The organism is Colwellia sp. Bg11-28 (assembly GCF_002836245.1).
Classification (GTDB): Bacteria; Pseudomonadota; Gammaproteobacteria; order Enterobacterales; family Alteromonadaceae; genus Colwellia; species Colwellia psychrerythraea_A.
On record NZ_PJBA01000018.1, the window covers coordinates 1384112 to 1436418 of the forward strand.

At 37.5% G+C, this 52307-nt stretch carries 47 protein-coding genes and 1 tRNA gene (1 of these 48 cut by a window edge); 20 read left to right on the forward strand and 28 right to left on the reverse strand.

Translation table 11 applies throughout. From position 1 onward, the window contains the following. From CXF79_RS23070 to rpmH, 18 genes are all read right to left on the reverse strand, one after another. A protein-coding gene (locus CXF79_RS23070) for an OmpA family protein (RefSeq protein WP_101158164.1) crosses the window boundary here: on the reverse strand, positions 1–491 show its 5' portion. The gene continues 178 nt to the left of window position 1, outside the view; only the first 491 of its 669 coding nucleotides appear in the window; it begins with the start codon at positions 489–491; the stop codon falls past the left edge of the window. Between the two features lie 293 nt (positions 492–784). Beyond that, positions 785–861: transfer RNA gene (locus CXF79_RS23075), tRNA-Arg, on the reverse strand. A gap of 163 nt (positions 862–1024) precedes the next feature. Continuing rightward, a complete protein-coding gene (locus tag CXF79_RS23080) occupies positions 1025–1204 on the reverse strand; it encodes a hypothetical protein (protein WP_232769295.1) in 180 nt (59 codons plus the stop codon). A gap of 116 nt (positions 1205–1320) precedes the next feature. After that, positions 1321–2760, reverse strand: coding sequence for a hypothetical protein (locus CXF79_RS23085; protein WP_157825913.1), 1440 nt, complete (start codon positions 2758–2760; stop codon positions 1321–1323). 26 nt (positions 2761–2786) lie between these two features. Further along, positions 2787–3527: an ABC transporter ATP-binding protein gene (locus CXF79_RS23090; RefSeq protein WP_101158170.1), complete on the reverse strand. Its 741-nt coding sequence runs from the start codon at positions 3525–3527 to the stop codon at positions 2787–2789. Between the two features lie 68 nt (positions 3528–3595). Next, the gene (locus tag CXF79_RS23095) at positions 3596–4921 is read right to left on the reverse strand and encodes an ABC transporter permease (RefSeq protein ID WP_101158172.1); all 1326 of its coding nucleotides are present in this window, start codon (positions 4919–4921) and stop codon (positions 3596–3598) included. Positions 4922–4929: 8 nt separating this feature from the next. Continuing rightward, positions 4930–6177: an ABC transporter permease gene (locus tag CXF79_RS23100; RefSeq protein WP_101158174.1), complete on the reverse strand. Its 1248-nt coding sequence runs from the start codon at positions 6175–6177 to the stop codon at positions 4930–4932. Between the two features lie 44 nt (positions 6178–6221). Then, on the reverse strand, positions 6222–6965 hold the full coding sequence (locus CXF79_RS23105; RefSeq protein ID WP_101158176.1) for an outer membrane lipoprotein-sorting protein: 744 nt from the start codon (positions 6963–6965) through the stop codon (positions 6222–6224). Between the two features lie 158 nt (positions 6966–7123). Next, on the reverse strand, positions 7124–8026 hold the full coding sequence (locus CXF79_RS23110) for a ParB/RepB/Spo0J family partition protein (RefSeq protein WP_011045762.1): 903 nt from the start codon (positions 8024–8026) through the stop codon (positions 7124–7126). A 14-nt stretch (positions 8027–8040) separates the two neighbouring features. Continuing rightward, positions 8041–8847 carry a ParA family protein gene (locus tag CXF79_RS23115; RefSeq protein ID WP_101158178.1) on the reverse strand — a complete coding sequence of 269 codons (807 nt, stop codon included), beginning with the start codon at positions 8845–8847 and terminating at the stop codon, positions 8041–8043. Between the two features lie 291 nt (positions 8848–9138). Next, positions 9139–9768: a 16S rRNA (guanine(527)-N(7))-methyltransferase RsmG gene (gene rsmG, locus CXF79_RS23120; protein ID WP_011045764.1), complete on the reverse strand. Its 630-nt coding sequence runs from the start codon at positions 9766–9768 to the stop codon at positions 9139–9141. 73 nt (positions 9769–9841) lie between these two features. Then, the gene (gene mnmG / locus CXF79_RS23125; protein WP_101158180.1) at positions 9842–11731 is read right to left on the reverse strand and encodes a tRNA uridine-5-carboxymethylaminomethyl(34) synthesis enzyme MnmG; all 1890 of its coding nucleotides are present in this window, start codon (positions 11729–11731) and stop codon (positions 9842–9844) included. Positions 11732–12189: 458 nt separating this feature from the next. Then, complete coding sequence (locus tag CXF79_RS23130; RefSeq protein WP_101158182.1) at positions 12190–12687, reverse strand: flavodoxin domain-containing protein; 498 nt, start codon at positions 12685–12687, stop codon at positions 12190–12192. Positions 12688–13035: 348 nt separating this feature from the next. Further along, positions 13036–14451 (reverse strand): tRNA uridine-5-carboxymethylaminomethyl(34) synthesis GTPase MnmE, encoded by a 1416-nt coding sequence (gene mnmE, locus CXF79_RS23135; RefSeq protein WP_101158184.1) that lies wholly within the window; start codon positions 14449–14451, stop codon positions 13036–13038. 141 nt (positions 14452–14592) lie between these two features. After that, positions 14593–16224: a membrane protein insertase YidC gene (gene yidC, locus CXF79_RS23140; RefSeq protein ID WP_101158186.1), complete on the reverse strand. Its 1632-nt coding sequence runs from the start codon at positions 16222–16224 to the stop codon at positions 14593–14595. 123 nt (positions 16225–16347) lie between these two features. After that, positions 16348–16596, reverse strand: a complete 249-nt coding sequence (gene yidD, locus CXF79_RS23145) for a membrane protein insertion efficiency factor YidD (protein ID WP_011045769.1) — start codon at positions 16594–16596, stop codon at positions 16348–16350. After that, positions 16563–16949 carry a ribonuclease P protein component gene (rnpA, locus tag CXF79_RS23150; protein ID WP_101158188.1) on the reverse strand — a complete coding sequence of 129 codons (387 nt, stop codon included), beginning with the start codon at positions 16947–16949 and terminating at the stop codon, positions 16563–16565. Before rnpA ends, yidD begins: the two co-directional genes overlap by 34 nt. Before the next feature lie 43 nt (positions 16950–16992). Beyond that, the gene (rpmH, locus tag CXF79_RS23155) at positions 16993–17127 is read right to left on the reverse strand and encodes a 50S ribosomal protein L34 (RefSeq protein WP_011045771.1); all 135 of its coding nucleotides are present in this window, start codon (positions 17125–17127) and stop codon (positions 16993–16995) included. Positions 17128–17569: 442 nt separating this feature from the next. Here rpmH and dnaA point away from each other — a divergent pair, with 442 nt between their 5' ends. The 8 genes from dnaA (at position 17570) to CXF79_RS23195 (ending at position 27945) form a co-directional block, all read left to right on the forward strand. Further along, entirely contained in the window at positions 17570–18955 is a 1386-nt protein-coding gene (gene dnaA, locus CXF79_RS23160) for a chromosomal replication initiator protein DnaA (protein ID WP_011040891.1), read from the forward strand. A 38-nt stretch (positions 18956–18993) separates the two neighbouring features. After that, positions 18994–20097, forward strand: coding sequence for a DNA polymerase III subunit beta (dnaN, locus tag CXF79_RS23165; protein WP_011040892.1), 1104 nt, complete (start codon positions 18994–18996; stop codon positions 20095–20097). 35 nt (positions 20098–20132) lie between these two features. Beyond that, on the forward strand, positions 20133–21266 hold the full coding sequence (gene recF / locus CXF79_RS23170) for a DNA replication/repair protein RecF (RefSeq protein ID WP_101158190.1): 1134 nt from the start codon (positions 20133–20135) through the stop codon (positions 21264–21266). A gap of 9 nt (positions 21267–21275) precedes the next feature. Further along, positions 21276–23720 carry a DNA topoisomerase (ATP-hydrolyzing) subunit B gene (gyrB, locus tag CXF79_RS23175; RefSeq protein WP_101158192.1) on the forward strand — a complete coding sequence of 815 codons (2445 nt, stop codon included), beginning with the start codon at positions 21276–21278 and terminating at the stop codon, positions 23718–23720. Between the two features lie 174 nt (positions 23721–23894). After that, positions 23895–24821, forward strand: coding sequence for a glycine--tRNA ligase subunit alpha (gene glyQ, locus CXF79_RS23180; protein WP_041736508.1), 927 nt, complete (start codon positions 23895–23897; stop codon positions 24819–24821). Continuing rightward, positions 24821–26887 carry a glycine--tRNA ligase subunit beta gene (gene glyS / locus CXF79_RS23185; protein WP_101158194.1) on the forward strand — a complete coding sequence of 689 codons (2067 nt, stop codon included), beginning with the start codon at positions 24821–24823 and terminating at the stop codon, positions 26885–26887. Before glyQ ends, glyS begins: the two co-directional genes overlap by 1 nt. 459 nt (positions 26888–27346) lie before the next feature. After that, the gene (locus CXF79_RS23190; protein WP_011040897.1) at positions 27347–27661 is read left to right on the forward strand and encodes a TraR/DksA family transcriptional regulator; all 315 of its coding nucleotides are present in this window, start codon (positions 27347–27349) and stop codon (positions 27659–27661) included. A gap of 32 nt (positions 27662–27693) precedes the next feature. Next, on the forward strand, positions 27694–27945 hold the full coding sequence (locus tag CXF79_RS23195) for a YdcH family protein (RefSeq protein ID WP_011040898.1): 252 nt from the start codon (positions 27694–27696) through the stop codon (positions 27943–27945). Between the two features lie 341 nt (positions 27946–28286). On the opposite strand, the gene lepB is transcribed toward CXF79_RS23195, so the two are convergent. Then, on the reverse strand, positions 28287–28979 hold the full coding sequence (gene lepB / locus CXF79_RS23200; protein WP_101158196.1) for a signal peptidase I: 693 nt from the start codon (positions 28977–28979) through the stop codon (positions 28287–28289). Positions 28980–29076: 97 nt separating this feature from the next. Continuing rightward, positions 29077–29322, reverse strand: a complete 246-nt coding sequence (gene tusA / locus CXF79_RS23205; protein ID WP_011040900.1) for a sulfurtransferase TusA — start codon at positions 29320–29322, stop codon at positions 29077–29079. 152 nt (positions 29323–29474) lie between these two features. Here tusA and CXF79_RS23210 point away from each other — a divergent pair, with 152 nt between their 5' ends. The 4 genes from CXF79_RS23210 to CXF79_RS23225 all read left to right on the forward strand — a co-directional run bounded on the left by CXF79_RS23210 (position 29475) and on the right by CXF79_RS23225 (position 35201). Continuing rightward, entirely contained in the window at positions 29475–31406 is a 1932-nt protein-coding gene (locus CXF79_RS23210) for a transglycosylase SLT domain-containing protein (protein WP_101158198.1), read from the forward strand. Between the two features lie 165 nt (positions 31407–31571). After that, positions 31572–32903: a Xaa-Pro dipeptidase gene (gene pepQ / locus CXF79_RS23215; RefSeq protein WP_011040903.1), complete on the forward strand. Its 1332-nt coding sequence runs from the start codon at positions 31572–31574 to the stop codon at positions 32901–32903. Positions 32904–33098: 195 nt separating this feature from the next. Continuing rightward, on the forward strand, positions 33099–33725 hold the full coding sequence (locus tag CXF79_RS23220; RefSeq protein WP_101158200.1) for a YigZ family protein: 627 nt from the start codon (positions 33099–33101) through the stop codon (positions 33723–33725). Between the two features lie 24 nt (positions 33726–33749). After that, positions 33750–35201: a TrkH family potassium uptake protein gene (locus CXF79_RS23225; RefSeq protein WP_011040905.1), complete on the forward strand. Its 1452-nt coding sequence runs from the start codon at positions 33750–33752 to the stop codon at positions 35199–35201. Positions 35202–35263: 62 nt separating this feature from the next. Here the strand turns inward: CXF79_RS23225 and CXF79_RS23230 are convergent, their stop codons facing one another. The 5 genes from CXF79_RS23230 to def form a co-directional block, all read right to left on the reverse strand. Beyond that, positions 35264–38029 (reverse strand): TolB family protein, encoded by a 2766-nt coding sequence (locus CXF79_RS23230; RefSeq protein ID WP_232769296.1) that lies wholly within the window; start codon positions 38027–38029, stop codon positions 35264–35266. A gap of 535 nt (positions 38030–38564) precedes the next feature. Beyond that, positions 38565–39941, reverse strand: coding sequence for a Trk system potassium transporter TrkA (gene trkA / locus CXF79_RS23235; protein ID WP_011040907.1), 1377 nt, complete (start codon positions 39939–39941; stop codon positions 38565–38567). A 29-nt stretch (positions 39942–39970) separates the two neighbouring features. After that, the gene (gene rsmB / locus CXF79_RS23240) at positions 39971–41293 is read right to left on the reverse strand and encodes a 16S rRNA (cytosine(967)-C(5))-methyltransferase RsmB (RefSeq protein WP_011040908.1); all 1323 of its coding nucleotides are present in this window, start codon (positions 41291–41293) and stop codon (positions 39971–39973) included. 8 nt (positions 41294–41301) lie between these two features. Further along, on the reverse strand, positions 41302–42285 hold the full coding sequence (gene fmt / locus CXF79_RS23245) for a methionyl-tRNA formyltransferase (RefSeq protein WP_011040909.1): 984 nt from the start codon (positions 42283–42285) through the stop codon (positions 41302–41304). Positions 42286–42313: 28 nt separating this feature from the next. Next, a complete protein-coding gene (gene def, locus CXF79_RS23250; protein ID WP_101158202.1) occupies positions 42314–42829 on the reverse strand; it encodes a peptide deformylase in 516 nt (171 codons plus the stop codon). Between the two features lie 154 nt (positions 42830–42983). Between def and CXF79_RS23255 the strand changes: the two genes are divergently transcribed. The 4 genes from CXF79_RS23255 (at position 42984) to CXF79_RS23270 (ending at position 46478) form a co-directional block, all read left to right on the forward strand. After that, positions 42984–44069 carry a LysM peptidoglycan-binding domain-containing protein gene (locus CXF79_RS23255; protein ID WP_101158204.1) on the forward strand — a complete coding sequence of 362 codons (1086 nt, stop codon included), beginning with the start codon at positions 42984–42986 and terminating at the stop codon, positions 44067–44069. 84 nt (positions 44070–44153) lie between these two features. Then, the gene (gene dprA, locus CXF79_RS23260) at positions 44154–45305 is read left to right on the forward strand and encodes a DNA-processing protein DprA (protein WP_101158206.1); all 1152 of its coding nucleotides are present in this window, start codon (positions 44154–44156) and stop codon (positions 45303–45305) included. A gap of 19 nt (positions 45306–45324) precedes the next feature. Further along, positions 45325–45798, forward strand: a complete 474-nt coding sequence (locus CXF79_RS23265; RefSeq protein ID WP_011040913.1) for a DUF494 family protein — start codon at positions 45325–45327, stop codon at positions 45796–45798. Between the two features lie 119 nt (positions 45799–45917). After that, positions 45918–46478, forward strand: a complete 561-nt coding sequence (locus CXF79_RS23270) for a DNA topoisomerase family protein (protein WP_011040914.1) — start codon at positions 45918–45920, stop codon at positions 46476–46478. A gap of 78 nt (positions 46479–46556) precedes the next feature. Here the strand turns inward: CXF79_RS23270 and CXF79_RS23275 are convergent, their stop codons facing one another. After that, positions 46557–47714: a 5-(carboxyamino)imidazole ribonucleotide synthase gene (locus tag CXF79_RS23275; RefSeq protein ID WP_101158209.1), complete on the reverse strand. Its 1158-nt coding sequence runs from the start codon at positions 47712–47714 to the stop codon at positions 46557–46559. A gap of 8 nt (positions 47715–47722) precedes the next feature. Further along, positions 47723–48205, reverse strand: a complete 483-nt coding sequence (gene purE, locus CXF79_RS23280) for a 5-(carboxyamino)imidazole ribonucleotide mutase (RefSeq protein ID WP_011040916.1) — start codon at positions 48203–48205, stop codon at positions 47723–47725. 194 nt (positions 48206–48399) lie between these two features. Between purE and CXF79_RS23285 the strand changes: the two genes are divergently transcribed. From CXF79_RS23285 to CXF79_RS23300, 4 genes are all read left to right on the forward strand, one after another. Then, on the forward strand, positions 48400–48951 hold the full coding sequence (locus CXF79_RS23285; protein ID WP_011040917.1) for an L-threonylcarbamoyladenylate synthase: 552 nt from the start codon (positions 48400–48402) through the stop codon (positions 48949–48951). A gap of 218 nt (positions 48952–49169) precedes the next feature. Then, entirely contained in the window at positions 49170–49883 is a 714-nt protein-coding gene (locus CXF79_RS23290) for an OmpW/AlkL family protein (protein WP_011040919.1), read from the forward strand. 123 nt (positions 49884–50006) lie between these two features. After that, positions 50007–50834: a shikimate dehydrogenase gene (gene aroE / locus CXF79_RS23295; RefSeq protein ID WP_101158211.1), complete on the forward strand. Its 828-nt coding sequence runs from the start codon at positions 50007–50009 to the stop codon at positions 50832–50834. Between the two features lie 14 nt (positions 50835–50848). After that, on the forward strand, positions 50849–51082 hold the full coding sequence (locus tag CXF79_RS23300; RefSeq protein ID WP_011040921.1) for a hypothetical protein: 234 nt from the start codon (positions 50849–50851) through the stop codon (positions 51080–51082). On the opposite strand, the gene CXF79_RS23305 is transcribed toward CXF79_RS23300, so the two are convergent. Beyond that, positions 51079–51618 (reverse strand): gamma carbonic anhydrase family protein, encoded by a 540-nt coding sequence (locus CXF79_RS23305; RefSeq protein ID WP_011040922.1) that lies wholly within the window; start codon positions 51616–51618, stop codon positions 51079–51081. The two genes, CXF79_RS23300 and CXF79_RS23305, sit on opposite strands and share 4 nt — an antisense overlap. Positions 51619–52307: the final 689 nt, after the last annotated feature.

Genomic DNA, 52307 nt, shown 5'->3' on the forward strand with positions numbered 1-52307 from the left:
AGCTTTTGGTTGTACTGAGCAGAACCGCTAGAATCTGTATGACCAGAAACAACAACAAGTGTTTTGTTATATTCTTCAAGCACTAAGGCAACAGAATTTAATACACCAGTAAAGTTAGTGTTGATGTTAGAGCTGCTAGTAGCAAAAGTGATGTTGCCAGGCATGATCAGGTTAATTTTGTCACCTTCACGTTGAATACTTACACCACTATCTCTCAGTTGCTTACGTAACTTAGCTTCTTGAGAATCCATATAAAAACCAATACCGCCACCTATAGCCGCACCACCAGCTGCTGCTGCAAGAATGCGTTTATTGCGTGTATTGCTGTCTTCATCTTTATTGCTTATATAAGCCACAACTGCTGCTAGGCCGGCACCCGTTGTTGCGCCAATAGCGGTCTTGCTGGTTTTGCTTTCCCCAGTATAAGGGTCAAATGTTGTACAAGCTTGTAACAGCAGTATGGCTGAAGCGGTGGTGATTATTTTTTTCATGGATATTCCCTGTTTTGGCCTGATTGCTACTGATTCGAAGCTATGGCTATTATTAATTACTATGCCCAAACTACTTGAAGGGCTTGGATATTTATCGATGTTATTGCGGTTATGTGTTTTTTATAGCTATTTTAAGACATAAAAAAACCCGATTGGTGTCGGGTTTAAATATTTACGAAAACGCACATATCAATAGCGAACTAAATTTTAAAAACAACAGCTATAACATTTAACTTTCGCAATATAATTACTAACGTTAAGTTATGTAATCTAGATAATAAAATTGCTCTAAATGGTCCACCCGACAGGAGTCGAACCTGTGACCTATGCCTCCGGAGGGCATCGCTCTATCCAGCTGAGCTACGGGTGGAAAATAAGAAATGGCATTCTATAAAAAGCCTCGAACGAATACCAGTACTTAATTTTTTTTGTTAAGTATATTGATAAATTTATTCGAGAGTTGGATATAGACTAAATTTGTTAACTTACGAAGACCATGTTTCAGCGCTTTGCAATATACTTAACTGAGTTAATTAAGAGGCTCGCTGACAGTAATCATCGTTATCCTCTACATACCTTTGAGCTTGTTTAATTGAACCAAAATAATAAGTAAGTAATTTACCGCGTTTTTCACGAATGGTAATGGGAAAATCGAGCTGTTGAACAACTTCAAGCCACGTTTTAACTAGATCTAATGGTGGTAGTTCTTGCATATTTTCATCCTTGAAAGTAATAACTAATAACACTCTACGTCAATTAATTAGGTAAATCAAAACCCAGAGCCACTTAATAATAATGCTAGGTCGTAGCTTTTATTAAAGCGGTAGAGCTAGAAATAATACCTAAGACTGGCGTAAACACTCAAAGGGTAAGCCCCGAATTCTGAGCCAAAAGCATAATCGCCATTGGCGCCACTCGCATTATATTGCAAGGTATCCCCATGACTTATATACAGTCCAAAGTCAGAGTATAAATTATCACTCCAACTGGTTTCACTACTGACAGTTAAGAACACTGAGCTATCGCTGATATTATAAAAAGCACTGGCGCTAACAGACACCAAAGGAGAGGCTAACCAAGTTAATGCGGGGATAAGGTAGTGTTCACCATATAAATACACACCAGCTTTCTGGTAGGGCGCTTGTGTCGCGAGTTTGGTGTAATTCTCAACATTATTACTGCCCGCACCATTATAGTGATACTCGATCATAATAATTACATCTTCATTTAACGCATAGTCTGAGCCAATTGAAGAACGCCAATAGTTATCAGTGTAGGCGCCAGCCAAAGGTAAGGTGTTTGTTGCATAGTTGTCTACGGTGATGTTTTCTAATGAATTATTTCCGTCAGTATTATTTTCAGAAGCATTACCTTCAACATAGTTATTTTGGCGCCAGTCCATATAAGCGGCCTCAAACCAAAAACCAAAATCACCTATTGAACGCTCAATGCCACCACCCAGTAACCAGGCATCATCAAGTATGATAGCGATAGCTTCTATATCATTACCTTGAATAGAGTTTTTACCGCGTAAAAAAGCGGCACTGTTTTGTTTTTTACCATCCTCACCGATAACCAACCCCATATCTATCACAGCAAAATCACCGACATCAGCTTTATATCGAATAGCATCAATACCAACACGATACTCTTGGTTAAGAGTTTGAATAGCAAAAGGGATAAATATATCGGTTGGATTGGTGAAGCGAGCAGAACCAAATGATAATACTTGTCGACCAATCGTTAAATCGCCGTAGTAATTACTGTATTGATAATTAAATCGGTCAAGGTTTTGCAAAACCACGCCATGACTACCAAAATCACTCAAAACGGCATCAAAATCTTTATAACGATATTGATTACTCGCCGAAGAAACTGTACCACCAATAACGCCTAGGTTTCCCTTGGTATAGTATTCAGCCATTGTACTATTTGAGAAATACAGTGGCTGTATTTCGTAATCTATTTCAATATTACCTTTGCTTGAGGACAAATAAGACGCCATTAAACGTAGTGCGTTTTGTGATTGAAAGTTACCGGCAATGCTTTGAGCTTGATTTTGAACACTATTATTTTCAATTGTGTTGCTTTCAGTAGTGATATTTTCAATAGTACTTTGATCAATGGCATCGCTTTGAATAGATATGCTGTCTTGTGCGAGTGCATAACTTTTCATATAACCACTAAATGAAAAACTATCCGCAAAGCTGCTCATAGGCGAGACAGTAGCGCCAAGTAGCGTTAATACTAAAAAAAACTTAACGGGCAAGCTTAATCTTTGCACTAATTCATGCATTAATTTCTGCGCTCATCATCAACAATGCAGCCATCAACCAAACGAATAATACGTTTGGCTCGTTCCATTATCTTTGGATCATGCGTTGAAAATACAAAGGTCATATTTTGCTTTTCATTTAATTCTTTCATCATATCAAGCAAATCAGCACCTGTTTTCGAGTCTAGATTAGCTGTCGGTTCATCCGCTAAAATAATACTAGGCTTTGATACCATAGCCCTTGCTACGGCTACGCGTTGCTGTTGCCCCCCTGATAATTCAGCAGGGCGACGATCTCCCAAACCTTCTAAACCTACCGCATGCATTAGCTTATCTACGCGTTTGTTTCGCTCTGCTGTAGGTACGCCTTGCAGTAACATAATATACTCAATGTTTTCTCGGGCGCTTAACACAGGTATCAAGTTATAGGCTTGAAAAATAAAGCCAATATGATCACGTCTGAAATCTGACAACTCGGTGCCTGTCATACGATTAATATTTTTATTATCTAAAAACACATCACCTGAACTTGGATTATCCAAACCACCAATTAATTGCAATAAAGTTGATTTACCTGAGCCAGAAGGGCCTATTATCGCGGTAAATTCACCTCGTTCTATGGTGATATTGGCATCAGTCAGCGCTTTAACTAACGTATCACCTTGACCAAATTCTCTACACAAATGAGTCGTTTTAATGACAGTATTTTGGCTAACCGTCGCTTTATTATTGACGCCAGCAATATCCACTTGAGTTGTCATTTTAATAATTTCCTTTTCACTCAGTAATTTCTTATTCTTGAATTAACTATTAACTCTCAACTAACCAATTAGAGGGTTTTTCGCATGGCAAAAGAAGGTTGTAAACGCGCCGCATGAAAAGCAGGGTATACACTCGCAATAAGGGTAACTGCTAACGTCGCGACTCCCATAATGGCAAAACTGCTGGCGTCGAGTATTAAATAGATGGGTTCATTTAAAGTCATACCTGACATTTCTAATTCAGAGTAATCTATACCTACAATAGAACCCCAGTAGCACAAGAGAAAAGCCATTAATAAACCAACAGTTACGCTTAACAAACCGATGAAAAAACCTTCCAGCATTATTTGATAAAAGAGCTGCTTAGACCGTGTTCCTATAGCCAGTAAAATACCAAACTCTGTTTGTCGCTCAAAAATAGACATAAACATAGTGTTTATTAACCCTAAGCAAACCAGTACATACATGATGATTGAAACAATCAGTGTCGAGTACTTGGTCATCGCCAGCATACTACTTAATTGAGGCACTAATTCTTTCCAACTTAACGTTTCTATCTGGTCATTATTAAGTGTTTTCCAAAAGGGTAGGGTACTATCTTCAGCTTGATGTAAGTGTTGTAAACGAAGAGCAACTTCATGCACGCCAGCAATGTTTAACAATTTCTGTCCTTGTGACAAGTTAATAAAAGCCATACCTATATCCATGCTTCTTTCATTAAAACTAAATAAGCCTGAAACACGAAACAGTGCTTGAGATAAATCGCCACCATTAGCTTCTGAAACAGTAATAACTACCCGGTCACCTAAACTAATTTCTAATAAATCAGCAAGTTGTTCTCCTATGATGATTTCACCATCAATACCTGATAAATAATCCCCTTGAGTTACCGCTAATTTTAACTTGCTCACTTGTGCTTCTTGTATTGCATCTACGCCATAAACAATTGCTGAGGCAACATTTTCAGAAGAGGAGGTCATCGCGCCTGTTAATACCCTTGGGGCAAATGCTTGAATGGCTGTGGTGGCATGGAGTTGCTGATAAAGAGTTGTAGTATCTTCAATGTATAAATCTATATCGTTTGCCTCACGAAAACCCACCCGATGAATTTGTCCTTCTCCTAAGAAGGTTTGTGTACTGATTTTTACCATGGTTTCTACCATGCCTCTTACAAAAGCATCGGTAAATAAAATAGCCGCCAGGCTGCATGAAATAAGAAGTACGGTTAATAGTGTTCTACGAGTATTTCTAAAAATACTGCGCTTGGCTAAACGTGCAATTATCGCATTTTGACTGCTGTTATGTTGAGTCGAGTTGGATTCATTGACAGTAGCTGATGAGCCGTTGTTATCGAGTTTAGAAGCATTGGATGAATTAGGTGTTCGTGTTGCCATAATGATCTTTAAACCGCCTGTAATGCTTTTAACGGTGATATTTTAGCTGCCCGAATCGCAGGAATAAAACTAACGATTAACGTACTGCTAATGACAACAATTGAGGGTAATAACACCACAAACCAGCTTACTTCACCTAGCATGGTATCAAATATAATCCCACCCATATCTATTGGCTCTGGCATAGAAATACCAACACCTGCCAGCCAAAAACAAACAGGTAGCGCGAGTAGCAATCCAAGTAAACAACCGATAATAGCCAGTACAAAAGACTCTAACATTATTAAGGTAAAAACCGCTAAAGGCCGAGTTCCAATAGCCTTCAAAACGCCAAACTCGCGGGTTCGCTCCATAGTGCCCATTAAGATGGTATTTAATACGCCTATTGAGACGATAAATATAATAATGCCCATAGAGACATAACTGCCTTTTTTATCCGCTTGCATACTCTTATAAAAAGAGGATTCAACCACTTGCCATGGTTCTACACTTAAGCTCTCATCTTTAAGCGCTGATTGAGTTTTAGCAGCGAATTCCCTTGCTTGGCTTTGACTCGATAAAATTAACGCTAATTCATGAACTTTACTGGTATCACCTGCCATTGATAAAAACTCTCGCATGGCTGTTAAGCTAATATAAACATTCATACGTTCATATGAGCTAGTATCACCCACAATAGCAACGACATTAAAAATATCATTGGCGATAGAGCCATCAATACCTTGAGAAATGAGTACCAGTTCGTCACCAACTGTAAGCTGTAAGTTTTTAGCTAGGCTAAAGCCGATCATGGCGGGAAAATAAGCATCCTTACTTATTTTATTGGCCAACGGTCTTGTTAAATAATATCCCTCGTTAACTTTATTTTCTAACCCTGTGGTTTTAGCTTCTCGCTCGGGATCAATACCAATAACCTGAGCTGGAAAAGTTTTATTCTTGCCGTAAGCTAATGAAGGACTATAAATTCGTGGCGCAACACCTAATACCAGTGTTTTTTGCTCTAATAGAGTAATGATCTCATCAGCATGATTGATCGTTTTGTATAGAGAAGGGCGCTCTAGGTAGTTTTCTTTATGAATTTGCACATGCCCTGTGTGATCTTGGGTAAATATATTAATAATGTTGCTATAACTTCCCTCTGACATAGAGAGAGTTAGGCAAAGTAAAAAAAAGCCGCCACCCATGCTCAATAATGTTAATAATGAACGGCGTCGATTACGTAATATGTTCCTAAAGGCAAGTTTTACTATCAGCATAGGTATTTACATTTATCGTTATAAAATGAAATGAAATAAAGCGATTAAAAACGCGTTTGTAAATTGCGTAACGTGAAAACATTATCCCCCAAATCAATATCAAATTCGGCTTCAACATATTCAATAACCGTTTTATGTCCTGTTTTATTTAATGGGATCATCGTCATAACCGCTGGCATTTTTTTACCAGAAAAATCCTTTATATTACTAAAGACCATAGTGCGCACCTTTGCACCTTTTTCGTTGTAATAACTTTGCTCCAATGGCAATAGTGTTTTTTGATTAACAATAAATTCAATTTTGCCCCAAACCGTCACGGTATCTTTTTTGGGAACTAAGGTTAAACGATAGTTTTCACCTTCAATACGTTTAGACACTTGGTATTCTTCAACCAATGAAACTTCACGGACCAAGTCATCATTAGTAAAATCGGATCCCATCCAAGATCCCATCATCATTGATGGTGGAACTTTAATAACCTTATTAATTTTAGGAAAAAAATTCCACATCTCTTTATCTTTTTTTAAGGTCGCCACACCACGATCTTTCCTTGGTGACAATACCCGAATAAAAGTATCGTCCATACCTATGGTCCAGCTTTGCATTTCCAGGGTACGTTGCCAATTAGGCGTGATAATTTGCATTTTCATCATTGCAATGGAGCTTTTAGAGCGAAATAACTCATCCATTTTTTTTAATAAAGTGGCAGCATCATCATCGGCGAAACATGAATAACTCGGTAAATAGACAACAAGTGAAAAGAGTACGGATAAAAGTAACTTCAACATAAACTAATCCTTAAGATTATTTGTAGCTTTAATTAACTTGGTATAACTATACCAAGTTAATTAAAGGGACAGAGCAATATTAGGTATTTCTTACATTTTTTAAACAAAAAAACCAGCACTAGGCTGGTTTTTATAGCGATAAGGTTCACAAAGTTAAATTATCTTATTTTTGTTAAAATCTCATCTAATTTGTCAAGGTTGGTATAAGAAATAACCAACTTGCCTTTACCTTTTTGGTTGTGGCTAATTGACACTTTCGCACCAAACTTTTCTGCTAAACCTTGTTCCAACTCTATAGTCTCTATAGCTTTTTCAACTTTTTCTTTTTCAGCTACAGGATTTTGAATCTTTTTAATTAAACTTTCAGTTTCTCGTACGGTTAATTCTTTAGTCGCAACAGTTTGCGCTGCAGAAGTTTGTACTTCACCTTCTAAGGCTAATAGAGCTCGGGCATGACCCATTTCAATATCACCATTTTCTAATAAGGTTTTTACTTCATCATTTAATTTATTTAAACGTAATAAATTACTCACTGTTGTACGCGATTTTCCAACGGCAATGGCTACTTCTTCATGGGTTAAATCAAATTCCACTAATAAGCGTTCTAATGCAACCGCTTCTTCCATTGCATTAAGATCTTCACGTTGAATATTCTCAATGAGTGCAATCGCGACTGCTGATTCATCCGGTACGTTTTTAACTAAACAAGGGATAATATCAAGCTGTGCTAATTTAGCCGCACGCCATCGACGTTCACCCGCGATGATCTCATATTGATCGTCGCCAACTAAACGCACAACAATCGGTTGAATAATACCTTGTGATTGAATAGATAATGACAACTCTTCAAGACCTGCATCAGACATTTCACGACGTGGCTGATATTTACCCGGTACTAACTTGGAAATAGGTAGTTTAATCAGTTCATTATCTGTCGCTTTTACGCTATTGCTTGCTTCAGTAGTTTCTGTTTGGCTCTCACCTGCTGGTATCGCAGGTGATAATAAGGCATCAAGACCACGACCTAAGCGACTAGCGCCTTTACGTTTTGCTGTACTCATAATTTTCCTTTGTGCTAGCTGGCAACACTTGCCTTAGCTTGCGGAGATTTTTTAGCATAATCATTTTTACGTAATACTTCACCCGCTAGCGCTAAATAAGCTTTGGCGCCCGTTGAAGATTTATCGTAATACATGGCTGGTGTACCAAAACTTGGCGCTTCAGCTAAACGAACATTACGAGGAATTACACTGCGATAAACTTTATCACCAAAATGCCGCTTTAATTGTTCAGATACATCATTAGCTAAACGATTTCGAGGATCATACATAGTACGAAGAATGCCTTCAATATGTAATTTATCATTCACCACTGACGTTAACTTAGTAATGGTGTCCATCAGCGCCGTTAGGCCTTCTAATGCATAGTATTCACATTGCATTGGCACAAGAACAGAGTCTGCTGCCGTCATAGCGTTAACGGTAAGCATATTCAATGATGGTGGACAATCTATGATGATGAAGTCATAAGAATCTTTTACTGGCGCTAATGCGTTTTTTAAACGCTGTTCACGAGCATATACTTCCATTAGCTTTATTTCAGCTGCTGTAACATCAGCATTGGCAGAAATTAAGTGATAAAGACCTGACGTTTCTTTAATAACAACGTCCTCAACACTTTGCTCTTCAACTAATAATTCATAACAAGTCGCGTGAACTTGGTATTTATCAACGCCACTAGCCATAGTGGCATTGCCTTGAGGATCTAAATCGATTAATAAAACTTTGCGTTTCGTCGCCGCCAGCGAGGCAGCCAAATTAACCGCGGTAGTAGTTTTACCCACACCACCTTTTTGATTTGCAACTGCTATTATTTTTCCCACAAGCACCTCTAATGTTATGTTATACCAATTACATTAAATTTATTATCAACTCAGAGCTATATTAGCGAGCTTATAACAATAAAAATTGGTTAAACATAGTTAGTCTATCTTTTATTAATTTTATGCAGTTATTAGTTTGCTAATAAGCTCCCAAAGGGCGAGTTTAAAAGGCATATATGCTGCGTTATTAATTTTGATAAGGGAATAACCATTATCATCAATTAATGCCTTGCCTCTAAGCCTTTTATTTCTCGCTGAGTGGCCAATAACTTAATGGACTTGGTATTATTTCTAGTGCAACTTCTTCAGTACTATTACATGGCGTTCACCAACCAAGTCAGGCACGATAATTTCATGACTATCTACTAAAGTAATATTTTCAGGTAATTGTGAGATCTCATCCTGAGGATATTGCCCTTTGAGTGCAAAAAATCGTCCTTGCTCAGTGGTAATTAAGTGCTTACACCAGCTTACCATATCATTCAGAGAAGAAAAGGCACGACTTAATACCCCATCAAAAGGTTCCTCACCTTGATACTCTTCAACCCTTGCTTTCACTGGTGTCACATTGCTAAGCTTTAATTGAAAAACCACTTGTCTAAGAAAAGTAATACGTTTACCTAGACTGTCTAGTAAAACAAAATTTCTTTCTGGATACAAAATAGCTAATGGTATGCCAGGTAAACCAGGACCCGTTCCAACATCAATAAAGTTCTTACCTATAAGCACTTCACCCACCATTAAACTATCCATAATATGTTTAACTAGCATTTCACTAGGATCACGAACAGAAGTTAGGTTATATGCTTTATTCCATTTATTGAGTAACTCAACGTATTGAATAAGTAAATCGATTTGTTCTTGAGATACGACAAGCTGCGTTTTACTAATCAGTGTCGATAATTGCTGTGATAAAGTCATTTTTATTTAGACAAGCCTGACTAATTAACGTTAAGTTGAACATTAATCAGCGGCTCGCCCCTACCTATTGCTTTTACGCTAATTTGCGTAAAAGACCGTGTTTTTTTAAGTAGACTAATAATAACGAAATTGCCGCCGGAGTAATACCAGAAATTCGTGAAGCTTTACCAATAGTTTCTGGACAAGCATCTTTTAACTTGGCTACAACTTCGTTAGATAGGCCTGAAATTTGTTGATAATCAAAATCTCTCGGGATTTTAGTATCTTCATTACGTTTTTTCTTGGCTATTTCATCTAACTGTCTGTCGATGTAACCTGCATATTTAGTTTGAATTTCAATTTGCTCAGAAGCTTGACTATCTTCTATCGCTGGCCCCAAACCTTCGATCTTCATTAGATCGGTATAGTTTACTTCTGGACGACGAATTAAGTCTTCTAAACTCGCTTCTTTGCTCATTGGTGTTTTCAGCAAGGCATTGATTTGATCTATTTTTGTATGATCCTTTTGTACCCAAGTAGATCGTAAGCGCTGACGTTCAAGTTCAACGTTTTCCATCTTCTCATTAAATCGCTGCCAGCGAGCATCACCAACTAAACCAATTTTACGACCTTGCTCTGTTAAACGAATATCAGCGTTGTCTTCACGAAGCAATAAACGGTATTCAGCGCGAGAAGTAAACATACGATAAGGTTCTTTCGTACCTAGCGTTGCTAAATCATCAATTAACACGCCCATGTAAGCTTGATCTCTACCAAGAGTGAACTCATCACGCTCTTTAACTCTGTTTGCAGCATTAGCTCCAGCGATGAGTCCTTGAGCACCAGCTTCTTCATAACCTGTGGTGCCATTAATTTGTCCGGCAAAATATAAATTTTGAACGAATTTACTTTCTAAACTTTGTTTTAAGTCACGAGGATCGAAATAGTCATATTCAATGGCATAACCAGGACGAGTAATAAAAGCGTTTTCAAAGCCTTTGATTGAACGTACTAAATTCATTTGTACATCAAAAGGTAAACTGGTTGAAATACCGTTTGGATACACTTCATGAGTAGTCAAACCTTCAGGTTCAACAAATATTTGATGTGAACTTTTATCTGCAAAACGGGTGATTTTGTCTTCAATAGACGGACAATATCTTGGACCCACACCTTCAATTACGCCAGTATACATTGGAGATCGATCTAAACCATCTCGAATGTGTTGATGGGTTTGCTCGTTGGTATGTGTGATAAAACAAGATATTTGTTCTGGATGATCCGCCTGTGATCCCATGAAAGAAAATACTGGACTAGGTGTATCACCTGCTTGCTCTTCCATAACAGAAAAATCTAATGATCTTGCGTCTAACCTAGGTGGAGTACCCGTTTTTAAACGATCCATTCTAAACGGCATATCTCGCATTTTTGCTGCTAGATTTACACTGGCAGGATCACCTGCTCTTCCACCTTGGTAGTTATTCAAGCCAATGTGAATAAGCCCTGAAAGAAAAGTACCTACCGTAAGTACTACGCTTTTACCTTTAAATTTAAGGCCCATTTGTGTCGATACACCGACAACACGATCGTTTTCAAGGATCAAGTCATCACAGGGCTGTTGGAAAATAGTTAAATTTTCTTGGTTTTCCAACGTATTACGAACATAGTTACGATATAAAATGCGATCTGCTTGAGCACGAGTTGCCCTCACTGCAGGTCCTTTGCTCGAATTTAATGTTCTAAATTGAATGGCACTATGATCAATGGCTGTTGCCATCAAACCACCCAGTGCGTCAATTTCTTTAACCAAATGACCTTTGCCGATACCGCCAATGGCAGGGTTACAAGACATTTGGCCTAGCGTGTCAATGTTATGGGTTAACAACAAAGTTTTGCAGCCCATACGCGCAGCAGCAAGTGAGGCCTCGGTTCCCGCATGACCACCACCAACAACAATTACGTCATAAGACTCTTGATACCACATAAAATAACAATCCTGCTTGGTTAAAATTAGTTAAAGTTTTTATTTAAAGTGAATTGCAAAATTTACAAGACTCAAAAATAAGGGAACGTATTTTACCGCTTTTTTCTCTTCAGGGATACGATCAAATTGGTAAAAAAGATCGGGGCTGATCCTTAATATATAAAAAGAGATCTTTATAAAGATCTTATTATTATTACTTATTAGGATCGTTGTTTTCTGTGGATAAGCACTTTTTTCTTTTATTTATTAATAACTAAAGACAATGATAACGTTGTGATCAACCTTTGATCAATCAGCAAATAACCTTTGATCAAAACGGCAAGTTATACACAGGGCGATTTAAAATGTTTTTAATCAACTGAATAATAATAGTAAATTAACTGGTTATTAACTGTTTTATCCACAATGGTAAAAATATAGATCGTAATCTGTTGATAACTTATGGGTAAGTGATCACCTTAGATCGAAAGCAGATCTTTATTTGTACTGATCCACTGCTGAGCAAGCTCTTCTGGATCGATATCTTCTGACATATCTAAGGTTTTAATTTGTACTATTTCCTTACAACCAATTGATATTAATAGGTTTGATAAATCTATTGCTGCTTTGCAAAAAGTATCATAGCTAGAATCTCCGATCCCAATGGTTAAAAAAGTAACCGTGGATAGATCTTGATCACAATTACTTAGATCACTAACAAATTGTTTGATGTTGTCAGGGTAGTCACCAGCACCATGTGTGGAGGTACAAATGATCCAAATAGGATTTTGGGCTAGATCACTGTCGTTATTTTGTTCATTATTCGAGTGAAAAGTGTTGTTGATGACGGTTTTAAGATCCGGTTTAAGGTGTATATCAACAGTATGATCAAGTTTATTTAGGGTTTCTTCACAGGCTTCTGCAACATATTCTGTGCCACCAAGCATGCTACCAACAATGATTTGAACTGAGCTCATAGGGGTCTCTTTTTAATAAAATGGGGTTATTTACAATGATAATAAGTACATTGTTATTGTATTACTTAAGCTAAGTATGGATAAACAAATAGTTTGTTATTTTAGTTAAATAAAGCAAATTTGAGGGAGTATATTGATAGTTTAGCGGGTAGATAAAAGGTTAATAAAGCAGACTTATTGCTAAGTAGACTCAAATAAGAAACTCATAAAATGGTGTTAGTTACGAATATAATTGTTTATTTCAATAAATATAAAAAGGGCTAGTATTGTAAATAAACACTAGCCCTTTTTATAAATCGTAACGAGGAAGTCACGTTTTATTATTCATCGGAAAATATTTATCAGGAACTATTTTCCAATACAAAAAGAGCTAAAAATTTTACCTAACAAGTCATCACTGGTGAATTCCCCGGTGATTTGATCTAATTCTTGCTGACAAATACGCAGCTCTTCTGCCAATATTTCACCAGCGACATAAGATTCAAGTTGATCTAATCCTGTAAGTAAATGCTGATGCGTATTCTCTAAGGCCACTAAATGACGTCTTCTCGCCATAAAGCCACCTTCAGTGCCACCTTGGTAGCCCATTATTGTTTTTAAGTGTTCTTTTAAGCTATCAACGCCTTTGCCTGTTTTAGCTGACAAAGTAATAATGGCATGCTGTGTACCATCGGTATCTGTAAACTCAGTGAACCCCGTTTTAGCATCATTAACATCGGCTTTATTTCTAATTAATGTAAGGCCAATTTTTTCTGGAAGTTTGGCAAAAAACTCGGGATAGAAATCTTTAATGTCTTGTTCGTCTTCTAAAATACTGTGATCTTCACTGGCATCAACCATTAATAAAACGCGATCGGCTTGATTGATCTCTTGCCAAGCACGCTCAATGCCTATTTTCTCAACAACATCATCACTATCTCGTAATCCAGCGGTATCAATAATGTGTAACGGCATGCCATCAATATGAATTTGTTCGGCTAGTACATCACGAGTAGTGCCAGCGATATCGGTAACTATGGCTGTTTGTTTACCACTTAATGCATTGAGTAAGCTAGATTTGCCAGCATTAGGACGACCAGCAATCACTACACGCATTCCTTCACGAATAATACTACCTTGCTGGGCTTGCTTACGAACGTCTTCTACTCGGCTGATAATAGCTTTTAAATCAGTAACAATTTTTTTATCAGCAAGAAAGTCAATTTCTTCTTCAGGAAAATCAATCGCAGCTTCAACATACATGCGTAGGTGAATAATACTTTCTACCATTTCATTGACAAGTTTAGAGAAATCACCTTGTAAAGAGTGCAGGGCAGAGCGAGCTGCTTGTTCTGAACTTGAGTTAATTAAATCGGCAATTGCTTCTGCTTGGGTTAAATCGAGTTTGTCATTCAAAAAGGCCTGTTCACTGAACTCACCAGGTTTGGCCATGATAACTTTGGGCTGCGCAAGGATTACTTTGAGTAGCATATCCAAAATTACGGGACCACCATGGCCTTGAAATTCGATAACATCTTCACCGGTAAATGAATTAGGCGCTTTGAAATAGAGTGCTATTCCCTGGTCTAATACCTGTGTTTTATCAGTTGATGTGCAATCTAAAAAGGGTAAATATTCAGCTTTCCTTACTTCAGGTAGCTTACCTAAAATAGCTTGAGCAACATTTTTAGCTTCTGGGCCTGATACTCTAATTATACCGACGCCACCACGTCCGGGTGCGGTTGCTTGTGCGGCGATTGTCGTTGTTTGAGAAATTGATGTCATAGCGAGGTAATTAATTCAAATAGTGGTTGATGATTATTTTACTTTATTTCAAGATTAAATGCCCAATAATAGAAAAGGCGATTACTGTGTTATCAGTAATCGCCTTTCAATTTATTTTTCTAACTTAGTTCTTTACAAAAATTATGCTGCTTTTTCTGCTTTTTTCTTAGCAATACCAGCAAATATTATTTTCATTTGTGTAATTGAAATTAAGTTACTTACTAACCAGTAAAGTACTAAACCAGATGGGAACCAAGCCATAAATATTGAGAATACTACGGGCATATATTGCATGATTTTTTGTTGCATTGGATCTTGAATCGTCATCGGTTGCATTTTTTGCATTACATACATACTGATACCCATAAGTACTGGTAATACGAAGAATGGGTCCATTGCTGATAAATCTTGAATCCAGAAAACAAAAGGTGCATGGCGTAATTCAACACTTTCTAAGAATACCCAGTAAAGTGCTAAGAAAATTGGCATTTGTAGTATTAGTGGTAAACAACCGCCTGCTGGGTTGACCTTTTCTTTACGATACATTTCCATTGTGGCTTGTGACATTTTTTGTCTGTCATCACCAAAACGTTCTTTTAGTTGTGCCATTTTTGGTGCTAAATCACGCATTTTAGCCATTGAGGTATATTGCGCTTTAGTTAATGGGTACATACCACCTTTAACGATTAAGGTGATGATAATAATAGCTACACCCCAGTTAGTAACAAAACTTTGGATCGTTAGTAGTAACCAGAATAACGGTTGACTGATCATCCATAAGAAACCGTAATCTATGGTTAAGTCTAAGTTTGGTGCTATTTTCTCTAATACTTCTTGGTCTTTAGGGCCAGCATAAAATATTGCTGAAGTAGAACCTTGCTTACCAGCGTCAATGATTACAGCTGGAGCTTTAAAACCAATAACTGCTTCAAAGTTATTACTATACGTTGTATAAAGTTGGTTACTGTCTTTTGCGTTTGGTACCCAAGCTGAAACAAAGTAATGTTCAAGCATTGCAATCCAGCCGCCTGCAGTTACTGCATTTAAGTTTGCTTCTTCAATATCATCAAAATCGTATTTTTCGTAACGTTCTTCTGTTGTTGAGTAAGCAGCACCGCGGTAGGTAGGTAACATGCCACCACCAGTTTCTACTACGGTAGATTGTTTAAGTTGACCATACATTTGTACAGAAACGCTGTTAGCCGTGTTGTTGTCAATTAAGTAATCAACATTAACACTGTAGCTATTTTTATTAAAAGTAAATCGTTTAGTAACTGACATGCCACTAACATCATGAAAAACTAAATCGACAATTAAGTTGTCATTTACTAATTCATAGCTGCTTTTCGCACTAGTATATATAGGACGGCCTTTGATTGTACGGTCAATACCGTTAGCGCCTGTTAAACCACTTTGAGCAATATATTTTTGATTACCATTTTGTAAAATAGTAAAAGGGATATCGTTACCTTGCTCAGTATCAAATTTTCGTAATTTAGCTTCAACAATATCACCACCTTGACTATTAATTTTTAAAATTAATGTATCTGTGGTCACTGTAATTAATTTGGCAGAAGTATTGGTTGATTTTATCGAGCTTACTTGGGCATCTGAAGATTCAGGCACGAAGTCTGCGTCGGCATTTTCAACTGACTGGTTTTGGCTAATACTTGTTTGCTCAGGAACTACGGCATTTTGTTGCTGCCATTGACTAAACAGTAAGTAGGTAACAACCATAAGCGCAATAAAAAGTAGACTGCGTTGGGATTCCATAAAATTAACTTCTCTTCTTTGTTGGCAGGGGATTATTTTCCCGTGCATAATTTAAATTTGATAAGTGCGTGGCATATTAATATAGGTTAGCTTGATAACCTACTATCTTTTAGTCTAGATAGGCTATTTACTCTTTTTTATTGGTGGAACCGGATCTTCGCCGCCATCATTGAGCGGATGACACCTTAAAATACGTTTGCTTGCTAACCAACCACCTTTTATTACACCAAAGCGATTGATAGCTTCAGTTGCATAGGCAGAACAGCTTGGAGTGAATCTACAATTAGAGCCTAGTAACGGACTGATAAAGCGTTGATAGCCTTTTATGCCGGTTATTACTAGTTTTTGTGGCGTTGAATTATTTTTCGCCATATTTTCTCTAATTCTTGATTAATCGTCTTGTTATCAAGTTGATCAATGCCAGATTTTACCATGACGACTATATCGATAGCAGGTAAATTATCTTGATTTAAGCGGAAACTTTCTCTGACTTGTCTTTTAACGCGATTACGTTGCACAGCAAGTTTTACTCGTTTTTTAGCAATAGCTAAGCCTAAACGGTTTTTTGCAACAGAATTATGTTTATCAGAGACGAGAGTATGAGGTTTTGGTGTTACTAATAAAGTAAAGTGGCGAGAGCCAAAGCGGATAGGTTTAGAAAAAACCGCTTGAAAATGACCGGGAGTCAACAAACGTGACTCCCGATTAAATTTGTAAGTAGCCATAGTCAGGCTACCTTATATCAAATATTGTAAACAAGATTTGATACTATGCGCTAAGACGTGCACGGCCTTTCGCACGACGACGAGCTATAACAGCACGTCCGTTTTTAGTTGCCATACGAGCACGGAATCCGTGGTTACGCTTACGCTTTAATACGCTAGGTTGAAATGTTCTTTTCATTACGCTAATCCGTCGGTTGTTGTTGCCCTGGCAAAACAGCCTATTGAGCACACATGTCTAAAAAATGAGGCCGAATATTAAAGCTTACTAGGATAATTGTCAATCATTTATGTTAGCTATTTTCACGATGATCCTTACTTTTTTATCAAGGATCATCGTGATCTTCATTGGTATTACGAATGATATTCACAGTTTTACCACATTTGTGTTTTATTATCTTAATAACTAATTCAGTTAAATGCTGGTTTAAAGTAAAATTCACTTATAAATAGTATACTTTTTTTTGTTGATATTCTTTCTTTTTATATAAGGTTAACAATGGGTTAACTTTGTGTTATTAAAAAACAATTATAATAGTTAAAAGTCAATATTGCACTTGTGGATAACTCAATAGATAATAGCCTTCAGAAAAATAATAACCTAGTTACTACTGGAGTTTTGGTTGGATCATTCCCCTTGGCAAAGATGCCTATCTGTTCTACAAGAAGAATTGCCTGCTCAGCAATTTAGTATGTGGATCCGACCCTTACAATGCGTTATAAATGATAATGTTATGACGCTTTATGCTCCTAATCGCTTTGTTTTAGATTGGGTTAGAGACAAATATGTAAATCGTATAAATGAACTTCTTACTATTAACGAATCAAATAATCCATTATTACTTCGCTTTGATGTGGGTAGTAAACCGACTATTGATAATTCTGTTACCAATAGCCCCGTTTCTAGAAATACGGGTGGCAACGAATCATTATTTGCCAAAGCCACTTCAGCGCCTAAAGTTGCTGAGCCAGAAAGTAATATTCCAAAGAAAACCAATGTACGTTTAAATTACACTTTCGAAAATTTCGTTGAGGGTAAATCTAATCAACTTGCTCGAGCTGCTGCTTCACAAGTTGCAGATAATCCGGGCACTGCTTACAACCCATTATTTATTTATGGTGGTACTGGTTTAGGTAAAACGCATTTATTACATGCTGTTGGTAATGGTATTTTGCTCAACAAACCCAATGCAAAAATCGCTTATATGCATTCAGAGCGATTTGTGCAAGATATGGTTAGAGCATTACAAAATAATGCGATGGAAAAATTCAAACAATACTATCGTAGTGTTGATGCACTACTTATCGATGATATTCAATTTTTTGCTGGTAAAGAGCGAACGCAAGAAGAATTTTTCCATACGTTCAATGCATTACTTGAAGGGAATCAACAGGTTATATTAACCAGTGATCGCTATCCAAAAGAAATTAATGGTGTAGATGATAGATTAAAATCTCGATTTGGTTGGGGCTTAACTTTAGCAATAGAACCGCCAGAACTTGAAACGCGGGTTGCTATATTAAAGCGCAAAGCACAAGAAAGTCAGATTAATTTGGCTGATGAAGTTGCCTTTTTTATTGCTAAACGTCTTCGCTCTAATGTTCGTGAATTGGAAGGGGCTTTAAACCGTGTTATCGCTAATGCCAATTTTACTGGTCGTGCTATTACTATTGATTTTGTCCGTGAAGCATTACGAGATTTACTCGCCTTACAAGATAAACTCGTTACTATAGATAATATTCAACGAACGGTTGCCGAATATTATAAAATTAAAATAGCAGACTTGTTATCAAAACGACGAAATCGTTCTGTTGCTCGACCTCGCCAAATTGCCATGGCATTATCTAAAGAGTTAACCAATCATAGCTTGCCTGAAATTGGTGATGCATTTGGTGGTCGAGATCATACAACAGTTTTACATGCTTGCCGTAAAGTTAAATCATTACGTGAAGAGACGCATGATATTAAAGAAGATTATTCAAATTTAATCAGAACACTTTCATCTTAATAATTAAAAATAAAAACAGCACTTAAGCAGGTACCAAAATGAAGTTTTCACTGAATAGGGAATTATTACTTAAACCATTATTATTGGTTTCTGGCGCAGTAGAACGTAAAAGTACGTTGCCAATTTTAAGTAATATACTTTTTGAGGTTAGTGGTCAGTCACTTACTTTGACAGCCACGGATTTAGAGCTCGAAATGGTTGCTTATGCTGAAATTCAGAATCAAGGTGACGATGGAAAGATCACTATTCCGGCTCGTAAATTATTGGACATATGTAAAAGTCTACCAGAGAGTTCTTTAATTTCTTTTGAAGTGATAGATGAAACTATCAAGTTATCTTCAGGTCGTAGTAAATATTCACTCTCTACGTTACCAGCTGTCGACTTTCCAAATATTGAAGAATGGAAAGGGGATGTTGAGTTTCAACTTTTAAAATCTGAATTTTTACGTTTAATAGAAAGCACTCATTTTTCGATGGCCAACCAAGATGTTCGTTATTATTTAAACGGCATGTCTATCGAAAGTGAAGGAAATGAAATTCGTTCAGTCGCTACAGATGGTCATCGTCTTGCTATTTGTAAAATATCAAATGAAACTTTAGCATTACCAGCTAGACAAGTTATTGTTCCCCGTAAAGGTATACTTGAAATAATTCGTCTACTTGCTCCTGTTGATGAAGCAGTACAGGTGTTTTTAGGCTCTAATCACATTCGCATTATTGATAGTGAGTTTTCTTTTACCAGTAAATTGGTCGATGGTCGATTTCCTGATTACAGAAGAGTATTACCGAGAAACGGCGATAAAGTTTTTGAAACTAACAAAGATGCACTTCGTCAGGTTTTATCACGTGCCTCAATTTTATCTAATGAGAAATTTAAAGGTGTACGTTTAAATTTCTCAGATACTAATTTAAAAATTACGGCCAATAACCCAGAGCAAGAACAAGCTGAGGAAGAAATTGAAATTAACTTTCCTTATGGCGAATTAGAAATTGGCTTTAACGTTAGCTATGTTCTTGATGTGCTAAGTGCTATCAAAGATGAAAATGTTAAATTTACCTTAGCTGATGCAAACAGTAGTGTAGTCATTGAGGGCAGTAGCAATGGCGAAGCGCTTTATGTTGTTATGCCTATGCGTTTATAGATTTATATTACAGTGAATAGGTGTTTTTTTTACCGATGAGTGTTGCTAGGCTTACTACGTATAACTTTAGAAATTTATCATCTGTTGCTATTGATTTACATCCCAAGCTTAATTTTTTTATTGGCAATAATGGCAGTGGAAAAAGTAGTTTACTTGAAGCTCTTTTTTTTCTGGGTCACGGTAAGTCATTTCGAACGAGTAAAGTAGAGCATCTTGCTTGTTACGAAACCGATAATTTTGTTGTCAGTATTAAAGATGTTAACGATTTACAACTTGGTTTAAGTAAAAATTTACAGACCGGCGTTACGCTCATTAAAATTAATGGTGAGCGTCATGCTCGTTTATCTGAATTGGCAAAAAATATTGCTGTGCAAATTGTCACTCCTGAAAGTTTTAAATTGTTTTTTGGAGGACCTAAAGAGCGTCGACGTTTTATAGAGTTAGGTATGTTTCACGTGAAACATGATTCATCTAAACAATGGCGTGAATTTAACAGAGTCTTAAAACAGCGTAATGCTTGTATACGACATAACTTAGATAAAGCTACCTTTGATTATTGGACTGGTTTATTTTGTCAACTATCAGAGCAGGTTGCTGAAGTAAGATCTCAATATATTACTAACTTAATTTCAGAATTACCTTATTGGTTAGAAATTTTGTTACCAAATATTGCTGATAAGGTAACTGTACAATATTTACAGGGTTGGCCACAAAAAAAGAATTTAATGGATTCGCTGAACGATAGCCATGAGAGAGAACAAGCTTTTGGTTATAGTATTTATGGCGCACATAAATTTGATGTAAAATTTCTCATTGCAAAGCAGGCATTAGAGAGCCAGCTTTCAAGGGGACAACAAAAGTTGTTTTTACTGGCATTAACATTTGCACAGGCTAAATTAATTGCAAGAGTTAATCGAGTAAAACCAATTTTACTTATTGATGATATAGGGGCAGAATTAGATATTAATTCTAGGGAATCCTTATCACAAGCGCTAAGTATTTTGGATTGCCAAGTTATTATCACGGCAATAGAAGAAGGTGTATTACAACCTTTTATTGGTGACGTTTCAGTTGCTGATAAAGAGAGTAGTAAGAAAACAAAATATCATATGTTTCACGTGAAACATGGTGGTATATTACCTGTGAATAATTCAGTTAAGATTGAGTAGGCTAAAACTATGACAGTAGAAAATGAATATAGCTCGTCCAGTATTAAGGTACTAAAAGGACTTGATGCAGTACGAAAAAGACCTGGTATGTATATAGGTGACACGGATGATGGCACTGGTTTACATCATATGGTTTTTGAGGTTTTAGATAACTCAATCGATGAAGCATTAGCGGGACACTGTACTGATATTATAGTGACTATCCATTTAGATGGCTCAGTGTCAGTGCAAGATGATGGCCGTGGAATACCTACTGAAATTCATCCTGAAGAGGGTATATCTGCTGCTGAAGTTATTATGACGGTTCTACATGCCGGTGGTAAGTTTGGTGGTGAAGACTCTGGTTATAAAGTATCAGGCGGTTTACACGGTGTTGGTATTTCTGTAGTAAATGCGTTAAGTGAAAAACTTAAGTTGAACATTCGCCGCGATGGCAAATTGTTTGAACAGTTTTATCATATTGGTGTAGCTGAAGCTCCACTAGCTGAAGTTGGTGTAAGCGATAAAACAGGTACTGAAGTGCGCTTTTGGCCAAGTACTAATACTTTTACTGATGTTTTATTTCATTATGAAATATTAGTAAAACGAATTCGTGAATTATCATTCTTGAACTCTGGCGTATCAATTCGATTAATTGATGAACGCGAAGAAGGTAAAGAAGACCACTTCCATTACGATGGTGGTATTCAAGCATTTGTTGATTATTTAAATACCAATAAGACTCCTGTAAATGAAGAAATATTCTATTTCGATTTAGAACGTGAAGATGGCATTGCGGTTGAAGTAGCAATGCAATGGAATGATGGCTTCCAAGAGAATATTTACTGTTTCACTAATAATATTCCACAGCGTGATGGTGGAACTCATTTAAGTGGTTTTAGAACAGCACTAACAAGAACCCTGAACTCTTATATGACCAAAGAAGGTTTAAATAAGACGAAGAAAGGTGGCGCTACTGAAACTAGTGCTACTGGTGATGATGCTCGTGAGGGATTAACTGCTGTTATATCTGTGAAAGTTCCTGATCCTAAGTTCTCTTCACAAACAAAAGATAAACTTGTTTCGTCTGAAGTAAAAACTGCAGTTGAACAAGCTATGGGTGAAAAACTAGGTGAATACCTATTAGAGAATCCATCGATAGCACGTACTATCATCATGAAAATTGTTGATGCTGCTCGAGCACGTGAAGCTGCTCGTAAAGCTCGTGAAATGACTCGCCGTAAAGGTGTATTAGATATTGCTGGTTTACCTGGTAAGTTAGCAGATTGTCAGGAAAAAGATCCTGCATTATCTGAAATATATATTGTGGAAGGGGACTCTGCTGGTGGTTCAGCCAAGCAGGGGCGTAATCGTAAAAACCAAGCTATCCTACCGTTAAAAGGTAAAATTCTTAACGTTGAGAAAGCTCGATTTGATAAGATGATATCTTCTCAGGAAGTTGGCACGCTGATTACTGCACTAGGTTGTGGTATAGGTCGTGATGAATATAATCCGGAAAAGCTTCGTTACCACAGCATCATTATCATGACCGATGCCGATGTCGATGGGTCTCATATCCGTACCTTATTACTGACTTTCTTCTATCGTCAAATGCCAGAAATTATGGAACGTGGACATATCTTTATCGCACAGCCACCACTTTACAAAGTAAAGAAAGGTAAGCAAGAGCGCTACATTAAAGATGATGATGGTTTAACTGAATACTTAACAACACTTGCACTTGATAATGCCTCTATTCATGTGAATGAAGATGCTCCTGCAATAACAGGTGCTGCTTTAGAGCAATTAGTAAATCAATTCCGTAATACTATGGATATCATTAAACGCCTATCTAGACAGATTCCAGCGGATATTCTTGAGAAAATGGTTTATAGCAGTACTATCACTGCTGATGATTTTGCTGATGAAGCTAAAGTTAATGCTTGGGCAAAGAATTTAATTACTCAGCTTGAAAATCAAGATGGTAATGGTTCAATCTATAAAATTGAAGTGAAGTATAATCAAGAACGTAACATTTATTTTCCTAACTTTATCGTAAGAAAACACGGTATCGATAAAGAATATCATTGTAGTTATGAGTTTATCCAATCAAAAGAATTTGCATCGATTATGGCATTAAATACCTCAATCAATGACTTGATGGAAGAAGGTGCTTACGTTAAACGTGGTGATAAAGTTAACCCAGCAGCTAACTTTGAAGATGCGTTAGAGTGGTTAATGGCAGAATCGAAACGTGGTCAATATATACAACGTTACAAAGGGTTAGGTGAAATGAACCCTGAGCAGCTTTGGGAAACGACTATGGATCCTGAAACGCGACGTATGTTACAAGTAACTATTGAAGATGCTATCGCAGCGGATCAACTATTCACTACTCTAATGGGTGATCATGTTGAACCACGTAGAAAGTTTATTGAAGATAATGCCTTAAAAGTTTCAAACCTTGATATATAGTACTTATTAATTGTTAAATAAAATGCCCGGTCTTCATATCCGGGCATTTTTGTAGAATAAGTACTCTAAAAATGGTTATAATTAATAAACCGAATAAGATGGTAAAGAGTCCCTAAGTATTTTCAGAAAATATTCTTTGCTCAGTTAAACAATACAAAAGTGAATTTGAACACCATGACAACTTATAATAGTAATACTTTTCAAGGCTTAATTTTGCAATTGCAAGATTATTGGTCACGTCAAGGTTGTGCAATCGTACAACCTCTTGATATGGAAGTTGGGGCAGGCACATTCCACCCGATGACTTTTTTACGCTCTATTGGCCCTGAGCCTATTAGCAGTGCTTATGTACAACCTTGCCGTCGTCCTACGGATGGTCGTTATGGTGATAACCCAAATCGCTTACAGCATTATTATCAATTTCAAGTGATGTTGAAGCCTTCACCTAAGAATATTCAAGAGCTTTACCTTAATTCTTTAAAAGAGTTAGGTGTAGACCCGCTTGTTCATGATATACGTTTTGTAGAAGATAACTGGGAGTCACCAACATTAGGTGCTTGGGGCTTAGGTTGGGAGATTTGGTTAAATGGTATGGAAATATCACAATTTACCTACTTCCAACAAGTAGGCGGTTTAGAGTGTACGCCGGTTACGGGTGAAATAACTTACGGGTTAGAGCGCTTAGCCATGTATATCCAAAATGTAGATAGCATCTATGATCTAGTATGGACTGATGGTCCTTTAGGCACTGTTTATTACCGAGATATTTTCCATCAAAATGAAGTAGAGCAGTCTACATATAATTTTGAATATGCGGATGTGGATGCATTATTTAAGCAATTTGATCAATGTGAAAAAGATAGCCAAAAACTGATTGAAGCTAATTTACCTTTACCAGCTTATGAGCAAGTAATGAAAGCATCACACGCCTTTAACTTACTTGATGCTCGTCATGCTATATCGGTAACTGAACGCCAACGTTATATTTTACGTGTACGTACTTTATCTAAAGCTGTTGCAGAAGCTTATTACCAGAAACGTGAAGAGCTTGGTTTCCCAATGTGCAAGAATAATGAAACTTTAGCTAAAGGAGATAAATAATGACTACTGAAACACTCCTTATTGAGCTTGGTACAGAAGAGTTACCACCTAAATCATTAAAAACATTAGCGACTGCTTTTTATGACAATATCAAGGGCCAACTTGATAGTCATAACTTATCGTATAGCGATATTAAATGGTTTGCTACACCTCGTCGATTTGCTGTTCAAGTTTTTGATTTAGTTGAAAAACAAGCTGATAAAACAGTAGATAAACGCGGTCCAGCTGTGAATGTAGCATTTGATGATGCTGGTAATGCTAGCAAAGCTGCACAAGGTTGGGCTCGATCGAATGGCATAGAGGTTGAACAAGCCGAGCGTTTAGTTACCGACAAGGGTGAATGGTTGCTTCATCGTGCCACTGTACCAGGTAAAGCCATTGTTGAACTGGTACCAGCTATGGTAACGACGGCATTAAATAAACTGCCAATTGCTAAACCTATGCGTTGGGGGGCTGAACGAACTCAATTTATTCGCCCAGTACAAACGTTAACCATGCTTTTTGGTAGTGATATTATTGCAGGAGAGGCCCTTGGGGTTAGCTCAAGTAATCAAGTACAAGGGCATCGTTTTCATCATGAAGGTTTAGTGACTATTAATCATGCTAATGATTACCAAGCCGAATTAGCAAAAGCTTACGTAGAAGTAGACTTTAATGAGAGACAAAACAAAATTGTTGCTCAAATAAAACAAGTTGCTAATGATATTGACGCTGTTGCCTTAATTGATGAAGAGTTACTTAACGAAGTAACGGCATTAGTTGAGTGGCCAGTGACTTTAGTTGGGACTTTTGATGAAGATTTCCTAAATGTGCCAGCAGAGCCGTTAATATACTCGATGAAAGATCATCAAAAGTATTTCCCGGTCACAGATAAAAATGGTCAATTAGTTAATAAGTTTATCTTTGTTACTAATATAGAATCTAAAGATCCGAATACGATTATTTTTGGTAATGAAAAAGTCATTCGTCCTCGTTTAGCCGATGCTGAGTTTTTCTTTAAAACGGATAAAAAACAGAGTTTAGAATCAAGATTAAAAAGTCTTGAGTCAGTGTTATTTCAAAAGCAGCTAGGTACATTGAAGGCTAAGTCTGAGCGAATTGCTTCATTATCTCAATTCATCGCTGAACAATTAAACGAGAATGCACAAGATGCTTATCGTGCAGGTTTACTTAGTAAAACTGATTTAATGTCAGATATGGTATTAGAATTCCCACAAGTGCAAGGCACTATGGGTAAGTATTACGCATTACATGATGGTGAAAATGAAAACATTGCACAAGCATTGGAAGATCAATATCGTCCACGTTTTGCCGGTGATTCTTTACCAGAAGCTAATATTGGTTGTGCAGTAGCTATTAGTGACAAAATTGATAGCTTAGTGGGTATCTTTGGTATTAATCAAGCCCCTAAGGGTGATAAAGACCCATTTGCTTTACGAAGAGCTGCCATTGGTAGTATTCGTATAATCATTGAAAAACAGCTCGATTTAGACCTATCCACTTTGATTAATAAAAGTATTGAATTATTTGGCGATAAATTAGTAAACGAAAATACCGCCACTGATGTACTTGAATTTATTATGGGTCGTTTCCGTGCTTTTTATCAAGAACAAGGTATTAGCGTTGATGTTATCCAAGCGGTATTGGCTAAGAAGCCGAGTGCACCACTTGACTTTGAAAAGCGCATTAAAGCAGTAACTTTCTTTGGTGAGTTACCTGAGGCTGCAACACTTGCTGCTGCTAATAAGCGTGTTGGAAATATATTGGCTAAATTCGATGGTGAACTTTACCAGTCGTTTAATACTGATTTAGCAACAGAGCAAGCGGAACGTGATTTAGCTGATATCTATCGAGATATAAGCTTGAAAGTTGCGCCGTTAATGGCTGATAAGAATTACCAAGCCGCTCTTTCTGAATTAGCTCAGCTTAAAGCTCCTATAGATACCTTCTTTGATGGTGTCATGGTGATGAGCGATGATGAAGCAGTTAAAATAAACCGTTTAACCTTACTCAATCAAATTAGAAATAGCTTCTTTGCAATCGCAGATATATCTGTCTTGCAGTAAACCCTGCGTTAGAAAAAAGTTAGAAATAAAATAAAAAGGTCATGGCAACATGGCCTTTTTTTATGCCTAAAATTCGAGTGAAATAAATTTAATAAATGACATTCAAAATTTGAGCTAGATCAACAACAAGAACATAAATAGGCGTAAGGTGAATGTAAGGGTAAATACCCAAGCTACTTGAAGATGCAGATTTCAGTTGGAATTATAAATTCCTTTAGGCAAGGCATTGATTGAAGAGAATAGTTATTCTATTGTCGACATCAATAACGTAGCTTAAAGCATTTATAAACCAGCCCTACGGGGATGTTTGAGCAAACCATGTTATTCGTTGCCTCCTTTTTTAAGGGAATAACCCTTAATAAAATGAGGCGCCTTGATCATGAATTGCTCAAGCATCCTGAAACACGCATCTTCAAGTGGCTTGGGTATATATAAATACCGACCAATAAGGAGCTGGTTATGCCAAGCAAAGAAATAACGACATTATTAGAAAATAAATTAGTGCAATTAACTAAGCGAATTAGTGCGATAGAAGCTGATTTTCATAAAGGTAGATCACAAGACTTTTCTGAACAAGCAACAGAAACTGAAAATGATGGTGTGCTCGATGAAATTCATCATGAGGCGAAGCTAGAGTTGAGTTTAGTCAAGTCGGCATTAAAACGAATAACAGAGGGGTTATACGGAAGTTGTGTTGAATGTGAGGAACCCATTAACCCTGATAGATTGTCGGCATTACCTTATACAACTAAATGTATTAAGTGCGCTGTTTAATAGAATATTAACAATAACTTTTGGAGCAAAATATGACATTAGAAAAACATGATTTACACCACGAATTTCCAGAATTTACGGATGAGATACATCACTTAAAATTAAATGATAATCACTTTGCGAGACTTTTTACTGAATATCATGAAATAGATCATGAAGTTAACCGTATTGAGCAAGGTGTAGAAAACACCAGTGATGAATACCTAGAAGGTAAAAAGAAACAAAGACTTAAGCTAAAAGATAAGTTATTTGTTATGTTGAAAAAAGTACAAATACCAGCATAGTTTTTGGTGTATACCCATTACCAATCAAGATGCATGTTTCAGAGTGTTTGAGCCGTTTCAATTCAAGGCGCTGTGATGACATAATGGTTATCCTTTATAAATCACAGCAACGATGAAGTGAAGTTGCTCAAGCGCTTCTTCGATGGGTTTAAACTGACTTTATACAGCGTTAAATAATCAAACCATAGAAAGACTATGTTTAAATTATTTGCCTTGCCTAAAGTCATTTTAATTCCCACTGAAATTCTGCACTTTGAATGGTAACGGGTATAAAGTTACAACCTTAATCCCCTGTATCTTTAAGGTACTGGGGATTTTGTGTAAATAAAGGTGGATAACTGCTAAATACCATAAATATCTTGGAGTAATCGGTCCGAGCGAGGGATATAATAATTATTGTAATCAATAGAAAAAGCAATTGCAGTGGCCTTTCCTCGTAACTCTTGGTGAGGGACAAAGCCATAAACACGTGAATCTGCACTGTGTCGGCGGTTATCACCTAATACTAAATAATGACCCGAAGGAACGGTTACAGGTAGAAAATTACTGAGCCGGTTACTTGCGGTATTATTGATATTAATGTGGTGTTCAATATTTCCTATTTTTTCTATCGAGGTTGTGATGTTTTGGGAATTAGTTTTGTTAATCAGCTTATCTACTATTTTGTAGGACAAAGGTTTTCCGTTAACCTTAATAACTTCATTATTCATTTCAACGACATCGCCAGGTAAACCAATGACACGTTTAACTAATCTTAACTCTGCAGCTTTAGATTCAAACACAACAATCTCACCGCGTTTAGGCGTAGTAATTGATAGTAGTGATACATCGGTAAAAGGTAAGCGAACGTCATAGGCTATTTTATTAACAATAATACGGTCGCCTTCCTGAATAGTCGGTTTCATTGAACCTGTGGGCACAGAGTACCAGTCGGCAACCGCGCTTCGAAAAACGGACATCAACAAGATGAAAATAAGGAATTTTTTGTTACTATGTAAAAAAGAAATGAATTTTTTATTACTAAAGTTGGTCATAAGGTATTGCTCCGTGTTTAATAGCTATCGATAGCTATTGAATATAAGGCAATACAATAAAGTGAAAGTTCCACAGAGAAATAGTTACTTACACTTATCAATTCTTTTTAATGACATATAAAAAAGGTAGCGTATCTGTTTGCTTAGCCAGTAATTCATGCTCCATAAAGCGGCAAAAGCTTGGGATGTCTCTAGCAGTAGAGGGGTCATCACATTTTATTAGCAATGTTTCACCGCTAGCAATTTTTCTAATGTTCATGCGAACCATCATCACCGGTTCAGGACAACGTAGGCCTATGGCATCTAAGGTATGATTAGTTTGTTGAAAAATAGTCGTAGTCATTAGGTGTACATTAGCAAAAGTAATTTATAAATAATTATACCTCGTTTAGGTATTTCAACGTATAAAAAAATGGCTTCAACTATACTGAATTTATCGAAATAACTAAGTACGTTATCTCCCCAATATTTTTATTACCGACTCCAGAGGTACCAGTGAAAAGTATTCTAAAGGTTATATTACTGTCTGTTTGCACACTTTCGTCAATTAATATTTTGCAAGCAAATGATAGTTTGCAAATATTGACAGATGTTGGACAACAAAGAATATTCTTAAAAGCTGAAAAATTATTAGTAAAAAGTAATTCTCAACAGTATCAAAGCCTCTATAATCAGCTGTATTACTACCCTCTACAACCGTATTTAGATCAGCGCCGTCTAATAGAAAACATGCAGTTATCTTCAGCAGGGGAAATAGCCACTTTCTTAGAAAAACATCAACATTCGCCATTGGATTGGCCATTACGAAAAGCATGGTTAATGTTCTTAGCCAAAAAGAATAAGGGCGCACTTTTCCTTGAGTTTTATCAAAGTACTCGTAATAACGTGCTTACTTGCCACAAACTCAACTTTTCTTTAGAGGCGGGTCTACCCTCAAATGTTGTATTACCTCAAGTAACAAAACTATGGTTAGTCGGTAAATCGTTAGATAAAGTTTGTGACCCAATAATTGAACAATGGCAACAAGCGGGTTATAGAACCGATGAAATTGTATGGCAACGTATAGGGTTAGCGGCAGATGGCGGAAAACATACCTTAATTCCTTATTTAACAAACTTACTGCCAAAGGATCAGCAATATTTAGGACGACTGTGGCATCAAGTAAGACGTGATCCTGCAACCGTAACGAGACAGTATAAGTTTATTAAAAAATCGACAAAAGAAAGCCAAATATATACTTATGGTATCAAACGCTTAATCTGGCGTGATCCTGATAAAGCATTAGCCAGTTTTAAAAAGGCGCAGCAAACATTCACTTTTTCAACAACACAACATCAGCAAATAGTTGCAAAATTTGCCGTGGCTTTAGCAAGTAAAAATCATCCACAAGCTAGGATTTGGTTAGAAAAGTTAGATCCACTGAACATAGATAGTAATATTATGCAGTGGCAGTTAACTGAAGTTTTAAAGCAACAAAATTGGCAACTTGTCTTGAAAGAACTGGCAACAATGCCTGAAAAATATAAAGCAAAATTACAGTGGCGGTACTGGTATGCAAGAGCATTGATTGCAACCGATGATTTAGAACATGGCCAAGATGTAATGAATGAATTATCAAGTAAACGTCATTATTATGGTTTTTTGGCTGCTAGCTACCTAGAAACCCCCGTCAGTTTGCAAAATAGTCCATTAGCGATCACTAGCCAGGAGAAAAACGCTATATTGTTGCACCCCTCAGCTAAGCGGGCATTTGAATTTTATTATTTAGGCCGTTATGTCAAAGCGCGCAGAGAGTGGCGTTATTGGCTTACACAACTGAATAATCGTGAAAAATTAGTCGCTGCAAAACTCGCTAATGAAAATGGTTGGTTTGACCGAGCAATATTCACCTTGTCAAAAGTTGGTTATATGGATGATGTTGAGTTGAGATTTCCAAAAGCATTTGATAAGAAGATTAACCAGCATGCCAAGAAGCAAGCAATTAACCCTGCGTGGGCTTTTGCTATCGCCAGACGTGAAAGTTCGTTTATGACAGATGCTCGTTCACCGGTTGGAGCCAAGGGCTTAATGCAGCTTATGCCAAATACAGCAAAGCAATTAAAACGCGGTAGTGTTAGTCGACAGTATTTGTACAATGCGGATAATAATATCAAATTAGGAACAAAGTACTTACGTAAGCTTCTGGATAAAAATAAAGGAAATCAGATTCTTGCTACAGCTTCTTACAATGCAGGACCTCATAGAGTAAAGGGGTGGTTAAAGAATAGCCATGCGATGCCAGCAGATATTTGGATAGAAACCATTCCCTTTAAAGAGACTCGTAATTACGTAAAAAGTGTTTTAGCGTATCAAGAGATTTATCAACATAAACCAGGGCAGGTTAGTCAGATTTTTGAGCAAGTCATTAATATGAGTATTGGTGATTAAGTAAATAACTTAACACTGCAAGATAAACTATGTTTGTCTTTGCAAAGTTATATGCACAAATTTAGCACATTTAAAATGGGACTTTATATTGCTAATGGTATGGCTTTTGAGGGATATGCTATCATAAGTTAAATTTTTGATGGCCGTTTTTCGGAGACAGAATACATGACAACACTTAATGCTAAGTTGGCTAGCCAATACCCAGCTCATATTGCCCAATTGCAACAGATGACTAAATCGGTACTTTCACGTGAAAACTTAGAAGGTTTAGTTATCCATTCTGGACAAGAAGTTAAGGCCTTTCTTGATGATAACTGTTATCCCTTTAAAGTAAATCCTCACTTTAAATATTGGCTACCATTAATTGATATTCCAAACTCTTGGTTAGTGGTTAATGGTGAAGATAAACCCACGTTAATATATTATCAACCGGTTGATTTTTGGCACAAGGTAACGCCTTTAGCAGAAAGTTATTGGGGTGAGTTTTTTAATATTAAAATATTAACTAAAGCGAGCGAAGTTGATAAATTATTGCCTTATGATAAAAAAGGCTTTGCCTATATTGGTAGTCATATTGAAGTTGCTACGGCGTTAGGTTTTGAAGCTATTAATCCAGAGCCGTTACTTAATTATGTTCATTATCATCGTGGTTATAAAAGTAAATATGAGCACGAATGTCTTCGCCAATCGAATGCTTTGGCAGTAAAGGCACATCAAGCCGCTCGTAATGCCTTTTTACAAGGGGATAGTGAGTACGATATTCAACAGGCATATCTTAAATCTATCGGTTACGGCACTAACGACACGCCATACGGTAATATTGTTGCCTTAAATAAAAACTGCTCAATTTTACACTATATGTCTTTAGATAAAATGACTCCGCAAGTACATCAATCATTTCTTATTGATGCCGGAGCAAACTTCAATGGTTATTCTGCAGATATTACCCGTACTTATTCATATAAAAATGATAAATTTGCTGAATTAATTGCCCGTATGGATCAGTTGATGCTTAATGCTGTTGCAGGATTAAAACCCGGTGTGAGTTATGTTGATCTTCATATTGAAACGCATAGAGCCATAGGGCAAGTGTTGCGAGACTTTAACTTTATCAATGTTGATGCTGATACTGCCGTAGAGTCAGGCATTATTTCTACTTTCTTCCCACATGGTTTAGGTCATCATTTAGGTTTACAGGTACATGATGTTGGTGGTTTTATGGCTGATGAACGTGGAACCCATGTGAATACACCAGCAGAACACCCATTTTTACGTACTTCACGTGTGATAGAAACAAACCAAGTGTTTACTATTGAACCCGGTTTGTATTTTATCGACTCGTTGCTTGCTGACTTAAAAGCGTCAGCTAATGCGGATCAAGTGAATTGGCAAAATGTAGATGAAATGCGCTGCTTTGGTGGTATTCGTATTGAAGATAATATTATTGTACATCAATCACACAATGAAAATATGACCAGAGACTTAGGTTTAAGCTAGGGTCTGCTAACCTTTCATTTTAGTCTCTGCTATAGCTTTCGGCTTGCCTTGAAAAAGTGTCATTCTTTGTCGCTTCATTCGTATTTGGAACAACCAAATATTGAATGAAGTGCCTCGATTGTCATCTTTTTCAAGTGCAACAGAGTTACAAACTGAAAGATCAACAGACCCTATTTCAGAGAAGTAAAGTTTATTGTGACTAAATCCTATCCTATTGCGATTAATGATGTTGAAGATGAAAGCATTGTTAATCGCAGTCGTTTTATCTGCTATTTACGGCCTTGTGACGATATAGCACAAGCTAAAGCTATGTTAAAAGAACTACAGCAGCTTCATCCGCAAGCGAGTCATCATTGTCATGCTTTTTTAACGAAAGCAGCCGATGATAGTCAAGGTTATGGCTTTTCTGATGATGGCGAACCAACAGGCACAGCGGGAAAACCTATGTTATTAGCATTGCAAGGCGGCGGCATAGGACATGTTTGTGCCATTGTAGTTCGATACTTTGGAGGTACTAAATTAGGTACTGGTGGTCTACAAAGAGCATATGGTGGTAGTGTTCGTCAAGCATTAGCATTTTTACAGTCAAAAATTAAAATAGCTATGGTGCATAAAACCTTAGCGTGTCAATATAGCCAAATAGATGATGTTTTGCACTTGCTTAGGCAAATTGAAGGTCAAGTTGTTACTCAAGACTATCAACAAACAGTCATTTTTCGACTCGCCATTCCAATAGAAAAATTGGGTTTAATGCAGGATAAGTTACACACATTGTCATCAGGACAATTACAGTTAACCGCTATCGAACAAGAAACCGAATAATAAATCGAATAAGAAAAATAAAACGTGCAATATAAAAATATTATCCGAATTCTAGGCTTGTTGGTAGGGTTACTTAGTGTGACTATGCTGCCTCCAGCATTAATCTCATTAATCTACCGCGATGGTGGTGGTTTACCTTTTATTCTGGCTTTTTTATGGTGTATCTGCACAGGCTTTTTGGCTTGGTACCCTCATCGCTTTGAAAAAACGGATCTTAAAGCCAGAGAAGGTTTTTTAATTGTTGTGCTCTTTTGGTTAGTACTGGCCAGCTTTTCTGCTATTCCTCTGATGTTATTAGAAGAACCCAACCTATCTACCGCTGATGCCTTTTTTGAATCCTTTTCAGGATTAACCACTACAGGGGCAACTATTTTAAATCATATTGATGATTTACCCCACGCAGTCTTATGGTATCGCCAGCAATTACAGTGGCTAGGTGGTATGGGTATTATTGTTTTAGCTGTTGCGGTATTACCGATGCTTGGTATTGGTGGTATGCAATTATATCGTGCTGAAACACCTGGCCCAGTGAAAGACTCAAAAATGACGCCACGGATTGCCGATACCGCAAAACATTTATGGTATATTTATTTAGGATTAACTATCGCGTGTGCTTTAGCATACTGGCTCGCAGGTATGTCGGGTTTTGATGCTATTTGCCATGCCTTTTCAACGATTGCAATTGGTGGTTTTTCTACCCATGATGCTAGTATGGGCTACTTTAATAGTCCAACAATTAACTTAGTTTGTGTCACCTTTCTATTAATTGCTGGGGTTAATTTTGCCTTGCACTATGCCGCTGTGCAGAGTAGATCGGTTAGGAGTTACTTCTTTGACCCCGAGTTTAAAGTCTTTATTGGTATCCAAATCGTACTGACTGTAATTTGCTTTACCGTACTATTAGCTACTGGGACTTATCAAGATGTCGACCAAGCACTCGATCAAGCACTATTTCAATCGGTTTCAATTAGTACTACCGCAGGGTTTGCAACAACATCTTTTGCTGATTGGCCCACGCTTTTGCCTATGTTACTTATTTTTTCTAGTTTTATTGGTGGCTGTGCAGGTAGTACTGGTGGTGGTATGAAGGTAGTACGGGTAGTGTTACTTTATTTACAAGGTCTTCGAGAGTTAAATAAACTGGTACATCCTCGAGCTATTTTTAGTATTAAATTAGGTCGAAAAGTTTTACCTGACCGTATTGTTGAGGCCGTATGGGGATTCTTCTCCGCTTACGCTGCGGTGTTTGTTATTTGTATGTTACTGCTACTGGCAGCTGGTATGGATGATATCACAGCCTTTACAGCCGTTGCGGCTTGTATCAATAACCTTGGACCAGGGTTAGGGGAGGTTGCTGCTAACTTTTCTTCGATTAATGATATGAGCAAGTGGGTATTAATCATGGCCATGTTGTTTGGTCGTTTAGAGATATTTACGCTGCTAGTTCTGTTTACTCCTGCCTTCTGGCGCTCATAAATCGTATATAGCTAAATACCTATATACGATTTTATTGATTCATCAAAATATCAAAGCGTAAATTACCATTTATAACTAAGGGCTACCCAGCCTTGGGTATCTGAACTTTCATTCTCTGGATTAACTTGTGCGATACCATAATTAATGGCTACGTTGGTTATCCCAGTAAAACCAAAGTCATTGTTGAGTGAGCCTTTAACACCGTAACTATCGATAATATCTCGCTCAGTCATTTCATGGCGAGTATAAAATACTTCCACAATACCTAATGGCATATATGCTTGATAAGCTTGATAGTCATTACCCAGTTGACGATAAAAGGCCAATTCAGGTGCAAGTTGTTTATTGATATGCGCTTTTTCTTGGATTAGCGTTGAAGAATAGCCACCCAAACTGAGGATATCGCCAGCATCTTCTGAGCGTTGTGCCCAAAGGTAATTAAAACCTAGAGTAAAGCCCTGTATATGAGCATTCAAGTTAGCTAGGCCATTGCTACCGGTATAACTACCATCATTACCATTAATTTCTGCTTGATCATCTTGAGCCGAAATTAATTGGGCATTTATTGCTTGTGAAATACCCCAGCTTTGTTGGTCGTATGACCAACTTTGTTCAATACCTAGAGAAAAAGATAAGCTAGAAAAATCCACATGCTGGCTATTCTCATATTGTGATGCTTGCACTTGTGCAAATATATCAACAGCGAGTGTCTCTATGCTATAGGGATAGCGAGCTTCAAGTAATAGCCCTTTTTCTGTTGTTTTACCTAAGTTTAACGCATCACTATCCTGTTTATCTGTTTTCAAGTCAAAGACATAACCGTGAGCCAGTAATTTTACCGGCCAGCCTTGCCAGCGAATTGCCCCTGATGCGCCAGAGATAATGTTACTGAAAATATCTTGGCTAGCATTGACTTGCCAATCAAAACGAGAAAGTACATCACCTGATTTATAACCGACTTCTAACATACTGCTACTGGCGGAATAAATACTTTCAGCGATCGTTATTGTCCCTTGTTGAGGACCAATGCCATAGGCTGATTGTTCGCCAATACTCTCATCAACAGCGATAGTCGCCTCAGACAGTTTTAAACTGCCTGCTAAGTTAACCGTCATTGCCGAAGATGTGGTGGTGTTTGTAATTATTTGGTTATTGGCTTTGCTCAAGTCAAGCTGATAAACATCAGGGCCTTGGGCATTTATGGCTAAATGAAGCAGTTCACTATCTCCGTTAACCATAGGCCAAGTTATGACTTGTTCTCCTGAGGTTACAGCCGACAAAACTTTATTTAAAAAATCATACTTGTATAAGCGCGTTGCACTATTTAAACCGGCAACAAAATACAGTGATTGACCATCTTTAGACCATTCAGGGAAAGAAAGAAATTGATAGTTTTCGGGTAAGGGTATTATTTGCTCTTGTTCACCTTCAAATTGGCGAACTTTTAATTGCCATTTATTATTCAAACTTGAGCTAACATAAGCAAAACTATCTGAAGTGGAGCCATCGAGTGTTGGGCGAAGTCGCGGAAAATCATAAACTTGCTCAAGGCTTTGTGGTGTCAGTTCTGCAATTATTTCACCTAAAGATTCAGCCGCCAAACTTACTTTAACTAACTGTGAGTTACCAACACGGCTGCGCTCAGCAATAATAAATTGTCCATCGTTACTAATATCAAAGCGACGGATATTTGCGCTGGTTGTCAGTTGTTTTATCGTGTTTGTCGGTAAGTGCCAAGAAAAGAGATCTTGATGATAACTGTTTTTCTTCGTTAAGCTACTGGCTCCATAGATAAGGGTATCTTTATTAAGCCAACGTGGGTTCTTTATACCGCGGTTGTTTCTTTGATTTAAGGTATAAGCGACTTCACGTTTAAAAACACTGGGCGCTTTATCAGCAATATCTTGCGGATCATCTGCTAATAACTCTTTGGATTTTTTGGTAAACTCTTCAATGCTTTTTGTGTTTTCACCTGTTTTATAAATATTTAACTTGGTGGTATTACCTTCTTCTGTTCGTTGGGTTTCTACAATAGCAAGGTAATCACCCTGCGGACTTAAACTCGGGTCACTAGTGTAACCGGATAAATCTAACCATAATTTTGAACGATTATCCTCATTACTTTGTGCCGTAAGCTTAATTTCATGTTGCATGGCTTTGTAGGTATATTCAGCAACAAAACGTTGATAAAGGTTTTTCGCTGTATCTGGGAATACTCCTTTGAACGACTTTTCAAAGTCACGTTGTTCAACAGCAGACCAACGAGTCCAAACCGCATCAAGGGTTTCTTCACCGTAGTTCTCTTCTAACCACTTTAAATAGCGTACACCAACGAGATAAGCCATTGAGCCAGACATGAAACTATCATCGCCTGAATTTAGTTGCTTATAACTAGGTAAAGCACCTTGTCGAGCAAATTTCTGGATTATTGCTTCCACCTGATTATTAAATAATCGGCCGCGACCGGTCAGCTTAGACTCTAACAACGTGGCATAACCTTCACTTACCCAACGTTCACCATTAATTTGTGAAGCATCATAAAAATCATACCAATTGGCTACGTTATTACGCCAATTACTGCGGCTCTTTTGGGCTAAATGAACCAGATGGACATATTCATGCAGTACTAATAGTTGTTGCCAACCCGTAGAGTTAGCAATAATAGTGTCTGATTGTGGAGGGGTTGTAAAGAAAGCCATGTAAGGTCGGTGACTTAGCGGGAAGGCAAAACCATTGGCGGCATTGTAGGGGTCAACGATATAAGCATCGACCTTTTCTGTGATAACGCGACCTTGTTGATCTTTAATGAGTTGGCGAACAACTTCCATTTCCCTTGCACTTGATAAAGCCCACTGACGGTATTCTGGGGTGAAATGTACACGAAAGTTTTCAGTTTCAAAAGTTTGCCAATTTTAGTATTATCAACAAGTTCTGCTTGACTACTAAAAGCTATACTACTGAGTGCTAGCGTGATGGCCGTGAGTACTTTAGATACTTTCATAAAAATCCTTGTAAATTGTGGGCTTAATCTAATACCAATTACACAAATTAATTGCCCATCTTCAAATGGTCTACATCTACACTTTCTGCGTCGCGCTCAATCCCAATAGCCAGCTATTGCTCAATCACGCGCCTTGAACTTGAAGATTTATCCTCATTGAATTTTGAGCTCTAAATTAATGTAAATGGTCTAATATGTTTCAACGAGTGAAAATAATAAGTATTTTATTATGTCAACAAGGGGATTATTACAGCTAATCACTTGTAGGATAAGTGATTAGCTGTAAATATTTATGTCAGAGGAGGGAGATAGTTATACCAATTTTATTAAATTATGACTCTCTTGTGCTGGATAAAGTACCCTTAGAAGTAAATAGCACTCACTTGGAAAAGTTTTTCGATATCAGAGATGTAGCGTTTATTAACTAAAAATAAAATAACGTGGTCTTCTTCGTGAATTAAGGTGTTTGAGTGGGCAATCAATACTTCATGACCACGGACAACAGCACCAATAGTAGCACCAGGCGGTAATTTGATATTTTTGATTGCACGACCAACCACTTTAGATGATTTTTCATCACCTTTGGCAACAATTTCAATGGCTTCAGCTGCGCCGCCACGTAAGCTATAAACATTATCGATAGCACCACGTCTAACATGTGTTAATAGGGCTGATATAGTGGCTTGCTGTGGCGATATGGCAATATCAATAGTACTGCCGTGTACTAAATCAATATAGGCATCTCGTTGGATAAGTACCATAGTTTTACGGACGCCAAGCTTTTTAGCAAGCAGTGACGACATGATATTAGCTTCATCATCATTGGTTACTGCGATAAAAATATCAAATTGATCAATGTTTTCTTCAGTGAGTAATTCCTGATCGGAAGAGTCACCAGCGAAAACTAAGGTGTCATTGAGCTCAGACGTTAATTGCTCAGCACGTTTTGGTGAACGTTCAATCAATTTTACTTGATGATTTTTTTCTAAAATTCGAGCTAAACCAGCACCAATATTACCGCCACCGGCAATCATTATACGTTTATAAGCTGATTCGAGTTTTTGTAACTCATTCATCACCGCGCGTATATGTATACTCGCAGCAATAAAAAACACTTCATCGTCTGCTTCAATTACTGTGGTACCAAGAGGGCGTATTGGTTTACCGTTTCGGTATATGGCAGCTACACGCGTATCGACATTAGGTATATGATCTCTCAATGTTGAAAGCGCGTGGCCAACGAGTAAACCGCCGTAATAAGCTTTTACTGCTACTAGGCTTACTTTTCCATTCGCAAACTCTAATACTTGCAGTGCGCCAGGGTAATCAATTAGACGCGCAATATCTCGCGTTACTAATTCTTCGGGAGCGATAATATGATCAACAGGAATGTGTTTTTTATGAAAAAGTTGCTCAGAATACTTTAATATTTGATTCGAACGAATACGGGCAATCTTTTTCGGTGTATTAAACAATGAAGAACATATTTGGCAGGTGATCATATTGGTAGCGTCATCACTGGTTACCGCAATAACCATATCAGCATCTTCAGCGCCAGCACTTTTCAAAACATCAGGATGCCCCCCTTGGCCGGTAACGACTTGTAAATCCATTTTATCTTGCAGTTCACGTAGCTTTTCACCATCTACGTCTACTACCGAAATGTCATTGTTTTCACCAACAAGGTTTTCAGCTAACGTACCGCCAACCTGTCCTGCACCCACTATGATTATTTTCATGCGTTACTTTTCTGCTTGTGTTATTTGTATTATTTGAGTTTTAATAATTTGGCGTAATAAAAGCCGTCCATGTTTTCAGCATCAGGTAATAATTGCCAGCCAATTGCATTTTTATCAGTCTCAGGAGTATTACCGTTAATGGCAATTAGTTGTGCGTCCTGATTTTGTTCAATAAAGCGAGATATTTGCAGACTATTTTCTTCAGGCAAAACACTACAAGTTGCGTAAAGTAAGGTACCGCCTGGTTTGAGTAATGACCAGATATTGTCAAGAATCTGCTGCTGCAAGACCACTAACTTATCAATATCATCAGCTTTACGTAACCACTTTATATCTGGGTGACGACGAATTACGCCAGTTCCAGAGCAGGGCGCATCAAGTAATATGCGATCAAATTGTTCACCAGACCACCAATTTTGAGTCGCTGCATCTGCAGTAATTACGTTAGCCGTTAGGTTTAAGCGATCTAAATTTTCATGAACTCGAGTGAGGCGGCCTTCTTCAATATCAATTGCTGTCATTGAGGCAATATCAGGCGTTTGTTCAATGATATGACAAGTTTTACCCCCCGGTGCTGCACAACAATCCAATACAATATCATTGGGTTGGCAATCTAATAAGCGTGCCGCTTGCTGTGCTGCGCCATCTTGTATTGAAACCCAACCATCATCAAAGCCCGGTAATTTTGCGACATCGAGTGGTTTAGCAAGTTCAATTGCTTGGGAGTTTGGCTCAACGTGAGCAATTTCAATTTCCGCTTCCTCAAGTAACGCTTGGTATTGTTCACTAGTGTGGTGTTGTTGATTGACACGTAACCACATCGGAGGCTTTTGCTGATTTGCATCGAGTATCGCTTGCCACTGATCTGAGTAGGCTTGTTGTATTTTTTTAATAAACCAACCAGGGTGATTGTACTTTATTGGATCAGGTATCTTTTTATCTGTTTTGTTTACTTGTTTATTTTCTGCTTCTAATGCACGTAAAAAACCTCTAAGCACGGCATTAACCAATCCTTTCATATGGTCATTTTTTAACGTTTTTGTTGCTGCTACCGTTTCACTCACCGCTGCGTGGTCAGGTATACGCATATATCTTATTTGATAAACCCCCACTAAAAGTAAAAAATGAAAGACTCTCTGTTTGCCCTTTATTGGCTTTTGTACCAATTGACTCACATCATTTTCTAATTCTGGTAAGTACCGCAACACACCGTAGCAAATTTCTTGCAGTAAACCTTTATCTTTACCTATCAACTTATCTTGTTGTTTGGGTAGTTCATCACTTAAGCTTCGCCCTTGATCTATAACGGCGTAACAACATTTTGCTGCAAGAGCTCTAATATTAATTATCATTGTTTCTCTTAACCAAGCTTGTTAATAGTGCTGCCAACAACGAACCAATCGCTGCGACCATTTAGGATGTCTTTTACGGCTAATGCTTTTTTCCCTGGAAGTTGAATGACTTCTAGTCGTAACGAACCACTGGTTGTTGCTACTTCTATCCCTTCTTTGTCTGCCTTTATTATCGTGCCTGGATCAGCATTGCCTCGATATTCTTGCACGGATGCTTGCCATATGCGTAACCTATGCTGCTTACCTTCAGATTCTGTAAAGGTAAATTGAGCAACTGGCCAAGGAATATAAGCACGAATTTTTCGATGTAGTTCATCAGCACTGAATTGCCAGTTAAGCTCTGCTTCAGTTTTATCAAGTTTCTTGGCATAAGTCGCTAATTCATCATCTTGAGCGATATTATGATTACTGGCTTGATAATCAGGTTCAGCCATAATAGTTAATGTATTAACTAAGGCAGTTGGCCCTAAGTTGGCAAGTTTTTCATAAAGACTTGCACTGGTATCTGTATTTTCTATTTCGCACTCAGCGGATAGAATCATGTCTCCCGTGTCTAACCCTTTATCCATTTGCATAATGGTGACACCGGTTTTCTTATCTCCAGCTTCAAGAGAACGTTGAATAGGTGCTGCACCACGCCATTTGGGTAGAATTGAGCCATGTACGTTAATGCAGCCTAAACGTGGAGAGTTTAAAATGACTTCAGGTAATAGCAGACCATAAGCAACAACAACCATGATATCAGCGTTATATTTCGCTAATTGTTGTTGGTCTTCCTCATTTTTAAAGTTAATAGGTTGCTCAACAATAATATCGTGCTCTATTGCGAGTAACTTTGTTGCACAAGCGGTTAGTTTTTTACCGCGGCCAGCTGGTTTATCAGGGGGACAATAAACGGCGACAATATTATGTTCAGAATTAATTAACGCTGCTAAATGTTGGGCAGCGAATTCAGGAGTACCTGCAAAAATGATATTTAGTGGAGTAACCAAAGTAATTCCTATTATTGTAAGTAAGTACTTACTTGTTGTTTTTGTCAATCTTTGCTTCTTTCTCAAGCTTTTTTTGAATGCGCTGACGCTTTAGCGGGGATAGGTAATCAACAAATAAAACACCTTTTAAGTGATCAAGTTCATGTTGTATACAAATGCTTTGTAATTCCGTAGCGTTTAAAGAGAATTCTTTACCGTGTCGGTCAAGTGCTTTTACAGTACATGCATCATGACGGTCTACTTTGGCATAAGTACCAGGCACGGATAAACAACCTTCTTCATTGATCGATTTTTCATTACTAGTAGCAATAATTTCGGGATTGATAAAGATGATGGGTTGGTCATTATCTTCAGAAGTATCCATGACAACAATGCGCTGATGAATATCTACTTGAGTAGCGGCAAGACCTACGCCATTTTCTTCGTACATAGTTGCCAGCATATCGTCTATAATTGTAGCCGTAGCGTCAGTTATATCAGTAACGGGCTGCGCTTTTGTTCTCAAACGCGGATCAGGAAAACGTAAAACAGTTAAAATAGTCATATTTTATTAAAAGAATTAGCGATAATTAATCTAGAATGTTATGTTTTAATTATATACTCAAGTAACTGTAACTGAAACCTGCATTTTTAAGTCACTTGATATAACTAATAATTATAGTGCGTTACAGCAGTGTGCACTAAAAGGAACGAGCTCCATGCTTAAAGAAATAATACTATCACTATCTTTACTATCGTGTTCATTGGTAGCCCTTGCCGATCAGATAACACTTAATGATGACGCACCTAAGACACATGTAGTAGTGAAAGGTGATACCTTATGGGATATTTCAGCACTGTTTCTTGAGCAACCTTGGTTATGGCCGAAGCTTTGGCGTTTAAATCCAGAAATCAATAATCCGCATTTAATTTATCCCGGTGATGTTTTAAAACTTGTTTTTGATGAAAATGGTGAGCCTATGCTGGTGGTAGAACCGGTAAAACCAAGCTATAAATGGTCGCCAAAAATACGTCAAGAGAATAAAAAAGACTCTGCAATTACTTTGTTACCGCTAGAAGTTATTGCTCCTTTTGTTAGATATGACCATCTATTTACCGAAGATGAGCTAGAACAGCTACCACACATTATAGGTAGTGATGAAGGCTACAGAATGACAACGAAAGACTTTAAAGTTTACGTGAATAAGGATCTCGAGGTCGCACAAAGTTATGCAATCTATGATAAAGGAGAAGAGATTTTTGATCCTGAAACAGATGATTCGTTAGGTTTTTATGTCAATTTGGTAGGAACTGGGCAAGTAATAAAACGTGGCGATATAGAAAATAATGTGCCTTCTACTATGAATGTTGGCTCGGTAAAAAGAGAAATCCATGCAGGAAACTATGTAGTACCTGTTAATGAAGGACAATTATTGCCCGCTATTTTTTCTATGAAAGCAGCTGATAAGTCACTTCGTGGCGCTATTGTTAAAGCTACTAGTAATGGTCGTGAGTTTGCTAAGCTTGAAGTTGTTATGATTAACCGTGGCATAGAACATGACGTGACCGTTGGTGATGTTATGGCGATAAAACGCACAAGTCCTGCCGTGGTAGATACCGGGAGTGGTCCTGCTTATAGTGTAGAGTCTTCACGTTGGAATAAAATTACGGGTAGTGATTATAATATGCCAGAAGAGCAGTTAGGTGAGTTAATGGTTTTCAAAGTTTACCAAAAAGCGAGTATGGCACTTATTCTACATACTGAGAAGCCAGCGAGAATAAATGATTTGATTACCGCACCATGATAACCAACTGTTAAAGTTTTATTTTCCCTCCTTATTGAGAGGGAAAATAAAAGGTATGACTTGTTCTTAAGGAGAAGACAAGTAATGATTAATAACAGTAAAAGTAATATTGAATACTGGTTAGCTTTAAAGCTTGTTCCTCGGTTAGCCATTCACAAAAAAATAGCACTTGTTGAGACCTTTGGTTTAACAGCGTTGTTTTCGTTAGACAATAAATCCACAGTACTTAGCTCAGCAAATAACTTAAGTGTGAAACAACTTCACGCTTTTCATCAGCCTGACTGGCTAAAAATAACCCATATTATTCATGCAAGTGCTGCATGTAATAGTGCCATCATTTGCTATGACGATACTTATTACCCTCAATTGCTCAAACAAATCTATGATCCACCCTTAGTGATATTTATGCAGGGCAATCCATTATTACTTAATGCGCCGCAGATGGCCGTAGTTGGAAGTAGAGCTGCTAGCGTAGGAGGTAGAGATACCGCATTCAAAATATGCCAACAACTTGCGCAGCATAATTTTATTATTACAAGTGGATTAGCCCTTGGTATCGATGCTGCAGCGCATAGAGGTGCCCTTAGTGAGCCTGCTAGCACAATCGCGGTAGTTGCTACGGGTTTAGATCAGGTATACCCAGCCAGACATCATTCTTTGGCGCAGAAAATTATAGATTCAAGCGGCGCCATCATTAGTGAATTTGTACCTGGTACGCAAGCTAGAGCGGGGCATTTTCCAAAAAGAAATCGCCTTATTAGTGGTTTAAGTTTGGGGGTTTTAGTCGTTGAAGCTGAATTAAAAAGTGGCTCTTTGATTACAGCTCGTTGTGCACTAGAGCAAAATAGAGACGTTTTTGCTATACCTAGCTCTATTGAAAATAAACAAGCAAAAGGCTGTCACTGGTTAATTAAACAAGGCGCTAAACTTGTTGAACAATGTGCCGATATAATAGATGAGTTCGCTTTTGCAGATAAACCTAGTCTACACTTAAAGAGTGAGTTGAAGCCTTTGAAGTCAGCTACATATAGTACTCACAAAGGAGGCGATGAAATAAATCAAAAAGTCTTGTGTAACGATGCGTTGTTGGATAGTGTGGGATTTGAAATTACTCCCGTAGATAAAGTAGTTTTACGGAGCGAACTTCCCGTAGAGGAAGTGTTAACTAGATTAACAATACTGGAGCTAAATGGTCTGGTATCTGCGGTACCTGGTGGCTATATTAGAACGCAATAAAGTATATAAGGGGCTAATTATGTTTGATATCTTAATGTATCTTTTTGAAACGTATATCCAAAATGAATCAGAAGCCATGGTGGATCATGAGTTGTTAACAGATGAGTTAACAAGAGCGGGCTTTCATCAGGATGAAATATACAAAGCATTAAATTGGCTAGAAAAACTTACCGCATTACAAGACACTGACGCTTACCCATATCTTACGCGCGTAGGCAGTAAGTCTGTACGGATTTATACTAGCGAAGAAATGCAGTTGCTTGATACTCCAAGCCGTGGTTTTATCTTGTTTCTAGAGCAGGTAAATGTACTTGATTTTACTACTCGCGAAATGGTTATTGACCGAGTCATGGAACTTGATACCAAGTACTTCTCTATGGATGATTTAAAGTGGGTAATTCTGATGGTGCTATTTAATGTACCAGGTAAAGAGTCAGCTTATTCTCAACTAGAAGACTTGATATTCGAAGAACAAGAAGGCCCTCTTCACTAATAACGTGAATAAAGCTGGCTAACTATCTAGTATATTTAGCCAGCAGTCACCGATCGTATTGTTCAGAAATTTTTTGTGGCATAATAGCGCTACACTTGTTTTGAACGCAATTTTCAATAATGTCTGAATCTGAAAAACCACTCTTTACTCAACACGAACATGCTTTAGAGAAAGAATATCAAGTGTGTCCTGATTGTGGATCAGAGTTGACCATGAAGCATGGTAAGTCTGGGACTTTTTTAGGTTGTGTTAATTACCCTAATTGTCAATATACACGAGCAGTAGTAGAGCATGAGCGTGTTGAAGATAAAATACTATCGGGTAGCGAGTGTCCATTATGCTCCCATGTATTAGCGGTTAAGCAAGGTCGTTATGGCATGTTTATTGGCTGTAGTAACTTTCCACAATGCCATCATATTGAACATGAAGCGCAGGAGATAATACAGGACGTGGTCTGTCCAAGTTGCAAACGTGGTTCATTGCAAGAAAAAACAAGTCGCTTTGGCAAGAAATTTTACTCCTGTGATGCTTATCCAAAGTGTAAATTTGTCGTTAATCATGAGCCAGTAGAAGGGCGATGTGAAAAGTGTCAATTTCCTTTGTTGCTAAAAAGAAATATGGCTGCTGGAATTAAATATCAGTGTGCAGATAAAAAATGTTCTCATATGCAAAAAATATGATAAATATCCGCAATGCTACTCATAAAAAAAGACGCTAAATAGCGTCTTTTTTAATAACTAATTAAATGAACGTATTCATTAGCTTTGTTTATCTAAATAGTTTTTTGCGAAGTCATTAAGATCAGGAAATGCTTCTTTGCAAAGGATATCAGCTAGATGTTGTAAACGTTGAGCAAGCTGTAATTCACTTTCACCGCTAACATTTATATGACCCATTTTACGCCCTACACGTTTACCTTTGTTATACCAATGAATAGTTGCGCTCGGTATAGCAAGCACCTCATTAGAAACAGTATCTTCACCAATAATGTTGACCATTGCTGTTGGACGAACAAGTGCTGTACTACCTAAAGGCAAATCACAGATGGCCCTTAAGTGGTTTTCAAACTGACAGGTGTCAGCACCTTGTTGAGTCCAATGTCCAGAATTATGAACCCTTGGTGCAATTTCATTGACTAAGAGTTGGTCGCCAACTTGGAAAAACTCAATAGCCATAACACCAACATAATCGAGTTCATCTGATAAGGCCTTAAATACGGTACTGGCTTGTTGCTGTAATTGTTCATTAACAGGAGCAGCCACTGAGACACTTAAAATACCATTAGTATGATGATTTTCAGTTAAAGGATACACGGCAACGTCTCCATTAACGCGACGAACACCAACAAGGGATACTTCGCGATCAAAAGGCACCATTTGTTCAGCAACAATTCCTTGCTTAACAGTGGTTTTTGAAGTCGCAAGAAAGTTTGCCATATCTTGCCAGATTACTTCAGCATCAGCCGCTGACTTTAATCGCCATTGCCCTTTTCCATCATACCCCTCAAGTGCAGTCTTAAAGATAATAGGTAAAGATAAGTGCTCAATTGCTTTATCAAAATCTATTTTAGCGTTAACAAAGTAATGTTTGGCATTAGCGGCATTACAAGATTCAAGCAATGCTTTCTCTAACCGTCTATCGCCACCAATTTTAATAGCGTTACTTGTCGGGTATAACTTCCCTGATTGCTCACACTCAGCAAGTATGTCATGGGCAATATGCTCAAATTCGGCGGTAATTACATCAGCATTTTTAATGCCTGCTTCTAAATCGCCATAAATATTTTCAGGTGAAAGTGGTTGTACAACCTTATTACTTGATACATCTAGTGCTTTAATATCTAAGTTTAAAGGTGTGCCTGCTAACTCCATCATTCGAGCTAATTGACCTGCGCCAAGTATGAGAATTTTATTCATGAGGGTTTTTATTCTGCCGGGTTTGGGTTAGCAAGTATGGTTTCTGTCTGCTTTCGACGAAACTCTTCGATATTTTGTTGGATCTCAGTGTTATGAGTGCCAATAATTTGTGCTGCAAGTAAACCTGCGTTGGCAGCACCGGCATTGCCGATGGCCAATGTACCTACTGCAATACCTTTTGGCATTTGCACAATAGATAATAAAGAATCTTGTCCATTAAGCGCTTTAGATTGCACTGGCACACCTAAAACAGGTAAAGAAGTATAAGCTGCGGCCATACCTGGTAAATGAGCTGCACCACCAGCGCCTGCAATAATTACCTTAATACCTCTATCTTTTGCACTTTCAGCATACTCAGCAAGTAAGTGAGGAGTACGGTGTGCAGAAACTACTTTGGTTTCGTACTGTACACCTAAAGAATCAAGCATTTCTGCTGTATGCTGCATTGTTGGCCAATCTGATTTTGATCCCATGATGATACCGACTGTCATGAATTTATGCCCTTTAAAAAAATAGAATGTTCTTCATATATGAAGAAAGTAAAAATAGAGCTGCAATTATAACCTTGTTTAACGAAATACGGAATATAGAACTTTTCTATCGATAAATTAATCCATCATTAGGCGTTTATGAACAGTGTTTGGTAATATTGCGGTGGAAGTGATTATAAATAGAAGGGTTGTCTGTGAGCGAAAAGAATGTTGTTGAAGCTTTTAAAAATGGTGGAATTATTGCTTATCCAACAGAAGCCGTATTCGGCCTTGGTTGTGACCCTGACAATAAAGAAGCACTCAAGCGATTGTTAAAGTTAAAACAAAGATCTCCTGAAAAGGGACTAATTTTACTTGCAGGTAGTTATTCTCAATTACTGCCTTATATCGATGACAGTAAAATTCCACAAGATAAGCGCTTGACCCTGTTATCAAGGTGGCCTGATGGCATTACTCAACTAGTGCCAAAAAATAATAATATCTCATCACTCTTATCAGGTAGCTTTGACACCATTGCGGTGAGAATCACCAGTCAGCCAGATGTTGTTGCCTTGTGTCAGCAAACGAATAAACCCATAGTTTCGACAAGTGCTAATTTATCTGGACAAGAACCGGCTAAAACATGGCAATCATTAGACCTAGTTTTATCTAAACAAGTAGACTTCATTCTTAAAGGGGTTACTTTAGGTCGAACTTCACCGTCAAAAATTATTGATGCGTTGACGGGGAAAATCATCAGAAACTAAGAAAATGGTTACATGGGATAAATTTGAGCGAATAGCGCCGCTAGTCTATTAATAATTAACGTTATTTAATACTATTTTCTTTTTGATTATTATAAGAATTTGATCAAGATCAAAGTATTGCTTAGCTTCATAGTTAGCAGTCAAAACCTTGCGCTAAATCAAATTTTATTAAGGCAACAGGATTATCATACCCTTAATTATTTTAAGGATATATAATCATGAAAAAAACTTTATTAACCATAGCTTTACTATCAAGTCTTTCAACTACAGCTTTTGCAAACCAAGCTGGTGACATCCTCGTTCGTGGTGGTGTTACTATGGTTTCACCTAGTAGTAATGAAGCAACGGTACTTTTAGATGGATCTGCAACACCGTTATCAGTTTCAGTAGACGATAATACCCAGTTTGGTTTAAACCTGGTTTACTTTTTTGATAGTAATTGGGCAATTGAATTATTAGCGGCAACGCCATTTACCCATGATGTGATATTACATGATCCAAAAGGCGCAACGAATGATATTTATGGTATTGATTTAAATGGTGCTACTTTGGCAGAAGTAAGCCATTTACCGCCAACACTAAGCGCGCTCTATTATTTTGATACGGGCACTGCATTTAAACCTTATGTTGGTGTTGGTGTGAACTACACGATATTTTTCGATGAAGACTTTACTTCAACGCCTCAAGCGGCAGGTTTTAGTAATCTAGAACTTGATGGTTCATGGGGTTACTCTGTTCAGCTTGGTCTTGATTATGAGCTAGATAAAAATTGGTCTGTTAATGTTTCAGCTCGTTACATTGATATTAACACCAAAGCTACGTTTAATATCGACAATGCTTTAGGAGTAGATGGCGGCCTAGTTGGCAAAGGTAGTGCAAGCGTTGATGTTGATCCTATGGTTTATTCAGTAATGCTTGGTTACACATTCTAAATTAAGTTAATTACCAACAAAAATAAAAAGCAGTAACTTATTCTAAAGGGTTACTGCTTTTTTGTTTTCATTAACTAATGATTAAGATAGGCTGTAATCATTAGTTAATTTATTGCAATAACCATGACACAACAGACCCCAGATCAATATCGCGTTTTTGGAAACCCCATTGAGCAATCTAAATCTCCAGCTATTCATCATATATTTGCAGATAAGAGTCAACAAAATATCGATTATCAAAAGCAGTTGGTCGATACTAAAGATTTTTCTAATGCTGTTGCAGACTTTATCCGTCACGGCGGTAAAGGCGCAAATGTAACAGCACCTTTCAAAGAGCAGGCGCTTGCCATAGCAGATGAACTCACCGAACGTGCGACACTCGCTGGCGCAGTTAATACACTGACCTTTAAAAATGGCAAGATATTCGGTGATAACACCGATGGTGAAGGTTTAGTTCAAGATCTAATTACTAACAAAGTCATTTTAAATGAAAGTAGAGTATTACTATTGGGTGCTGGCGGAGCGGCAAGAGGTGTTTTACTTCCTTTACTTGCACAAAATCCTCGCTCTATTGTCATTGCTAATAGAACGGCAAGTAAAGCTGCAACATTATGTCAGCATTTCTCTGATATTCGCCTTAGTGTCTCTGGTTACCAAGATCTCGAACAACAACATTTCGATGTCATTATAAATGCGACATCTGCCAGCTTATCAGGAAATTTACCGCCAATTCCAACATCACTACTAAGTCAGAATGTAGTTTGTTATGACATGGTATACGGAAAGGATGAAACACCGTTTCTTAAATGGGCAAAAGAACATGGGGCAATGAAAGTAATTGATGGCTTAGGTATGTTAGTAGGGCAAGCGGCCGTTAGCTTTGAAGTTTGGCGAGGAGTAACTCCAGAAGTTCAGCCAGTGATTGATAAATTAAGAGCTTCTTTAAAATAAAGAGAGAAATCTGTATGAATCAAGCCATTCTGTTTAATGATGATTTAGCCTTTGATAAAGAGCAAGATGCTTGGTGCTTTACTGTATTGTTATCAGCTCAAGTTATTAGTATTTACTTTCACTCAATGCAACTAAAGAAATTGGAAGAGATAGACAACTGTACTAAATTTGATCTAGAAGAAATTGTTGAACTCTGGCTCGAAAAAAATGAGCCAGAGGGAAATACTATTCACATACAAATGCGTTAATTATTTAAGTACTCATTTTTTAACTCTACATAATTTATGGCTGACTGCTTAAGAAAGGCTGCTTCACTTTCTTTTAGAGGTCTAGCTTGTTTTACCGGATTTCCGACATACAAATAACCGCTAAGCAGTGTTTTATTCGGAGGCACTAAACTGCCAGCGCCAATAAAGACATCATCCTCGATAACAGCGCCGTCCATAATTATCGCTCCCATACCAACGAGTATTCGATCACCAAGCTGACAGCCGTGTAACATACACTTATGTCCAACTGTCACATCACTGCCAATAATTAAAGGATTACCCTGCGGGTTTTCAGAACTTTTCCGCGTCACATGCAAAACAGTACCGTCTTGTATATTCGTTCGAGCACCTATAGTAATAGTGTTTACATCACCACGAGCGGCAACAAGCGGCCAAATACTGACATCATCAGATAAAGTAATATCTCCAACGAGAATAGCTGATTTATCAATGTAATTATCTGATCCGATAGAAGGGAGAATACCTTTATAAGGACGTATGTTAGTTGTACTCATTTAGCACCTATTGCAATGCTGCAATTTAATTGAATGGCAAGTAGTAATAAAAATAACATAGCTAGCTAATAAAACCAGTATTCAAAGGTCTTAGTAACTAAAAAACTTATAAAGATAAAACTAAGTAATTGAAATGAGATTATTTAATCTGAGCAAGTATTGAACGTATTGAGGTAAACAAAGACAAGGGCTGTATGAAAGTTAAGCGAAGTCATTTTTATTGGAATTTTAACTAAAAAAGGGTTGACCTAGTTATAAAATTCTTTACAATGCGCTCCAGTTCCAAGGGGTTCACGCAAAATGAATCATCAACGAACTGTTTTGATACGTTATCTACTCGCTTTAACGATAACTAACGTAAGTTAACATGATGTTTTAAATCTTTTCTAAATTATTTAAAATAAACGTTGACATCAAAACTTGGGAGCGTATTATACGCATCCAGTTCGGGGCAACAGCAACGAGCAGCGCTACTTAATGTAGCTAAGGTGAAGAGCGAATGCGACTCTCATCTACTTCTTAATTTATCTTGAGAAGTTCTTCTTTAACAATTAGTTATCATGCAATTTGTGTGGGCACTCACATTATGTTGTTTTACATAGTTCTCTATCTTTTACTAGGTAAGAACAAAAAAACGCTTAATGAATGATGTTCATGCAAATAAATATAGTTATTTATCTTTAGTTAGA

Coding starts and splice junctions, on each gene's coding strand:
- glyQ (WP_041736508.1), top strand. CDS start 23,895: ATGACAACTTATAATAGTAATACTTTTCAAGGCTTAATTTTGCAATTG.
- gyrB (WP_101158192.1), top strand. CDS start 21,276: ATGACAGTAGAAAATGAATATAGCTCGTCCAGTATTAAGGTACTAAAA.
- CXF79_RS23290 (WP_011040919.1), top strand. CDS start 49,170: ATGAAAAAAACTTTATTAACCATAGCTTTACTATCAAGTCTTTCAACT.
- CXF79_RS23110 (WP_011045762.1), bottom strand. CDS start 8,026: ATGAGTACAGCAAAACGTAAAGGCGCTAGTCGCTTAGGTCGTGGTCTT.
- CXF79_RS23300 (WP_011040921.1), top strand. CDS start 50,849: ATGAATCAAGCCATTCTGTTTAATGATGATTTAGCCTTTGATAAAGAG.
- CXF79_RS23195 (WP_011040898.1), top strand. CDS start 27,694: ATGACATTAGAAAAACATGATTTACACCACGAATTTCCAGAATTTACG.
- CXF79_RS23105 (WP_101158176.1), bottom strand. CDS start 6,965: ATGTTGAAGTTACTTTTATCCGTACTCTTTTCACTTGTTGTCTATTTA.
- CXF79_RS23100 (WP_101158174.1), bottom strand. CDS start 6,177: ATGCTGATAGTAAAACTTGCCTTTAGGAACATATTACGTAATCGACGC.
- CXF79_RS23265 (WP_011040913.1), top strand. CDS start 45,325: ATGTTTGATATCTTAATGTATCTTTTTGAAACGTATATCCAAAATGAA.
- rsmG (WP_011045764.1), bottom strand. CDS start 9,768: ATGACTTTATCACAGCAATTATCGACACTGATTAGTAAAACGCAGCTT.
- mnmG (WP_101158180.1), bottom strand. CDS start 11,731: ATGTGGTATCAAGAGTCTTATGACGTAATTGTTGTTGGTGGTGGTCAT.
- yidC (WP_101158186.1), bottom strand. CDS start 16,224: ATGGAATCCCAACGCAGTCTACTTTTTATTGCGCTTATGGTTGTTACC.
- CXF79_RS23190 (WP_011040897.1), top strand. CDS start 27,347: ATGCCAAGCAAAGAAATAACGACATTATTAGAAAATAAATTAGTGCAA.
- recF (WP_101158190.1), top strand. CDS start 20,133: ATGAGTGTTGCTAGGCTTACTACGTATAACTTTAGAAATTTATCATCT.
- dprA (WP_101158206.1), top strand. CDS start 44,154: ATGATTAATAACAGTAAAAGTAATATTGAATACTGGTTAGCTTTAAAG.
- CXF79_RS23130 (WP_101158182.1), bottom strand. CDS start 12,687: ATGAGCTCAGTTCAAATCATTGTTGGTAGCATGCTTGGTGGCACAGAA.
- CXF79_RS23095 (WP_101158172.1), bottom strand. CDS start 4,921: ATGGCAACACGAACACCTAATTCATCCAATGCTTCTAAACTCGATAAC.
- trkA (WP_011040907.1), bottom strand. CDS start 39,941: ATGAAAATAATCATAGTGGGTGCAGGACAGGTTGGCGGTACGTTAGCT.
- CXF79_RS23305 (WP_011040922.1), bottom strand. CDS start 51,618: ATGAGTACAACTAACATACGTCCTTATAAAGGTATTCTCCCTTCTATC.
- glyS (WP_101158194.1), top strand. CDS start 24,821: ATGACTACTGAAACACTCCTTATTGAGCTTGGTACAGAAGAGTTACCA.
- CXF79_RS23080 (WP_232769295.1), bottom strand. CDS start 1,204: ATGCAAGAACTACCACCATTAGATCTAGTTAAAACGTGGCTTGAAGTT.
- CXF79_RS23270 (WP_011040914.1), top strand. CDS start 45,918: ATGTCTGAATCTGAAAAACCACTCTTTACTCAACACGAACATGCTTTA.
- rpmH (WP_011045771.1), bottom strand. CDS start 17,127: ATGAAAAGAACATTTCAACCTAGCGTATTAAAGCGTAAGCGTAACCAC.
- purE (WP_011040916.1), bottom strand. CDS start 48,205: ATGACAGTCGGTATCATCATGGGATCAAAATCAGATTGGCCAACAATG.
- rnpA (WP_101158188.1), bottom strand. CDS start 16,949: ATGGCTACTTACAAATTTAATCGGGAGTCACGTTTGTTGACTCCCGGT.
- dnaN (WP_011040892.1), top strand. CDS start 18,994: ATGAAGTTTTCACTGAATAGGGAATTATTACTTAAACCATTATTATTG.
- CXF79_RS23275 (WP_101158209.1), bottom strand. CDS start 47,714: ATGAATAAAATTCTCATACTTGGCGCAGGTCAATTAGCTCGAATGATG.
- mnmE (WP_101158184.1), bottom strand. CDS start 14,451: ATGACATCAATTTCTCAAACAACGACAATCGCCGCACAAGCAACCGCA.
- lepB (WP_101158196.1), bottom strand. CDS start 28,979: ATGACCAACTTTAGTAATAAAAAATTCATTTCTTTTTTACATAGTAAC.
- CXF79_RS23230 (WP_232769296.1), bottom strand. CDS start 38,029: ATGGAAGTTGTTCGCCAACTCATTAAAGATCAACAAGGTCGCGTTATC.
- tusA (WP_011040900.1), bottom strand. CDS start 29,322: ATGACTACGACTATTTTTCAACAAACTAATCATACCTTAGATGCCATA.
- pepQ (WP_011040903.1), top strand. CDS start 31,572: ATGACAACACTTAATGCTAAGTTGGCTAGCCAATACCCAGCTCATATT.
- CXF79_RS23090 (WP_101158170.1), bottom strand. CDS start 3,527: ATGACAACTCAAGTGGATATTGCTGGCGTCAATAATAAAGCGACGGTT.
- aroE (WP_101158211.1), top strand. CDS start 50,007: ATGACACAACAGACCCCAGATCAATATCGCGTTTTTGGAAACCCCATT.
- CXF79_RS23255 (WP_101158204.1), top strand. CDS start 42,984: ATGCTTAAAGAAATAATACTATCACTATCTTTACTATCGTGTTCATTG.
- yidD (WP_011045769.1), bottom strand. CDS start 16,596: ATGGCGAAAAATAATTCAACGCCACAAAAACTAGTAATAACCGGCATA.
- def (WP_101158202.1), bottom strand. CDS start 42,829: ATGACTATTTTAACTGTTTTACGTTTTCCTGATCCGCGTTTGAGAACA.
- rsmB (WP_011040908.1), bottom strand. CDS start 41,293: ATGATAATTAATATTAGAGCTCTTGCAGCAAAATGTTGTTACGCCGTT.